Annotated in this window: 48 protein-coding genes (2 of these 48 running past the window's edge); 21 read left to right on the top strand and 27 right to left on the bottom strand. The window is 61.5% G+C overall.

The window, feature by feature from the left end; translation table 11 throughout:
* Positions 1–2,812, top strand: partial view of a TcdA/TcdB pore-forming domain-containing protein gene (locus LIS66_RS02985; protein ID WP_227973593.1) — the final stretch only. The gene continues 4,295 nt to the left of window position 1, outside the view; only the last 2,812 of its 7,107 coding nucleotides appear in the window; its start codon lies off the left edge, out of view; its stop codon occupies positions 2,810–2,812.
* 78 nt (positions 2,813–2,890) lie between these two features.
* Here the strand turns inward: LIS66_RS02985 and LIS66_RS02990 are convergent, their stop codons facing one another.
* A complete protein-coding gene (locus tag LIS66_RS02990) occupies positions 2,891–3,487 on the bottom strand; it encodes a MarC family protein (protein ID WP_016771870.1) in 597 nt (198 codons plus the stop codon).
* Positions 3,488–3,732: 245 nt separating this feature from the next.
* On the opposite strand from LIS66_RS02990, the gene LIS66_RS02995 reads away from it, so the two are divergent.
* Genes LIS66_RS02995 through LIS66_RS03005 form a run of 3 tightly spaced genes read left to right on the top strand, consistent with a single transcriptional unit; the run spans position 3,733 to position 5,893 of the window.
* Positions 3,733–4,521: a hypothetical protein gene (locus LIS66_RS02995; RefSeq protein WP_116657916.1), complete on the top strand. Its 789-nt coding sequence runs from the start codon at positions 3,733–3,735 to the stop codon at positions 4,519–4,521.
* Between the two features lie 59 nt (positions 4,522–4,580).
* Positions 4,581–5,255 (top strand): hypothetical protein, encoded by a 675-nt coding sequence (locus tag LIS66_RS03000; protein WP_227973594.1) that lies wholly within the window; start codon positions 4,581–4,583, stop codon positions 5,253–5,255.
* A complete protein-coding gene (locus LIS66_RS03005) occupies positions 5,252–5,893 on the top strand; it encodes a hypothetical protein (RefSeq protein WP_227973595.1) in 642 nt (213 codons plus the stop codon). Before LIS66_RS03000 ends, LIS66_RS03005 begins: the two co-directional genes overlap by 4 nt.
* A 4-nt stretch (positions 5,894–5,897) precedes the next feature.
* Here LIS66_RS03005 and LIS66_RS03010 read toward each other — a convergent pair whose 3' ends face one another.
* The 7 genes from LIS66_RS03010 to prmA all read right to left on the bottom strand — a co-directional run bounded on the left by LIS66_RS03010 (position 5,898) and on the right by prmA (position 15,595).
* Complete coding sequence (locus tag LIS66_RS03010; RefSeq protein WP_064362991.1) at positions 5,898–8,672, bottom strand: hybrid sensor histidine kinase/response regulator; 2,775 nt, start codon at positions 8,670–8,672, stop codon at positions 5,898–5,900.
* A gap of 99 nt (positions 8,673–8,771) precedes the next feature.
* Entirely contained in the window at positions 8,772–10,067 is a 1,296-nt protein-coding gene (gene purD, locus LIS66_RS03015; protein WP_042608909.1) for a phosphoribosylamine--glycine ligase, read from the bottom strand.
* A gap of 155 nt (positions 10,068–10,222) precedes the next feature.
* On the bottom strand, positions 10,223–11,830 hold the full coding sequence (gene purH, locus LIS66_RS03020; RefSeq protein ID WP_064362987.1) for a bifunctional phosphoribosylaminoimidazolecarboxamide formyltransferase/IMP cyclohydrolase: 1,608 nt from the start codon (positions 11,828–11,830) through the stop codon (positions 10,223–10,225).
* An 83-nt stretch (positions 11,831–11,913) separates the two neighbouring features.
* On the bottom strand, positions 11,914–12,234 hold the full coding sequence (gene fis, locus LIS66_RS03025) for a DNA-binding transcriptional regulator Fis (RefSeq protein ID WP_002555375.1): 321 nt from the start codon (positions 12,232–12,234) through the stop codon (positions 11,914–11,916).
* Positions 12,231–13,241 carry a tRNA dihydrouridine synthase DusB gene (dusB, locus tag LIS66_RS03030; protein ID WP_042608907.1) on the bottom strand — a complete coding sequence of 337 codons (1,011 nt, stop codon included), beginning with the start codon at positions 13,239–13,241 and terminating at the stop codon, positions 12,231–12,233. Before dusB ends, fis begins: the two co-directional genes overlap by 4 nt.
* Before the next feature lie 185 nt (positions 13,242–13,426).
* Complete coding sequence (locus LIS66_RS03035) at positions 13,427–14,686, bottom strand: DUF3426 domain-containing protein (protein WP_227973596.1); 1,260 nt, start codon at positions 14,684–14,686, stop codon at positions 13,427–13,429.
* Between the two features lie 30 nt (positions 14,687–14,716).
* Complete coding sequence (prmA, locus tag LIS66_RS03040) at positions 14,717–15,595, bottom strand: 50S ribosomal protein L11 methyltransferase (protein ID WP_042608905.1); 879 nt, start codon at positions 15,593–15,595, stop codon at positions 14,717–14,719.
* A 194-nt stretch (positions 15,596–15,789) separates the two neighbouring features.
* Here prmA and LIS66_RS03045 point away from each other — a divergent pair, with 194 nt between their 5' ends.
* Positions 15,790–19,749, top strand: coding sequence for a type III effector 1 (locus LIS66_RS03045; protein WP_227973597.1), 3,960 nt, complete (start codon positions 15,790–15,792; stop codon positions 19,747–19,749).
* 66 nt (positions 19,750–19,815) lie between these two features.
* On the opposite strand, the gene accC is transcribed toward LIS66_RS03045, so the two are convergent.
* From accC to gcbA, 5 genes are all read right to left on the bottom strand, one after another.
* Complete coding sequence (gene accC / locus LIS66_RS03050) at positions 19,816–21,171, bottom strand: acetyl-CoA carboxylase biotin carboxylase subunit (RefSeq protein WP_024011424.1); 1,356 nt, start codon at positions 21,169–21,171, stop codon at positions 19,816–19,818.
* Positions 21,172–21,188: 17 nt separating this feature from the next.
* Complete coding sequence (gene accB, locus LIS66_RS03055) at positions 21,189–21,647, bottom strand: acetyl-CoA carboxylase biotin carboxyl carrier protein (protein WP_016771862.1); 459 nt, start codon at positions 21,645–21,647, stop codon at positions 21,189–21,191.
* A gap of 24 nt (positions 21,648–21,671) precedes the next feature.
* The gene (gene aroQ, locus LIS66_RS03060) at positions 21,672–22,127 is read right to left on the bottom strand and encodes a type II 3-dehydroquinate dehydratase (protein WP_042608903.1); all 456 of its coding nucleotides are present in this window, start codon (positions 22,125–22,127) and stop codon (positions 21,672–21,674) included.
* A gap of 253 nt (positions 22,128–22,380) precedes the next feature.
* On the bottom strand, positions 22,381–24,327 hold the full coding sequence (locus LIS66_RS03065; protein WP_227973598.1) for a methyl-accepting chemotaxis protein: 1,947 nt from the start codon (positions 24,325–24,327) through the stop codon (positions 22,381–22,383).
* Positions 24,328–24,378: 51 nt separating this feature from the next.
* Positions 24,379–26,049 carry a diguanylate cyclase GcbA gene (gene gcbA / locus LIS66_RS03070; protein WP_227973599.1) on the bottom strand — a complete coding sequence of 557 codons (1,671 nt, stop codon included), beginning with the start codon at positions 26,047–26,049 and terminating at the stop codon, positions 24,379–24,381.
* 415 nt (positions 26,050–26,464) lie between these two features.
* Between gcbA and LIS66_RS03075 the strand changes: the two genes are divergently transcribed.
* The 6 genes from LIS66_RS03075 (at position 26,465) to LIS66_RS03100 (ending at position 33,184) form a co-directional block, all read left to right on the top strand.
* Positions 26,465–27,532, top strand: a complete 1,068-nt coding sequence (locus LIS66_RS03075) for a DUF2333 family protein (RefSeq protein WP_064362981.1) — start codon at positions 26,465–26,467, stop codon at positions 27,530–27,532.
* Between the two features lie 3 nt (positions 27,533–27,535).
* Positions 27,536–28,093 carry an NUDIX hydrolase gene (locus LIS66_RS03080; RefSeq protein ID WP_227973600.1) on the top strand — a complete coding sequence of 186 codons (558 nt, stop codon included), beginning with the start codon at positions 27,536–27,538 and terminating at the stop codon, positions 28,091–28,093.
* A 217-nt stretch (positions 28,094–28,310) separates the two neighbouring features.
* Positions 28,311–28,682: a translation initiation factor Sui1 gene (locus LIS66_RS03085; protein ID WP_227973601.1), complete on the top strand. Its 372-nt coding sequence runs from the start codon at positions 28,311–28,313 to the stop codon at positions 28,680–28,682.
* Positions 28,683–28,902: 220 nt separating this feature from the next.
* On the top strand, positions 28,903–30,816 hold the full coding sequence (gene speA / locus LIS66_RS03090; protein WP_016771856.1) for an arginine decarboxylase: 1,914 nt from the start codon (positions 28,903–28,905) through the stop codon (positions 30,814–30,816).
* A gap of 233 nt (positions 30,817–31,049) precedes the next feature.
* Complete coding sequence (locus tag LIS66_RS03095; RefSeq protein WP_227973602.1) at positions 31,050–32,396, top strand: type VI secretion system Vgr family protein; 1,347 nt, start codon at positions 31,050–31,052, stop codon at positions 32,394–32,396.
* Positions 32,393–33,184, top strand: a complete 792-nt coding sequence (locus tag LIS66_RS03100) for a DUF4123 domain-containing protein (protein ID WP_064362978.1) — start codon at positions 32,393–32,395, stop codon at positions 33,182–33,184. Before LIS66_RS03095 ends, LIS66_RS03100 begins: the two co-directional genes overlap by 4 nt.
* A gap of 9 nt (positions 33,185–33,193) precedes the next feature.
* Here the strand turns inward: LIS66_RS03100 and LIS66_RS03105 are convergent, their stop codons facing one another.
* Together LIS66_RS03105 and LIS66_RS03110 are read right to left on the bottom strand one after the other, a co-directional pair.
* Positions 33,194–34,543, bottom strand: coding sequence for an MATE family efflux transporter (locus LIS66_RS03105; RefSeq protein WP_227973603.1), 1,350 nt, complete (start codon positions 34,541–34,543; stop codon positions 33,194–33,196).
* A 148-nt stretch (positions 34,544–34,691) separates the two neighbouring features.
* Complete coding sequence (locus tag LIS66_RS03110; protein ID WP_227973604.1) at positions 34,692–34,985, bottom strand: hypothetical protein; 294 nt, start codon at positions 34,983–34,985, stop codon at positions 34,692–34,694.
* A gap of 235 nt (positions 34,986–35,220) precedes the next feature.
* On the opposite strand from LIS66_RS03110, the gene LIS66_RS03115 reads away from it, so the two are divergent.
* From LIS66_RS03115 to LIS66_RS03135, 5 genes are all read left to right on the top strand, one after another.
* Entirely contained in the window at positions 35,221–35,523 is a 303-nt protein-coding gene (locus LIS66_RS03115; RefSeq protein WP_227973605.1) for a MazG-like family protein, read from the top strand.
* Complete coding sequence (locus LIS66_RS03120) at positions 35,523–36,272, top strand: methyltransferase (protein WP_042608894.1); 750 nt, start codon at positions 35,523–35,525, stop codon at positions 36,270–36,272. Before LIS66_RS03115 ends, LIS66_RS03120 begins: the two co-directional genes overlap by 1 nt.
* Before the next feature lie 12 nt (positions 36,273–36,284).
* Positions 36,285–36,896 (top strand): DUF4136 domain-containing protein, encoded by a 612-nt coding sequence (locus LIS66_RS03125; RefSeq protein WP_227973606.1) that lies wholly within the window; start codon positions 36,285–36,287, stop codon positions 36,894–36,896.
* Positions 36,897–36,937: 41 nt separating this feature from the next.
* The gene (locus LIS66_RS03130; RefSeq protein WP_227973607.1) at positions 36,938–37,495 is read left to right on the top strand and encodes a DUF4136 domain-containing protein; all 558 of its coding nucleotides are present in this window, start codon (positions 36,938–36,940) and stop codon (positions 37,493–37,495) included.
* A 209-nt stretch (positions 37,496–37,704) separates the two neighbouring features.
* On the top strand, positions 37,705–39,702 hold the full coding sequence (locus LIS66_RS03135) for a pilus assembly protein TadG-related protein (RefSeq protein WP_227973608.1): 1,998 nt from the start codon (positions 37,705–37,707) through the stop codon (positions 39,700–39,702).
* On the opposite strand, the gene LIS66_RS03140 is transcribed toward LIS66_RS03135, so the two are convergent.
* Together LIS66_RS03140 and LIS66_RS03145 are read right to left on the bottom strand one after the other, a co-directional pair.
* Positions 39,687–42,449: an ATP-binding protein gene (locus tag LIS66_RS03140; RefSeq protein WP_227973609.1), complete on the bottom strand. Its 2,763-nt coding sequence runs from the start codon at positions 42,447–42,449 to the stop codon at positions 39,687–39,689. The two genes, LIS66_RS03135 and LIS66_RS03140, sit on opposite strands and share 16 nt — an antisense overlap.
* Positions 42,446–42,892 carry a TadE/TadG family type IV pilus assembly protein gene (locus tag LIS66_RS03145; protein ID WP_042608889.1) on the bottom strand — a complete coding sequence of 149 codons (447 nt, stop codon included), beginning with the start codon at positions 42,890–42,892 and terminating at the stop codon, positions 42,446–42,448. Before LIS66_RS03145 ends, LIS66_RS03140 begins: the two co-directional genes overlap by 4 nt.
* 75 nt (positions 42,893–42,967) lie before the next feature.
* On the opposite strand from LIS66_RS03145, the gene LIS66_RS03150 reads away from it, so the two are divergent.
* The 3 genes from LIS66_RS03150 to LIS66_RS03160 all read left to right on the top strand — a co-directional run bounded on the left by LIS66_RS03150 (position 42,968) and on the right by LIS66_RS03160 (position 45,547).
* Positions 42,968–43,438 carry an A24 family peptidase gene (locus LIS66_RS03150; protein ID WP_227973610.1) on the top strand — a complete coding sequence of 157 codons (471 nt, stop codon included), beginning with the start codon at positions 42,968–42,970 and terminating at the stop codon, positions 43,436–43,438.
* A gap of 106 nt (positions 43,439–43,544) precedes the next feature.
* Positions 43,545–44,324: a response regulator gene (locus LIS66_RS03155; protein WP_416220755.1), complete on the top strand. Its 780-nt coding sequence runs from the start codon at positions 43,545–43,547 to the stop codon at positions 44,322–44,324.
* 860 nt (positions 44,325–45,184) lie between these two features.
* Positions 45,185–45,547, top strand: a complete 363-nt coding sequence (locus LIS66_RS03160) for a DUF6124 family protein (RefSeq protein WP_064362961.1) — start codon at positions 45,185–45,187, stop codon at positions 45,545–45,547.
* A gap of 105 nt (positions 45,548–45,652) precedes the next feature.
* On the opposite strand, the gene LIS66_RS03165 is transcribed toward LIS66_RS03160, so the two are convergent.
* From LIS66_RS03165 to cpaB, 8 genes are read right to left on the bottom strand one after another with little or no spacing between them, the layout of a single operon-like run.
* On the bottom strand, positions 45,653–45,925 hold the full coding sequence (locus LIS66_RS03165; RefSeq protein WP_227973612.1) for a DUF3613 domain-containing protein: 273 nt from the start codon (positions 45,923–45,925) through the stop codon (positions 45,653–45,655).
* A 10-nt stretch (positions 45,926–45,935) separates the two neighbouring features.
* Positions 45,936–46,658 (bottom strand): tetratricopeptide repeat protein, encoded by a 723-nt coding sequence (locus tag LIS66_RS03170; protein WP_227973613.1) that lies wholly within the window; start codon positions 46,656–46,658, stop codon positions 45,936–45,938.
* Positions 46,659–46,681: 23 nt separating this feature from the next.
* Entirely contained in the window at positions 46,682–47,566 is an 885-nt protein-coding gene (locus LIS66_RS03175) for a type II secretion system F family protein (protein ID WP_227973614.1), read from the bottom strand.
* A 1-nt stretch (position 47,567) separates the two neighbouring features.
* Complete coding sequence (locus LIS66_RS03180) at positions 47,568–48,452, bottom strand: type II secretion system F family protein (RefSeq protein ID WP_042609750.1); 885 nt, start codon at positions 48,450–48,452, stop codon at positions 47,568–47,570.
* Positions 48,453–48,469: 17 nt separating this feature from the next.
* Positions 48,470–49,738, bottom strand: coding sequence for a CpaF family protein (locus tag LIS66_RS03185; RefSeq protein ID WP_042609751.1), 1,269 nt, complete (start codon positions 49,736–49,738; stop codon positions 48,470–48,472).
* Positions 49,735–50,925: a pilus assembly protein gene (locus LIS66_RS03190; protein ID WP_042609752.1), complete on the bottom strand. Its 1,191-nt coding sequence runs from the start codon at positions 50,923–50,925 to the stop codon at positions 49,735–49,737. Before LIS66_RS03190 ends, LIS66_RS03185 begins: the two co-directional genes overlap by 4 nt.
* A complete protein-coding gene (locus LIS66_RS03195) occupies positions 50,922–52,139 on the bottom strand; it encodes a type II and III secretion system protein family protein (RefSeq protein WP_042609753.1) in 1,218 nt (405 codons plus the stop codon). The genes LIS66_RS03190 and LIS66_RS03195 overlap by 4 nt, the downstream gene beginning before the upstream one ends.
* 20 nt (positions 52,140–52,159) lie before the next feature.
* A complete protein-coding gene (gene cpaB / locus LIS66_RS03200; RefSeq protein WP_042609754.1) occupies positions 52,160–53,101 on the bottom strand; it encodes a Flp pilus assembly protein CpaB in 942 nt (313 codons plus the stop codon).
* A 338-nt stretch (positions 53,102–53,439) separates the two neighbouring features.
* Here cpaB and LIS66_RS03205 point away from each other — a divergent pair, with 338 nt between their 5' ends.
* Positions 53,440–53,646, top strand: a complete 207-nt coding sequence (locus LIS66_RS03205; RefSeq protein WP_042609780.1) for a Flp family type IVb pilin — start codon at positions 53,440–53,442, stop codon at positions 53,644–53,646.
* 71 nt (positions 53,647–53,717) lie between these two features.
* Positions 53,718–54,125 (top strand): response regulator, encoded by a 408-nt coding sequence (locus LIS66_RS03210; protein WP_042609755.1) that lies wholly within the window; start codon positions 53,718–53,720, stop codon positions 54,123–54,125.
* 613 nt (positions 54,126–54,738) lie between these two features.
* On the opposite strand, the gene LIS66_RS03215 is transcribed toward LIS66_RS03210, so the two are convergent.
* Positions 54,739–56,409, bottom strand: coding sequence for a ShlB/FhaC/HecB family hemolysin secretion/activation protein (locus tag LIS66_RS03215; RefSeq protein WP_083354132.1), 1,671 nt, complete (start codon positions 56,407–56,409; stop codon positions 54,739–54,741).
* A 134-nt stretch (positions 56,410–56,543) separates the two neighbouring features.
* Positions 56,544–57,671 carry the 3' portion of a collagen-like triple helix repeat-containing protein gene (locus LIS66_RS03220; RefSeq protein WP_227973615.1) on the bottom strand. The gene runs 465 nt beyond the window's last position, so 1,128 of the gene's 1,593 nt are visible here — the last part of the coding sequence; the start codon falls outside the window, past its right edge; the stop codon is at positions 56,544–56,546.

The raw sequence follows: 57,671 nt of genomic DNA on the forward strand, positions 1-57,671 counted from the left end.
CCTGGCGCATCAGCTGGAATATGACACGCAGGGCAATCGGCAGTTTTATCTGTTCAGTACACCGTTTGCGCCGCACATACTCTTCAAGCTGCATCCGGTATTTCTGGCCACGACGATCTCGGTGCAATTGAGCGAATCGGTGCGCCAGTTGGTGGTTGCGGATCTGCCACCAGAGTGGCGCAAGAAGATTGCGTACCGCATCACCGCACCGCAGGGGCAGTACCGGATCCGGCTGGTGCCGGGCCTGCTGGCGGTGAGCTTCGAGCAAGCGCAGGGCTGGGAACAGGTGACATGGACGGTGCAGGCGTCCTGGGCACGGCTGGCGCAGGTCAGCTTCCGCGAACAACCACGGGACAGTGCCGACAGCGCACCTGAGATGCTGGTCGATGGCCTGGTGTTGAATCGTTTCAACGGCGTCATCGAGCTGGCCGAGGGGCTGTACCGGATCGACTGGACGGGCCGCAGCCTGCATCTGATCAGCGTGATCCTCGACTACGAAAATACAGCTGCGGATCACCTGCGCAGCGCAAACCAGACAGCCAGTGGCATTCCAGCGCCGGTTCTGAGCTTTCTGCGCACTCAGGTCAAAACCGGACAACTGACAGCGGCCTGTCTGCCGTTGCGTAACTTCAGGGTGCCGTTCCACCCGCCGGGCCGGCCAGTCATCACTACTGGCCACTACGACACTGCGCGGGATCGAGTGCTGTTCGCGCGCAACCTGCCGCAAGAGGTCAGCGAGGGCGTGGTCCTGGCCGGCGTCAGCGCCCGTCATGCGTGGTTCTACCATCCCGACCATCCATTGGTCTGGCGGGTCGATGCGCTGACCGGTACTGTCCAGCATCGCTACCGGCTGAAAAAACCGCGCACAGGTTCGACCATCATCGGCTGCCACCAGCAAGCCGATGGTGCCTTGCGGATTGCGCAGAGGCTGACGGCAGAAGCGTTGCATGGCACGACCACCGTCGAGTATCGGATCAGCGCCCAACAGGTGGAGCTGACGGCTTGCAAGATTGCTTTTGCGGCGCAGGACTATCGGTTTCAGCCGCGCGAAGCACTGCGCCAGATCGATGTGCCATTCGCTGACGACACGCCAGACACGACCGCCAGCAGCAGCGATTGGTCCTATGCTCCGTTCATTGTCGTCGAAGGCTACGTCGGGTCGCAGTTGCGCGACCGCGCCTGGCTGAACAAGACGACGGGCAAGTGCATTCAGGCCGGACAAAACCTGGCATGGCCCGAGGACTTGCTGATGCTGATGCCGTCCAGTCCTGAAAACAATGCGGTGCTGTTCTACAGTCAGCAGGAGCGGACCATCAGCCGCGGCGTCGAACCGAGCGTCGGGCATTGGCAGAATGTGGTGATCGAGCACGATGTGGTCGAGATCACCCGCACGGATCAGCGCTTCATCGCCACCCGGGACGATGGTCGCCTGTTCGAGGTCGATATCGTCGATGTGCCTGCTGCGCCAGCGATTGCCGACGACGTTGCGCTCAAGTTCGGGGTACCTGCGCTCAGCCACAGAAGCGATGAGGCGTGGCGTGATCTGGCAGATAAACCCTCGATTCTCAGGTTTGCCGGCGTTGGTCAACGCTGGCTGCAACGCAACCCCGATTGGTTGAGTGCATTGCCCGCGCTGGCCAGGGCCGCGCCGTTGGTGGCTTTTCCGATCCTGGGTTTGCGCGATGTAGCGGGTCAGGCCCTGCTGGCGGCATGGTTTATCGAGGGGCAAATCGCTCTGGCCGAGATCGGTCAAGGCAGGGAATTGTCGCTGCTCGGCCCGACGCCGGACAAAACCGCGGTCTGGTTGTTCGAGGTCGCCACCGGGCGACTTTATCGCCAGCCGCTGGTGGCGATCGAAGCGCTGCGCGGAGCGTTTTCAGCCGAACATCGCCTGGTGCAGCCGCAGTTGCTGGTCAGGCCTGAAAAGGTCTGGCCATCATGGGCCTGTAGCGAGGTGCAGCGGCAGGGTGAAGGGCTGGTCGCGCAGACCTTCGACGGGGTGCATCTGCAATTGTTGGATAACCAGCCAGCGATGATCGTTGGCGTGGAAAATCGCTGGTCTTGCGTGCCGGGGCAGACCGATGAGCAGTTACGTGCACGCCTGCGAGCGTTATTGAGCGGGCATGCCCACGCGCCTGTCGTGCAAGTGGCAAGCGCGACTGGACGCTATGTGTATTACGTGCCGGAACTCGATCGGCTGTTCGATCTTCCAGGTCGCAGCGACGGATCGTGGTCGACATTTCTCGGCACGCGCGGGTCCAGGCAGCCGCTGCTGTTCGACCCGATCGCCCCATTGATTTTCAGCGCCGGCCCAAGCGACGGCGTCTGGCTACCCGCAAGTCATGCCCATCGCGACGCCGAGGTCATGACGCTCGAAGTGGCTGATGACATTACGGAGATCGCGACGTTGCTGCCCGATGGGGTCGACAAGCTGTTGCTGGTTTACGCTGCGCAGACCTCTGGTTATCGGCTGTCGCTGGAAACCTGGCAGCGCCTGGACTGCATCGTGGTCGATGGAAGACAGGCGTGGGACGCGGAAACGGCTGAGCCTTGCCTGCTGGCTCTGGACCTGGACGAGTGCGGGCATTGGTTGATGTCATCGGTCGATGGCGACGTGGTGCTGAGCGATCCGGACTCCGGGCGCAGTCTGATCGTGCGCAATTTCGACGCACAGCGACCACTGGAACTGATGCTCCCCATCGCCGGGCGGCAACATACCTTCACCCTGACTCAAGGCGTGGAAGCCTTGGCCACCGCGCGCGGTGCTGAGTCAACGGCCAGCCTGACAGCGGTGATCGCAGCCCTGCACTGAGGTCGCTCTGCACAACAGAACGCCGCGCACGGTTACCGTGCGCGGCGTTTTGTTGTGGTCGTCGTGCTGCGGCGATGCTCAAGGCACCAAATAGCCCTTCACACCGGTGAAGATGATCTGCGCCGCCAGCGCGCAGACGAACAGCCCCATCAAGCGGCTGACGATCTGCAAACCCTGATCGCCAAGAATCCGTTCGATACGATTGGACAGATACAACACCACGCCGACGGTAAAACTGGCCAGGGCGATACTCATGATCGCGGTCAGCTTGTCGTCCCAGTGCGGCTGACTGACGCCCATTACCAGCAAGGCACCGATGGTGCCGGGGCCGACGGTCAGCGGAATGGTCAGCGGTACGATGGTCACGTCCTGCTGCACGTTGTCGGCCTGCACCGCCGGTTTTCCCTGGGCCATGCCCAGTGCCGAGATGAACAGTACGCTGCCGGCGCCGATGCGGAAGGCGTCCACGGTGATGCCGAACACGTCGAAAATCACCCGCCCGAACAGATACAGCAGAACACTGGAAATCAGTGTTGCAAGAGCGACCTTCCACGCCAGACGCCGCTGCTCCTTGCGCGAATAGCCGCGGGTCAGGCTGATAAAACAGGACAACACGAAGAACGGGCTGTAGAGCACCAGCATCTTCAGGTAAACGCTGAACAACACGTGGAGCATGATTTTGGCTCGCATTCAGAGTAGATGAGTTGGAGTCTATCAGACTGATCTATTGGCTGTGGGTCTGATGTTTAATTGTTGCTTAGTTATTATTCCGGGGAGTGGGATAACTTCTTTTTGTTGGTTTGGTTTCGTGCTGGATATGCTGTTACATGTTTGGGTTTGTGGGTAATGTTTTTGCTGGTTATTGTTTGTTTGGCAAGTTCATGAGGAACTTGCATTGAATTGAATAAGGAACAGTTGTAATGAATGCTCAAGTTGTAAGTCAGCGATATATCGATGCGTGTGTCAAAAACATTGACGAATATGAACTGGATGATGCGCCCATTATCCGTTCGCGTAGTCTGATCATGCCGGGTGACGAAATTGAAGCGCCGTCCCAGGGCTCGGTTGTCGGTGAAGGGATCATTTCCTTCAGCGGCAACATCACCGGTGTTAATCGCACCGATGCGCAGAATGCTTTTCTTTATGCGTCGCTGGTTGCTAACAAGCGCTACCCCCTAGAGAGCCAGGGCAAAGAATGGTACATGCTGTTTCGCGAAGTCATGACCAATGCGGGCTGGGCGCCTATCCGCCGTTTCTACAGTGATTTGCAAGTCAGCGGAACCAGCGTGCGGATGGACAAGCTGGTGCTTGAAATCCTTGGCTCGGTAGTTGCTGGCCTGGCTGTACCTGGTCCTAGCACCGCGCTGATGTTGAAGGTAGCGGGCGATGCGATCGCTGCGCTGAAAGAGCGTCAAACGGCATTGACCCTGTATGAGCGCAACCTGCTGGAAAATGGTGTCGGTGGAGTGACCGCCGGCGCGTGCGCCGAGATCAACGGAGCGACTATTTTTGCAGTTGGTGCCGTGCGCTTTGCCCGACGCAACTCTTCGACCAAAGTAATGTTTGTCGATGTGGATGTTCGCAATGTCGGCCTTTATCGCGGTGAAACTGTCTTCGAGAAAAACGAGTTTGTTGCTGAAGCAACTCGCACAAAGATTGCCACGGCTCTGGTGAATCACCTGGCTAAAGCCATCGATTACGATATTTGATGACAACATGGAGGCGGCCGGATAACGGCCGCCTTTTTTGGTGCGGGGGATAACTTGTTATGGATACGGCCTATTCGGTAGTTGTCGTTGGCGCGGCAATTTTGCTGGTGCCTGAAACAGAAGAAATGTTGGCTTATGACAATGTCATCAACAGTGTGCTGTACGCACAATTGGTCGCCAATAAATCGGTGGAAAAACAACCCGGATCCCAATGGTATGAGTGTTATACAGAGGTCCTGGACAACTTCTGGGTGCGCCAGACGAGGGCGCGTGAGGACAGGAATGTTTTGTCTGGCAACGTGGAGTCAGTCATCGATTGGGTAGTCGATTGCATCGGTAAGGCCGATCCAGATCGAGTGCCTGCGATTGCAGCCATGCTGGATCAGTGTGCGAATCTGCCGGCGGAGCATCCGGCCATCCATCTGCTTCGTACGCATATGCAAAAGATCTCTGATGCAACGGCAATGCCTGTGCAGTTGCTGGTGATCGTGGCGCACTCCCCGACGCATCTCACCAGCGTGTACGTGACGTTGAGAACGCATCAAGCGCTTCCTGTGAATCCGTTGGCCCATGCCTATCAGGCAGAGGAGGTTCAAGGTCCTGTCACGCTGCGGTTTGCCCGATCAACGCTGTCGCAAGGTCTGTATGAGATGGTAGCCAGCGAAATAGCGCTGAAGATTCAAGATCGCATTGCGGCCAACGTGGCGGCGCTGTCCCTGGAGCATGAGCAATGACCGAGCTTTTCGCACCACCCGCTGCGGTCGTGGGCGGCAGCGTCGTGTCGTTCGCCAGCGGTCTGCCCGCATCCCACCGGGAAGACGTCTACATGAGCACGGCGTTCGCGCAAAACGCGACGCGCGCAGCATTCGAAGCAGGATTGTCCGGGGAATGGTTCGAGTACTACTGCAACCAGTTGAGATTTCTGGGATGGGACGTACCCCGTCCGCAAGCCTTCGTACCTGAGCAGGGCGGTGTGATGGCCGGGCAGGCGATCAACCGCATTTCCACGCGCCTGGGCGCCGATTTCGCCGGGCCGATGAGCCGAGCCCTCAAGCAAATGGAGAGGAATGCATCTGCGAGCGAACTGTTCGACTCAACCGTACTGCGGGCGCAGGGCAGTATTTTTCAGTTGATTCCCTGCGTCATGAATGGCCCGAACAGGGTCGATATGGGTGTCTATCATCGGCAGTTCAAGATTGAACGAAGGGCCTCCGGGTTCCTGTTTCTCGATGATCAATCACTCATCAGTAACAGCCTCGAACAGATGGCACTGATCAGCTTCAATACGCTTCACTACGGTACGTTTCGCGAGAAGGTGAAAAAGTCGGTGCTCAGCCAGTCACTGAAATATTTGAGCGAGCTTGAACTCTGATCGCTCAGTACGTGGAAGCCGTACGGTTCTGCTGATCACGCTGTGCCACCCAGTGCTCAATCAACTCGCGCAACTGCGACAGCTCGACCGGTTTGGACATGTGCCCATCCATGCCCGCCTGCCGGGCGCGTTCTTTGTGTTCGGCAAGAATGTGCGCGGTGAGGGCCACGATCGGTGTGCGGATCCGCTGATTGCTCACTTCCCAGGCGCGCAGTTGCTGAGTGGCGGAGAAACCATCGAGGATCGGCATCTCACAGTCCATCAGCACCAGGTCATAACGCTGGGCCTTCATCGCCTGCAGCGCTTCTTCGCCATTGCTCGCGGTGTCCGGCTGCAGGTTGAGCTTGCCGAGCATGCCGCGAATCACTTTGGTCGAAATGGTGTTGTCTTCGGCGACCAGGATACGGAAGTCGCTCGGCACTTTCGCAGCAGCGGCCGCCGTAACCACTTGCGGCTGGAACACCACCTGGCCCTTGTTGCGCTGATTGAGTTCGTCCGCCAACGTGGTCTTGAGCGTATAGCCGGCCACCGGCTTGGCCAGAATCCGTTTGATCCCCGAATTGCGCGCAATGATCTTGCTCGGCGCGTTGCTGATGCCGGTGAGCATGATCAGCAGAATGTCGTGGTTCAGGCTCGGGTCTTCCTTGATCTTCGCCGCCAGTTGCATCCCGGTCATGCCCGGCATGTTCTGGTCGAGCAGCACCACATCGAAGTAATCGCGCAGGTGCGCCTTGGTGCGCAGCAGCGCCAGCGCTTCCTTGCCCGAAGGCACGGCGCTGACGTTCAGGCCCCAGGCGCTGCACTGCTGCACCAGCACTTTGCGACAGGTGTCGTTGTCGTCGACCACCAGCACCCGCGCGCCTTGCAGCGGGCTGTCCAGATCGGAGGTCGGATGCTCGAGGCGATCCGGGTCCAGTGGCAGCGTCAGCCATAAGGTGCTGCCCTGGGTGGCGCCGCTCTTGATGCCGAACTCGCCGTGCATCAGACGAATCAGTTGCCGCGCAATCACCAGCCCCAGATTACCGCCGAGGCGATTGGCCGAGAGGAAGTGTTTGCTGTGCAACTCGGCGTGCAGCAGTGCATCGCGTTCTTCCGGCTCCATCGGCACGCCGCTGTCCTGCACGGCGATGCGCAGGCGCGGTTTGCTGCTGCGCTCGTCGAGGGCGACGACGATCAACACTTCGCCTTCTTCGGTTTTCTTCAGGGCGTTTTCCAGCAGGCTCAGCAAGGTCTGGCGCAGGCGTGTTGGATCGCCGCTGATCACCCGTGGCACTTGCGGCTGGATGAAGCTGATCAGTTCGACATTCTGTTGCTCGGCCTTGGCCCGGTAGATGCTCAGGCAATCGTCGATCAGCGCGTTGAGGTCGAACTGCACGTCGTCGAGTTCGATCTGCCCGGATTCGAGCTTGGAGATGTCGAGGATCTCGTTGATCAGCGTCAGCAGTTCGTTGCCGGCGCTGTGGATGGTTTGCACGTAATCACGCTGCTTGACCGACAGCGGCGTGCCCAGCAGCAACTCGGTCATGCCCAGTACGCCGTTCATGGGGGTGCGGATTTCGTGGCTGATCTTGGCGAGGAATTCGGCTTTGGCATTGATCTCGGCATTGCTCGCCGCCAGGTCGCGGCTGATGCTGAAGCGGCTTTCGGTGATGCTGCGCTGTCGCTCGCCCAGGGCGATGCTCATCAGCAGGCCGCTGATGCAAATGAACACCATCAGCGTCATGATCAGGCCTTGCGGCGTGACCAGGGTCAGCCCCAGCAGCGCCGGCAGGATGACCAGCGTGCCGATGTTGAACACGACCATGGCGGCAACGAACAGGCGTGCCGGGCGGTAGCCCTTTTGCCAGTGATAGAAGCCCACCAGCAACATGCTCAGGCCGGCCAGCGCCACCAGCGCGTAGGTGATGATGTTCAGCGGCAAGGTGTTGACGAACAGCAGCAACAGGCTGCACGTGACGATCAACAGAATGTCGCCCCACAGCAGTTTGTTCAGCGGGTGCTGGCCCAGTGGCGCGAAGAAGCGCAGGGCATACATCAATCCGGCCGGGGCGGTCAGCAACAGGGCCAGATAAGCCCCCGGCGTCTGGATCGCATGCCAGTTCGGCAGCCAGGGCCCGGCGAGGTTGAGCAACAGGAACAGACTCAGCCCGAGCAGGCCTTCACAGATCGCCAGCCACAGACTGCTGCGCGAGCGCGAGTAGGCGTAGCGCACCAGATTGTGCAGCAGGAGCATGGCGAGGCAGCCGAACAGCAGGCCGAAAATCAGCGTCTGCTTCTGATCGGCCGCGCCTTGCACCGCCGCTTGCAGGGTGATGTGCGGGCGCAATTGATGGTCGGAGACCATGCGTACGTAGATGTCCAGCGGCTTGTCGGCCTGGGGCAGGGGCAGCATGAAATCGCTGCTCGGCAAGGGACGTTCGGCCTGTGGCCGTGCGGTGCCGGTGTTGCGTTGCTCGATCAGCCGGTCGCCGTCGAGCACGTAGAGATTGAGCTGTGACAGATCGGGGGCAAAGATGCGCAGCACCTGTTCGTGCTTGCCCGGCGCCAGTTTGAAGCGCAGCCACAGGGCGCCCTCGGGCTCGGCCGCGGTCAGGTGGTCAAGGTCGGTGGGGCTGAATTGATTGGTGTAGCGAGCGGAGCGGATGTCGCTCAGTTGCAGGATGCCCTGATCGTCAAGCAATACCGACCAGCCACTGCCTTGCGCGGCCTGGGCCGGGAGCATGCAGAGCAAGGTCATCAGCGTGACGGTGAAGCTTATGGCAATCCTGAGCCAGCGCACGGCGAAATCCCTTCGTAGGTTGATGCCAGAATATAACGATGCGCGACGACCGAACAGCCCGGCGAGAAATGGCATCCCGCGCCGGGCCTGATGGATCGCTTATTCCTGGATTTCGCCGCGTTCACGGGCAATGGCGCGGTAGCCAATGTCCTTGCGGTAGAAGCAGCCTTCCCAGTCGATGGCCGCAGCAAGCTGGTAGGCCTGCTGTTGCGCTTCACCCACGGTGGCGCCCATGGCCGTGGCGCAAAGCACGCGACCACCGGCGGTAACCACCTGACCGTCCTTCAATGCGGTGCCGGCGTGGAAGACTTTGCCTTCCAGACCTGCCGCTGCATCCAGACCCTTGATCGCTGCGCCTTTGGCGTAGTCGCCCGGATAGCCGCCAGCAGCCAGAACGATGCCGACGCTCGGACGCGGATCCCACTGCGCTTCAACCTTGTCCAGCGCTTGCGCCAGCGCGGCTTCGACCAGCAGCACCAGGCTCGATTGCAGACGCAGCATCACCGGTTGGGTTTCCGGATCGCCGAAGCGGCAGTTGAACTCGATGACCTTCGGATTACCGGCCTTGTCGATCATCAGACCGGCATAGAGGAAACCAGTGTAGACGTTGCCTTCGTCGGCCATGCCGCGCACGGTCGGCCAGATCACCTGGTCCATCACGCGCTGATGCACGTCGGCGGTGACCACCGGGGCAGGGGAGTAGGCACCCATGCCACCGGTGTTCGGGCCGCTGTCGCCGTCGCCGACACGTTTGTGGTCCTGGCTGGTGGCCATCGGCAGGACATTCTTGCCGTCGACCATGACGATGAACGAAGCTTCTTCACCGTCGAGGAATTCTTCGATCACCACGCGCGAACCAGCGTCGCCAAACGAGTTGCCGGCGAGCATGTCACGCACGGCGTCTTCGGCTTCGGCCAGGGTCATGGCAACGATCACGCCTTTGCCGGCAGCGAGGCCATCGGCCTTGATCACGATCGGCGCGCCTTTCTCACGCAGATAAGCCAGGGCCGGCTCGATCTCGGTGAAGTTCTGGTAATCGGCGGTCGGAATCTTGTGGCGGGCGAGGAAATCCTTGGTGAAGGCTTTCGAACCTTCCAGTTGCGCAGCGCCGGCGGTCGGACCAAAGCAGTCCAGGCCACGGGAGCGGAACAGATCGACCACGCCAGCCACCAGCGGCACTTCCGGGCCAACGATGGTCAACGAAACGTTCTTTTCAGCGAAATCGGCCAGTTGCTCAAGGGCCAATACGTCGATGGCGACGTTTTCGCACTTGGCTTCAATGGCGGTGCCAGCGTTGCCCGGCGCGACAAAGACTTTCTGCACGCGCGGATCCTGAGCCACTTTCCAGGCCAGGGCGTGTTCACGGCCACCGCTGCCAATGATCAAAACATTCATTTCAAAAACCTCGGATGACGCTAATTCTGTTGAGCGCCGCAGGGACGCTTTTCTGTAGGAGTGAGCCTGCTCGCGATTGCGGTGTGTCAGTCACTGCAGCTTTGACTGACCAATGGCTATCGCGAGCAGGCTCACTCCTACAGTGGATCGTGTGATTAGTGGCGGAAGTGGCGCATGCCCGTGAAGACCATTGCGATGCCGGCTTCATCAGCAGCGGCAATCACTTCAGCATCACGCATCGAGCCGCCCGGCTGGATCACCGCGGTGATACCGACCTTGGCCGCGTTGTCGAGGCCGTCGCGGAACGGGAAGAATGCGTCCGAGGCCATGACCGAACCGGCAACCTGCAAGCCAGCGTGCTCAGCCTTGATTGCGGCGATGCGTGCCGAGTTGACGCGGCTCATCTGGCCGGCGCCGACGCCGATGGTCTGACGGTTCTTGGCGTAGACGATGGCGTTGGATTTGACGTACTTGGCGACTTTCCAGGCGAAGATCAGGTCGTGGATTTCCTGTTCGGTCGGCGCGCGTTTGGTCACCACTTTCAGGTCATCGGCACTGATCATGCCGATGTCGCGGCTCTGCACCAGCAGGCCACCGTTGACGCGCTTGTAATCCCAGGCAGCGGCGCGCTCAGCCGACCACTCACCACAGGCCAGCAGGCGTACGTTGGCTTTGGCGGCGACGATGGCGCGGGCTTCTTCGCTGACGCTTGGGGCGATGATCACCTCAACGAACTGACGCTCGACGATCGCCTTGGCGGTCTCGGCATCGAGTTCACGGTTGAAGGCGATGATGCCGCCGAACGCCGACTCGGTGTCGGTGGCGTAGGCCAGTTCGTAGGCCTGACGGATGCCGCCTTCGGCGTCCGGGCTGACTGCCACGCCGCACGGGTTGGCGTGCTTGACGATCACGCAGGCTGGCTTGACGAAGCTCTTCACGCATTCCAGCGCAGCGTCGGTATCGGCAACGTTGTTGTACGACAGTTCCTTGCCTTGCAGCTGGGTGGCGGTGGCGATGCCGACTTCGGCAGGCTTGGCTTCAACGTAGAACGCCGCGCTCTGGTGCGGGTTCTCGCCGTAGCGCATTTCCTGGGCCTTGATGAACTGGCTGTTGAAGGTACGCGGGAATTCGCTGCGACCCTCAGTGCTCAGGGTTTCAGCGGCCTGGTTAACGGTGCCCATGTAGTTGGCGATCATGCCGTCGTAGGCGGCGGTGTGTTCGAAGGCCTTGAGCATCAGGTCGAAACGCTGAGCGTAGGTCAGGCCGCCAGCCTTGAGGTTTTCCAGGACGTTGGCGTAATCGCTGGCATTCACCACGATCGCAACGTCTTTATGATTTTTCGCTGCCGAACGGACCATGGTCGGCCCGCCGATGTCGATGTTCTCGATGGCGGTCGGCAGGTCGCATCCTGGCTTGTTGATGGTTGCTTCGAACGGGTACAGGTTGACCGCCACCAGATCGATCGGCTTGATGCCGTGCTCGTTCATGATTGCATCGTCAGTACCGCGACGACCGAGGATGCCGCCGTGGATTTTCGGGTGCAGGGTTTTCACCCGACCGTCCATCATCTCGGCGAAACCGGTGTAATCCGCGACTTCCACTGCGGCAACGCCGTTGTCACGCAGCAGCTTGAACGTTCCGCCGGTGGAGAGGATCTCGACGCCCAGAGCTTCGAGCTCCTTGGCGAATTCGAGGATCCCGGTCTTGTCGGAAACGCTGATCAAGGCGCGGCGGATCGGCAGGCGGGTAGTCTGGTCGGTCATCTCAATTTCCATCAAAAGCAAAGGAAGTCAGCAAAAAAGGCGACCGTTTTTTACGCGGGCGCCTTTCTGGTTTGATTGAATGCTTACAGCAGATCGTACTGCTTGAGTTTCTTGCGCAGCGTGCCGCGGTTCAGTCCCAGCAGCTCACTGGCCTTGGTCTGGTTGCCCTTGACGTAGTTCATCACGCTTTCGAGCAGGGGCGCCTCGACTTCGGACAGCACCAGGTTGTACACATCCGTGACGGACGCGCCCTCAAGGTGGGCGAAATAATTGTGCAGCGCCTTCTCGACACTCCCGCGAAGGGTCTGGCCTTCTTCGCTCGGCGTGTTGAGGTGCTGTTTCAAATTCACGTTGTCGCTCACGGGTGTTGTTCCACTCACTAAAGTCTCGGTCATCATCGTCATGCGGCCACCCCTTCTTCGTCCCCTGTCAGGCTCTTGTAACGCTCGGCGAAGAACTCCCGAACGTCGGCGCATTGTGCTTCCGTACCATCCAAACGATTGAAACGGGCGCGAAACTCCCTGGCGCCCGGCAAGGTTGCGAGATACCAGCCCACATGCTTGCGGGCAATGCGCACGCCCATCACGTCGCCATAGAAGGCGTGAAGGGCGGCCAGATGCTCCAGCAGGATGCGTTCCACTTCGCTCAGTTCCGGCGCGGGCAATTTCTCGCCGGTGCGCAGGAAGTGTTCGATCTCGCGAAAAATCCATGGCCGCCCTTGAGCGGCACGGCCTATCAGCAGGCCATCGGCACCGGTCGCGTCAAGCACGTATCGGGCCTTTTCCGGCGAATCGATATCGCCATTGGCAAACACCGGGATCGACACGGCCTGCTTGATCGCAGCAATCGTGTCGTACTCGGCTTCCCCTGTGTACAGATCGGCGCGCGTACGGCCGTGCACGGCCAGCGCAGTGATCCCGGCCTGTTCGGCGATCTTCGCCACGGTCAGGCCGTTCTTGTTCTCGCGATCCCAACCGGTGCGGATCTTCAGGGTGACCGGCACATCAACCGCGGCCACTACGGCCTGCAGGATCTCGGTCACCAGTGCTTCGTCTTTCAGCAACGCGGAGCCGGCGGCCTTGTTGCAGACCTTCTTCGCCGGACAGCCCATGTTGATGTCGATAATCTGTGCGCCCAGCTCGACGTTGGCCCGTGCCGCATCGGCCAGCATCTGCGCGTCGCCACCGGCGATCTGCACCGAGCGCGGCTCGGGATCGCCTTCGTGGATCATGCGCATGCGTGACTTGCGGGTATTCCACAGGCTCATGTCGCTGGTGACCATTTCCGAGACTACAAGCCCTGCGCCCAGACGCTTGCACAGCTGACGAAAGGGCTGGTCGGTGACGCCCGCCATCGGGGCGAGAATCAAACCGTTCTGCAATGTATATGGGCCGATGCGTACCGCCGACATAGGACTTCCCTGAAGTGGGGCCGGATCATGAGAGTTCGAAAAAGGGTGGGCATGATACCCGCTCTCGATGACTGGTTAAAGGCTGAATTGAACAAAATCTGAACAGTTATTCTGTTATCGCCAACGGTTTGGTTGGCCGCGATCCAGTCAGAAAAATGCCGTCAATCGGGAAACGCTGAAGCGGTTCATTCCGGCGAATGGAAGTTGAGGCTGTAATTCACCGCTTTCGGCCCCGGATCGAGAATATCCAGGGCGATGTGGATCGGCGTCTGCGGCGGCATTTCCGCCAGACCCTCAAGATCGCCGCTCAGGTACTCGCCGGGCTTGAAGCGACGACTGGCGATCAGGTGACCGTTGAGGTCGGCAAAACGCAACTCGAGCAACGGAAACGGCTGGGAAAACGTCGCACGGTTATAAATGATCGCATCGACCACCAGCGCTCCGCTGAATTCCGGATGGCTGCGCACCACCAGGTTGCTGCTCTTGATTTTGCCGATATCGACTTTGGAGGGCACGGTGCAGCCGATCTGCGGACAGATCTGCTGAAACCATGGGCGGTATTGATCCTGCCGCGCCAGTTCCTCGAAATGATAGGCGATGTACTGAGCGGCCAGCCCCCCGGCCGCCAACACCACCAGCACCAGCCAGAGCAGACGCCGGCCCCAGGGCGAGCGACGTTGCTGCCAGTCCAGTTGCAGCGGGTCGTCGGTCAGATCCTGCAGGACCTCGGCGCGCACGCCGGGCTCGGCCCGTTCACGTTTCTTGCGCGGCGAGGTGATCAACGGCAGATCGTCGTCCTCGTTGTCGTCGCTGGCCGACAAGCGTTCACGGCGGGCGTTGGGATTGATCGGGTCGTGCAGGCGCAGTTGCGGGATCGGCGGCTCGTCGTCCAGATCCACTGGCTCCAGTGACAACGACGGTTCGGTGCGCTCGGGTTCGAGGGTTTCAATCTCGTCGAGATCGGGTTCGATATCCGGCGCGGCGCTGCGCTCCTCGGCAGGCTCGCTGAACAGACTGTCGGGCCATGTCCCCTCGTCGGGTTCCGGGCTGTCGCGCCGCGCGCTCAAGGACTCTTCGCGGGCACGGCCGAACTCGGCGACCGGCTGGATTTCGCGCTGTTCGAGGCGGGCGAGTTCTTCGTCCAGATCGAGGCTGTCCAGATCCAGTTCGGACGCGCTCCACTGCTTTTGACTGATGGCGCGCGGCGCAGGCGTGTCATCGGTGCTCGGTGCAGCGCTGACTGATGTTGGCGCTTCAGGCAGTGGCGACGCGACCGGCGTCACCGTGTCCTTGCCGGCATGTTGCTCGAGCAGCTGCTTGGCAGCATTGAACACTTGCAGGCAGGAGCCGCAACGAACCACGCCGCGCGCCACGCTCAATTGCGCATGGTTGACGCGGAAGCTGGTCTGGCAATGCGGGCACTGGGTGACGAAACTGTCGGTCATGCGGCGATCCGGTTCAGGCAAGCGGTCATTTTAGCGCCGACGCCCGGTGATGCGCACCCAGCCATCGCGATTGGCAATCGGGTCGAGCTCAAAGTCCTGCGCATAGGCAGCGGCGACTTCTTCACCCTGTTCGGCGAGGATGCCCGACAGCGCCAGGCGCCCGCCGCTCTTGACCAGGCTGGACAGTTGCGGCGCCAGCGACACCAGCGGGCCGGCGAGAATATTGGCGACCAGCACGTCGGCCTGGACCTGCGGCAGATCTTCCGGCAGGTACAGCGGGAACAGCTCATCGGCGATGTTGTTGCGCCCGGCGTTGTCGCGCGAGGCTTCCAGCGCCTGCACGTCGATGTCGGTGCCCACGGCTTGTTTGGCGCCGAGCAGCAGAGCGGCAATCGCCAGAATCCCCGAGCCGCAGCCGAAATCGAGCACGTGGCAGTCTTTCAGATCCTGGCCATCGAGCCATTCCAGGCACAGCGCGGTGGTCGGGTGGGTGCCGGTGCCGAATGCGAGGCCCGGGTCCAGCAACAGGTTGACCGCGTCAGGCTCAGGCGCGGCGTGCCAGCTCGGCACAATCCACAGGCGCTGGCCGAAGCGCATTGGCTCGAAACCGTCCATCCAGCTGCGTTCCCAGTCCTGGTCTTCGATGACTTCGCTGTGGTGCTCGGGCAACGGGCTGCCGGTCAGCAACTCCAGGTGAGCCAGCACCGGCTCCGGTTCGGTGCCGCCTTCGAACAGCGCCAGCAAGTGGGTGTGCGACCACAGTGGCGTGGTGTTGAGCTCCGGTTCGAAGATCGGCTGGTCTTCGGCGTCCATGAAAGTCACCGACACGGCGCCGACTTCGAGGAACGCGTCCTCATAGGTTTCGGCTTGTTCCGGGGTGATGGCGAGACGGACTTGCAGCCAAGGCATGGCGGGCACCTTTGAAAATCTGTGGGGCAGCCCGAAGCTGCAAAAGCGCGCAGTTTACGCCAGGTCGCCGGCAAAGTGGACACGCCGCTTGGCTGTTACACATTCGCCAGCGCGATATACATATGTATCGCCTGAGTGCGGTTGCCGACAAATAGAGTGAAAGCTCATTTCTACGCAAGAACGGGCTGGACGATATGGCGGGTGAACAAGCGATTGTAGAAGAAAAACCACCGGAAGCCGCTGCGCCCACAGGAACGGCCCAGGAGATTCTCCTGCGGATCACGCGTTGGCAGGTGATCATCGACAAGCGCCTGAGCAGTCAGCTGACCTTGTTGGAGGCCATGGAAGATTTCGCCTTGACCGAGCTGCGCGGTCATTACCCGCACGGCAATATCGACCCGGGGTTCGTGCTGGCTGTGCTGGATGCGATCCTGCAAAAAATCATCGACGGCAAACCGCTGATGTACCTGGCGATCCGTGACGCTCCGTACCGCTGGCCGGGCGCTGCTGATCGGGGATTGCCGCCCGGCCATCGCCAAGCGGTCATCCAGACCGTGGATAGCGTTTCTGTGCATTTCCTTGAGCAATACAAAAAATACCTGCGAGCACACTGGGAAACCAAAGGCCAGGAGGCTGCGCTCGATCAGTTGGTCCTGCGCAAGTTGCGGCGTTACGTCGACGACATCGACGCGCTGTTCCACCCGGATCGTCTCGCGGAACTGACGCCGGATCGATTGCGCAGGCAGATCGAAAAGGTTCAGGAGCGAGGCGCGCGCCGCTATCGGTTGACCGCGCTGGCAACGGGCGCGGAAAAGAAGCGGCTCGAAGCGCAGTCATACGCGCAGTTGCCACATTGGTTGCGAGTGCTGAACGAACCGGAGCGTGCGAGGTTGCGCGGTTATCAAGAGCAGACGTCGCAGGCCCGGGCAGCGCTCGATGATCTGCTGGAAGGCTACGGTTCGTTGCGCGCCTATGCCCGGCAACAGGCGCTTGACTACATCAGGCTCAAACTCGACATGGAGGTGGAACCGGACCGGATCGACGTCCGCCTGAAATGGCGTTCAGCGGTCGGTGAGCCGACGCAGAACCGCAGTCTGAGCGAGTTGCTCGCGGCGGGGCCGATCGGGACTGATTTCGCTACCGTCCTGGAAGTCACCAGTGCTCCTTCGCGACGCAATCAGCCGCTGGAACCGGCATTCATCGCCGACATGCTGGCCGGCCAGGATTATCCGGTCGGCTACCTGCGCGCCCTCACCGCACAGTATGAGCGCGAGGATGTACACAAAGCCTTGATCGACTGGTTTATCACGCGACTCAGGCAAAGCGCGTTCGTTGCGCGTTGTGCGGGGCATCTGGCGGTCGACGACCATGATCGTCTCGAATCGCTGTGGGCCGGGGAGGCCATGGATGAATCCTTGCGCGTCGCCGCACTGGCGTTACCCAATGGCATGCAGTGTGCGGACTTTCTGGTGTTTTACCGAGAAAAGGCTGCACCAGCGGTAACTGATCTGCTGCTGTACGCGCCAAACAAACCAGACGGCCAGGAGTGGGTGCGCCTGCCTTCGCTGGCGGCATTGACCGGAGAGGTCTGGGGCTGGACGCAGAGCGAGTCCGGTCGCGAATACCTTTTGCAGCAGCTTTCCCCCACTGCCCATCGTCAAGCCCGTGAGTACCTGGTCGCCGTGGCTGCCGACCCTGGCCGGTGGGGGATGAGCAGTGATATCCGCCGTGCGCCCATGCTGTTTGCTGAATGCGTCGAAGCGGCGGTAAAAATGGGCCTGGCGAAAAACCTGCAGCAGGTTGAAGAGGACAACTCGCTTCGCTGGTCCTCGACGCAGGCCCCGGATGCGCGCCGACGCCTCAGCAGCCTGAATCAGGAGCTGGTTGTCCATCAGCAGGTCTTCAATGAGTGGCTGGGCGGTTTCGAAGTCTTTGTCGACTTCGCCAGGCGCACGGTTGCCGCAGAGATCGCGCCTTATATGCGCAGCAAACAGGTACTGGAACCGGTCGAACCGGCCACCGTGTTGATCGATTACAGCGCCGGCATCGTCGATCGCAGGAAGCAATCGGTAGCCAGCCTGCTCGACCTGGCGATCTACGGCTACGACGACAACGCCGGTATCGACCATCCGAAGAAAGGCGTGCGCTCCTCCGTTGGTCAGGATTTGAGTCAGGTGCGCAGCGCTGATCTGGCGCTGTATCTGCGCCGGGCGTGGCTGGGTGAAAAGTATGCCAGCGAGATCCGCAGCAGGTATCTCGACGCTCGCGATGCTGCCTATGAGCCGCGTCGCTTCGCCTACCGTAACGTGCTGCTGTCGAAAATGGACCGTGATTTGCGCGTCGCCAGAAGTCAGGCGCGGTTAAGCGACGCGGTTTATTCGGCGCTGGTCCGTCAGGTATCGCTGTTGAGTCAGCTGCCAGCGCCGGGCCAGCCTTTGCTGGGCGCGAGCATGGTCAGCAGTGACGGTGTTTTCAGATTCACCGTGCGCAGCCACGTTGTGCTTGGGGTCTACGTTTTCACCTGTTTCGATCCCGAACCGTCCTGGTGGCTGTACACGCCGGATGCTCCCGATGATCTGACGCTGCGTCCGTATCAGTCACTGCATGGCGACATCGCCGGTGCATTGCATGATTATCTGCTCGCGCGCACACCGGTTGCTGCGCGCAACACTGTTTCGCGTGCCCTGTATGCGATAGCGGCAAGAAAACAGCGCGTCGATACGCTGTACGAAGCACAGCGCGTGAGTGATGCGCGCAGCGAGTTCAACGCCTACATCGAGCGCACCGTCACGGATGTGGAGGACATCACCACCAGCCGGGCAGAAATGATCGAGAGACAGGTTGTCAAAGGCCTGATGTTCGGCGCCGCACCGTTTTGCATGGTGTTTCCACCCTTTGCCTTGCTGCTGGATGTCGTGTTCATTGCCGTCAGCGCCGGTCAGGCCGTCGCGGCGCATCTGGAAGGCGATGTCGAGGGCGCGCTCGGCCACTGGCTCGAGGCATCGTGGGGCGCCCTGTTTGCCATGGTCGGCGCCGGTGGTAAGGTCAAGCTGCTCGGGCGTTCGGTCAGCAATCTGAAGCACACGATGCGACCGGTCTCATTGCTCACCGAGCGTCTGAGCAGCGTGGCTCCTGTTCGCAAGGAAACGCTGCCGGCGGTTCGCGAGGTGCGTTTTCATGCCAGACAGGCCGTCAGCAGAAAACCGGATGATTTGCAGCAGGTCACTGAAGAAGGTGTCTTTTTTGGCACATGGCGCAGTCCGCCCATGACTCCACAGGCTCAACCGACCTATTACATCCGCAACAGGGGCAAGTATTTCCAGGTCAGGGAAAACCCGCATTTCGATGGTCTCAGCCTGGTCGATGCCCGGCGGCCCGCAGCCATTTATCAAAAACCGGTACGACTGACCGCGAGCGGCAAATGGACGCACGATCGCGTCGGGTTGCGCGGCGGCGATGATCAGGTGCGCAATCTTGGCCATGTGACCAATCTGCGCAATGCGTTTCCCGGGCGCGTCGAACCGGTGCTTAACCGTGGCGCGTTGCAGGGCGAAGCGCTGGTGGCGAAGTTTGTCGCCGGCTCGCGGGACAATTACCTGTTTTCGCTGAATGCGCAAACCTGCGTGATTGCCTCGATCTACAACCCGACGACAAAGGTCGGGGCTGTCATTCATTTCGATCACAACATTCGCACGCTGATCAAAGACACGGTCAAGGATACGATGGCGCGTCTGGGAGGCTCGAGCAAAGATGTTCGGGTCACGCTGGTCGGCGGTGACTGGCTGACCGGGACCGACATCGGTGGGACGGTCAGGACAGTATTGCGTCAAGAGGGGCTGAAGCCGACGTGGGACTACTGGTCGTATTCTTCCTGTCTGGGCAATAACTATGCAGTGTCGTTGAATCTCGATAGCGGTGTTTCGACCGTGTTCAAGACATCCGCCAGTCAGGTTGAACGCCTGTATTCGCCGGTTTTGCAGCGGGCGAGCCATGCCAGCGATCCGGTGTCCAGACGCGCACAGGTATTCATGGAGCGGTTTCGGCGAAAGCCGTTGCACGAGGATGCCTCTGGCGCCGTGGTCGACCAGAACGGGCGCCGGGCAACTCCCGAGATGATTCAGGAGCAGGCTTTTACCTTGGTATCGATGAACTGATGCGCTGGCTTAAGGCATAAAAAAACCCGATCCGCAGGGATCGGGTTTTTTCACGCCAGGTCAGTCTTACGACTGCTTGGCCAGCTTGTGCTCGAGGTAGTGAATGTTCACACCACCTTTGCAGAAGCCTTCGTCACGAACCAGATCACGGTGCAGCGGGATGTTGGTCTTGATCCCGTCGACCACGATTTCGTCCAGGGCATTGCGCATGCGTGCCATGGCTTCGTCGCGGGTTGCGCCGTAAGTGATCAGCTTGCCGATCAGCGAGTCGTAGTTCGGTGGCACGGCATAACCGCTGTACAGGTGCGAATCGACGCGGACGCCGTTGCCGCCTGGGGCGTGGAAATGCTTGACGGTGCCCGGGCTCGGCATGAAGGTCTTCGGATCTTCAGCGTTGATCCGGCACTCCAGCGAGTGACCGCGGATGACCACGTCATCCTGAGTGAACGACAGCTTGTTGCCAGCGGCGATGCTGAGCATCTCCTTGACGATGTCGATACCGGTGACCATCTCCGAAACCGGGTGCTCCACCTGAACACGGGTGTTCATTTCGATGAAGTAGAAACGACCGTTCTCGTAGAGGAACTCGAAGGTGCCGGCGCCACGGTAGCCGATGTCGATGCACGCCTTGACGCAGCGAGCCAGGACTTCCTGACGGGCCTTCTCATCGATGCCCGGTGCCGGCGCTTCTTCGAGAACCTTCTGGTGACGACGCTGCAGCGAGCAGTCGCGGTCGCCCAGATGGATGGCGTGGCCCTGGCCGTCGGACAGGACCTGCACTTCGACGTGACGTGGATTGGTGAGGAATTTTTCCAGATAGACCATCGGGTTGCCGAACGCTGCGCCTGCTTCGGAGCGGGTCAGTTTCGCCGAGGCGATCAGGTCTTCTTCCTTGTGCACCACCCGCATGCCGCGACCACCACCGCCACCGGCGGCCTTGATGATCACCGGGTAGCCGACTTCACGACCGATGCGCAGCGCCGTCTCTTCGTCTTCCGGCAGTGGGCCGTCGGAGCCTGGAACGGTGGGTACGCCTGCTTCGATCATCGCGTGCTTGGCCGATACCTTGTCGCCCATCAGGCGGATGGTGTCGGCTTTCGGGCCGATGAAGGCGAAGCCGGAGTTCTCGACCTGCTCGGCAAAATCGGCGTTTTCCGCGAGGAAACCGTAGCCTGGGTGAATGGCGGTAGCGCCGGTCACTTCAGCGGCAGCGATGATGGCCGGGATGTGCAGGTAAGACTGAGCGGCGGACGCCGGGCCGATGCAGACGGATTCGTCTGCCAGACCCAGGTGCATCAGCTCTTTGTCGGCCTTGGAGTAAACGGCGACGGTCTTGATGCCCATCTCTTTGCAGGCACGCAGAATCCGCAGGGCGATCTCACCGCGGTTAGCGATCAGAACTTTTTCCAACTTCGCAGTCATCAAAGGCTCTCCGCGGTTCAAACGATGGTGAACAGCGGTTGGTCGTACTCAACCGGCTGGCCGTCTTCGACGAGGATGGATTCGATCACACCGCTGGTTTCAGCTTCGATGTGGTTCATCATCTTCATGGCTTCGACGATGCACAGGGTGTCGCCTTTCTTCACGGTCTGGCCGACTTCAACGAAGGCTGGCGAGGTTGGCGAAGACTTACGGTAGAAGGTGCCGACCATCGGCGAACGGGCAACGGTGCCGTTCAGCGCGGGTGCAGCAGCGGCAGCCGGAGCAGCGGCGGCGACTGGCGCGGCAGCAGGGGCAGCGGCCGGAGCCTGCATCGGGGCTGGCGCGTAGTACTGCTGCGCCGGGGTCTTGCTATGGCGGCTGATGCGTACGGACTCTTCGCCTTCCTTGATCTCGAGCTCGTCGATGCCGGACTCTTCCAGCAATTCGATCAGTTTCTTAACTTTACGGATATCCATGAATCATCAACTCCCAAGGGTCGGTCAGGGGCGTATAGCTTGGTGTTCAAGCTGCTCTAGTGCGGCCTCCAGGGCCAGTCGGTAACCGCTGGCGCCAAGGCCGCAGATCACTCCTACCGCTACATCGGAGAAGTAGGAGTGATGGCGGAAAGGTTCGCGCTTGTGCACGTTGGACAAGTGCACTTCGATGAATGGGATGCTCACTCCCAGCAGCGCGTCACGTAATGCGACACTTGTGTGCGTAAAAGCCGCCGGATTGATCAGAATGAAATCCACGCCTTCATCGCGCGCAGCGTGGATGCGATCGATCAATTCGTACTCGGCGTTGCTTTGCAGATGCAGCAGATGATGGCCGGCTTCACGGGCGCGACGCTCCAGATCCTGATTGATCTGCGCCAGGGTCGTCGACCCATAGGTCCCCGGTTCCCGGGTGCCGAGCAGGTTCAGGTTGGGGCCGTGCAGCACCAGTAGCGTCGCCATCTGCGTTGTCCTTGTTATCAATGAGCAGTCGTCAGAACCCGGCGACTATGCCGCAAAGCCTTTGTGACTGTCCAGTTCCATGCAATAGCCGGCACGATGGGCGATGTTTGCGCGAAATTTGTGACCATGAGTTCACATCCGGTCATTCTGCGGGATCGGCGGTGTCTGGTTTGACGCTATCGCGAGCAGGCTCACTCCTACATTTGGAATGCGTATCCCCTGTAGGAGTGAGCCTGCTCGCGATAGCGGTTTATCAAACGCGGAAGGCTTGAACGGCCGTATGCAATCGCCCACCCAGCACCAGCAGATTCTCGCCCTGTTCGCGCCCCTGGCCGATGCGCAGCAGGTTATCCCCACCCAGTTGATGAATGCGCTCGCTGTGATCGCGGATCTCGCTCACCGCGCCGCTTTGTTGTGCGGTGACATCGGCAATGCGCACAGCCGTGTCGGCGATGGTCTGAATCGCGCCGACGATTTTATCCAGCGCACCGTCCGCCGCCTGCGCCTGACTGGCCGTGGCTTCGGCGTGCTCGACCTGGGCGCGCATACCCTCAACCGATTGTCGGGCGGCGGTCTGCAGGCCGGCGATCAGCGTCTGGATTTCCGCCGTCGCTCCGGCAGTACGCTGCGCCAGCGAGCGCACTTCTTCGGCAACCACGGCGAAACCACGGCCCATCTCGCCGGCGCGAGCGGCTTCGATCGCGGCGTTCAGGGCGAGCAGATTGGTCTGGTCAGCAATCGAGCGAATCACCGTCAGCACGCCGCCAATAGTTGCCGACTCCTCGGCGAGGTGCTCGATCATCTGCGCATTGCCCTGAACTTCACCGACCAAAGCATGCAGTCCGGTCAGGCTCTGGCCGATCACAGCCTGGCCATGCTCGACAGCCAGACCGGCATGACGGCTGGCATCGGCAGCCTGGCGGGCGTCGCCGGCCACTTGCTGAATGGTCGCCTCCAGTTCGCCCAGCGAATCGCGGATCAGCGCGGTATCACCGGCCTGATGCTCGGCGCCGCTGTGCAGGTCATTGCTCAGTTCGGCGAGGGTGCGGCTGCTGCCCGCGACTTGCTCGGCATTGCCGCGAATCGTGCCGACCAGATCCACCAGGTAGGCGCGCAAGCGATTGAGCGAGGCTCCGATGTCGTGCAGTTCGCGGTTGGTCTTGCCCAGTTGGATGTCGCGACTGAAATCGCCTTCGGCCCAGGTCGACAGCGCCGGGGCGAGGTTGGTCAGAGTGCGGGCCAGGCGCCGCTGCAAGGTGTCGATGAGCAGGGCGATCAGCAGAATCAGGCCGATCATTACGCCTTGCATCAGCCGCACTTCGCCCTGGATCTGCCCGTGTTGCGCGCGCACCACCGGTTCGAGACCGGCGATGGCATGTTGCACGCTGGCGATTTTTTCGTGGGTGGCGGCGCTGAGATCAGCGCGTTTCTGAATCTGCTCGCGAGTGCGCGCCAGTTCCGCCGGATAGCGGCCGAGCAAGCTGTTCAGTTCGCGTTTAAGGCCGACACCGGCATCCTCGGCGGTGGCTTTATCAGTGTTCTCGATGCCCATCAGCGCGGCGAAATCGTCACTGTTCGATTCAGTGCGGGTGACCACTCCGAGCAAGGGCAGGGCATCGATGGCCTGGGCCTGAGCGCGCATGTTGCTCACTTCGCGCTCGACATCGGCGGCGAGCTCACTGCGCCCGCTGCTCACCAGTTTGTCCCGCGCCAGCGACAGTTTGCCCAAGTGCTGCGACGCGGCGAGCAGTGGTGCGAGATAGGTCGCGTTGCCATTGGCGTAGGTATTGAGCTGGTCGAGGCCTGCGCTGAGTTCGCGTTCGGCCTGCAACAGCAAGGCTTGCGGATCGCCGGCCAGTTTGCCGGCGGCGAGCAGGTCGGTTTTGCTGAATTCGTCGAGGCTCGACAGACTTGGCCGCACGGCGTCGGCCAGCGCCGGGGGCAGTTCACTCAGTTGTTTCTGCACGCTGTCGATGGCCTGGGCAGCGCTGCTCAGGCGCAGCGCGTCGCCGCTGGCGAGGTAGTCCTCGACGTTGCGCGCCACTTCATTCTGAAATTGTTGCGACAACCCCAGGTAACGCTCCATCAAAAGATAGGGCCGTTCGAGAGCTTTTTGCGACCACCACAGCGTGGCGCCAAGGGCCACGCAGACGGCGATCAGCAGCAGAGTGTTGAGATTGGTGAGCAACTTCAGGCGCATGACGGCTACCAACGGCAGAAATGGTAAGCGCCTGAATTTATTGCGGTTCTATTACAGGGTTATGACCGAATCGGTGGATTCCGATGAAAAAGTGGCACTTTGCTTCGATTGCCTGGCGGTCTGCACCCGATTGCGTCCGGCACCCTTGGCGCGATACAGCGCCTCGTCGGCCTGGCTGGCCATCATCAGGCTGTCGGAGTCATCGCACATTTCCACCACGCCGGCGCTGAACGTGCACCAGAGATCCTGCGGCTGCGCCGGGTAATGAATCTCGGCAAAGCGCTGACGAATCTCGTCGAGGACTTTGTGCGCCGCGTCGATATCGGTGTCGGGCATGACGATGGCGAATTCTTCGCCACCGTAACGGCCGATGAAATCGGTCTTGCGCAAACGCTGCTTGAGGAACAACGCCAGGCTCTTGATCACACGGTCGCCCATCGGGTGGCCGTGGCTGTCGTTGACCCGTTTGAAGTGATCAATGTCGAGCATGGCGAAGCTCAGCGGCTTGTTCTCGCGGCGGGCGCGGAACGAGCAGTCTTCGAGCAACTGCAGGATGTGCGTGTGGTTGTACAGGCCGGTGAGGCTGTCGCGGACCATGCGCGCCTTTAGATTGCGCGCGCGGGCGGCGCGGTTGCGCACCGTGGTGATCAGGTGCCGTGGCTTGATCGGCTTGGTCAAAAAGTCATCGCCGCCCTCGCTCATGGCGTCGAGCTGCTTGTCCAGATCGTCCTCGGCCGACAGGTAAATGATCGGCACGCTGACGTAGCGGTCGTTGTGGCGGATCACTTTGGCCAGTTCGGTGCCGGTGCAGGCCGGCATGTACATGTCGAGAATGATCAGGTCCGGCTGGAAATCCGCCAGTTCAGCCATCGCCTGAATCGGTTCGATCAACGTGCGGGTGACAATCCCGGCGCTGTTGAGCAGGCGCTCGGTGTGCAAGGCCTGCGCGCGCGAGTCGTCGATGATCAGCACTTTATAGGGCTCGTACTGGGCGACGCAGGTCAGCACTTCGATTTTTTCCAGCAGGCTCGAGGCTTCGAGGGTGCCGGTGAGAAATTCCTGACCACCAGCGCGCACGGCGGCGAGACGGGTCGGGGTATCGGTTTCGTGCAGGCTGAAAAACAGCAACGGCAGCGGTTCTTCGAGGCCGACCTGCGCTTCGGCGGCGAGTTTCAGGCCGATGCCGGGGCCGCTGAAATCCACGTCCATGACAATCGCCGCGGGCAAGCGCTCGACCATCGAGGAGCGAAACGCCGCCACACTGTCCAGCGCCTGCGCGCTCAAACCGAAGAACTCCAGTTGCTTGGCCAGCCGTTCGGCGCGGTCGTGATCCTGCAACATCACATAGATCGGCTTGCGCAGCGGCGGCAGAAAGGTCTGGTCGAGTTGGTCGCCGTGGCGCAGGCCGGTGCGCGACAGGCGCTGCATCAAGCGATTGAGATCGGTGATCAGGCCGCTGCTGAGACGGCCACGGTTGGCGTCCACCGCCTGCAGCGACTGGCCGATGTGATGCGCCAACTGCGTGTGTTCCGGCTGTTCGAAACGCTCGGCAAAACGCAGCAGACGCAGATTCGCCTCGCTCAGTTCGGCGAGGTCGGCGGTGGACCACTCACTACGTTGCAGGCGCTGCCATATCTCAAGAATCTGACGTGCCTGATGAATTACCCGCTGGGCAAAGTGGTGCTTGAGACGCTCACGGCTGGGGTCTTCTGGCTCGGTCATATCCTGACTACTAGTTAGGGTGCATGCTGAGATCGACTGGTGGCTCTATGCTAGCACCTCTTTTCCCTTAGACGAGTGTCGTACGTCAATAATCTGCTGGACGACACGATTCAGTTTCTGACCGGGTGGTTTTCTCACGCACTTGCGGGTCAGTCCGACGCCCGGAATCCGCACGTTCGACTTGCAAGGAAGGGCAGAACAGTCGGGAATTCTCCATCGTTGCGCGGACCACGCTCAGGTCAGGGTTCGCTGCATCGCAGGCATTGCCAGTATCAGGGAATCCCCTAGCGTGTCGCGAAGCGTCATCGGCCCCTACGATTTGCGGCTTATCGTTAGCGGCAGGTGCTAGGCCAAGGCACGTTGTTGTATGGTTGTGGTCGAACCGTTGAACCCAAGTGATTGAAAGGATATCGCCATGCTGGACTGGAAAAACCGCGCGGGCAGCGCGCCTGAACGTGCCGCCGAGCCCAAGTCGGCCACCCGCAGTTATGTCGGCGGGCTATTTTTCAGCCGGGCGCTGGCCACAGTGATTGGTCTCTACTTGCTGGTGACCATCGCGCTGGGCTGGTACTGGAGCCAGGAACCGGAGCTGTTTCCAGTGGCGCAAAATGCCCAGGTCGCTGCCGAGAAAGAAGGCAAGCAAATGGTGGTCGGCTACACCACCGTCGAAACCCTGAAAACCGTTGCCGGTACCTTGCTCAACAAGCCGGGCGGTTACATTTCCAACGATCGTTTCCCGCCGGGTCTGTGGATGGACAACACGCCGAGCTGGGAATACGGCGTGCTGGTGCAGGTGCGTGACCTGACCCGTGCCCTGCGCAAAGACTTCGCCCGTTCGCAATCGCAGTCGGCCGAAGACGCCGATCTGGCCAAGGCCGAACCGCGTTTCAACTTCGACAACAAGAGCTGGGTGCTGCCGTCCAGTGAGTCGGAATATCAGGAAGGCATCAACTCCCTGAGCCGTTATCAGGCGCGCCTGTCCGATCCGAATCAGAAAAACGCGCTGTTCTATGCCCGCGCCGACAACCTCAACAACTGGCTGGGCGACGTCGGCACCCGTCTCGGTTCGCTGTCGCAACGCCTGTCGGCCAGTGTTGGCCGGGTCAAGCTCAACACTGCGCTGAAAACCGAAGTCCCGGCGGTCGGCGAAGTGCCGCAGGTTGACGAAGAAGTCGTGGAAACCCCATGGATGCAGATCGACAACGTGTTCTACGAAGCACGGGGTCAGGCCTGGGCGCTGTCGCATCTGCTGCGTGCCATCGAAGTCGACTTCGCTGATGTGCTGGCGAAGAAGAACGCCACCGTCAGCGTGCGCCAGATCATTCGGGAACTGGAGGCTTCGCAAGAGCCGGTGTGGAGCCCGATGATCCTTAACGGCAGCGGTTTCGGCGTTCTGGCCAACCACTCGCTGGTCATGGCCAACTACATTTCCCGGGCCAACGCCGCGGTGATCGATCTGCGTCAACTGCTCAATCAGGGCTGATACGTGAGCCAGACCCCCGGAGAGGCGGCCCATCGCGCTGCCTCGGATGCTGAACAGATTGCCTGGGTCGACGAGCAGGACAACCTGCTCGGCGCCCTGGTGCGTTCCGATTTGCGCGAACGCGGGCTGATCGGTCGTGGCACCTACATCATGCTGTTCAATTCCGCCGGTGAGTTGTGCGTGCACCGGCGCACATTGAGCAAGGCGATTTATCCCGGCTACTGGGATGTTGCCGCCGGCGGCATGGTCCAGGCCGATGAAAGCTACGCCGAGTCGGCGGCGCGCGAGCTGGAGGAAGAGCTGGGCGTCAGCGGCGTCGAGCTGACCGCTCACGATCACTTCTACTTCGAAGACACCGGCAACCGACTGTGGTGTTCGGCGTTTTCCGCTGTATGGGACGGGCCGCTGAAACTGCAGCCGGAGGAAGTCCTCGAAGCGCGATTCATTCCAGTCGAACAGGTCATGCGGGAAATCAGCGAAAAGCCTTATTGCCCGGACTCTCTGGCCGCATTGAAGCGCTATCTCAAGGCGCAGCAGAGCCACGTCGCAAAGAACACATGAATTGGTGCCGATTGGCACTTAGCAATCGCGATTTTTGTCGTTACACTGCGCGACCTTTTCAAGCTGCACCGGATGGCTTGAGGTTGGCCTGCAGATATTCAGCCCAGCGTTCATAGTTTTCCGATGCAGTAGCGCTGCCCCTGCCTGAGTGGGGCTTCGCGGTCGCTGACCTTGCCCAAGGTTGCGATCAGTCTTTGTCCTCACGAGAGGATTGCCGGTGGCCAAGAAAGCCGCATCCTTCGCCGCCCTGGGCGGCCTGGTATTTTCCACCGACGCAGGTCGTCATTGCCCGGAATGCAGCAAGCCGGTGGACGCCTGTATCTGCAAACAAACCGTGATCCGGGCCGGTGACGGCATTGCCCGCGTGCGTCGCGAAAGCAAAGGACGTGGCGGCAAAACGGTGACCACCATCACCGGCGTGCCCCTGGCCGAAGACGCGCTCAAGGAGCTGGCGACGACGTTGAAAAAACGTTGTGGCACCGGCGGGGCGTTGAAGGACGGCATCATCGAAATCCAGGGCGATCACGTCGAGCTACTCTTGGCAGAGCTGATCAAGCACGGTTTCAAAGCGAAGAAATCCGGCGGCTAGCAGCCTCTGTGAAACCCTCCGGCGGCTTGATCCGGCTTCGAGTGTTCTCGACTCCGGCGTCGTCGCCATGGTTTTCACAGAGCCTGTTCATGACCGGTTTCTAAACTCCACGCAGTCAGTGCGGTCTACCGCCGCACTGACGAACCGTCATTTTCATTCTTTAGACTGCGCCGGCCTGCACTTCAGGCGACGCACTCTGACTTCTTTATAGGGGACTTCGATGTCCGTACGACGCACACGTAAAGACGATGGCAGCCAATGGACAGTTGCGGACAGCCGCAGCGTTTACGGGATTCGCCATTGGGGGGCCGGGTATTTCGCGATCAATGAAGCCGGTCGCGTCGAAGTACGTCCGAACGGCCCGAGCAGCTCGCCCATCGATCTGTTCGAACAAGTCGACCAACTGCGCAAGAGCGGTTTGTCCTTGCCGTTGCTGGTACGTTTCCCCGACATCCTGCAAGACCGTGTCCGTCAATTGACCGGGGCCTTCGATTCGAACATCGAACGCCTGGAATATCAGAGCAAGTACACCGCGCTATACCCGATCAAGGTCAACCAGCAAGAAGCGGTGATCGAGAACATCATCGCCACCCAGAACGTCTCCATCGGTCTGGAAGCCGGCTCCAAGCCTGAGCTGCTGGCCGTGCTGGCGCTGGCGCCGAAGGGCGGCACGATCGTCTGCAACGGTTACAAGGACCGCGAGTTCATCCGTCTGGCGCTGATGGGCCAGAAGCTCGGCCACAACGTGTTCATCGTCATCGAAAAAGAATCCGAAGTCGGTCTGGTGATCGAAGAAGCTGCCTCGCTGAAGGTCAAGCCGCAGGTGGGTCTGCGCGTGCGCCTGTCGTCGCTGGCCTCGTCGAAATGGGCGGACACCGGTGGCGAGAAATCCAAATTCGGTCTGTCGGCGGCGCAGTTGCTGTCGGTGGTCGAGCGCTTCCGTGGCGCCGGTCTGGATCAGGGCATTCGCCTGCTGCACTTCCACATGGGCTCGCAGATCGCCAACCTCGCTGACTACCAGCACGGCTTCAAGGAAGCGATTCGTTACTACGGCGAACTGCGCAACCTCGGTCTGCCGGTCGATCACATCGACGTCGGCGGTGGCCTTGGTGTCGACTACGACGGCACCCACTCGCGCAACGCCAGTTCGATCAACTACGACATGGACGATTACGCCGGCGTCGTGGTCGGCATGCTCAAGGAATTCTGCGACGCGCAGAGCCTGCCGCATCCGCACATCTTCTCGGAAAGCGGCCGTTCGCTGACTGCACACCACGCAATGCTGGTGGTGCAGGTGACCGACGTCGAGAAACACAACGACGAAATCCCGCTGATCGAAAACAAGGAAAGCCTGCCGGAAACCGTGCAGTGGCTGGTGGACCTGCTCGGCCCGACCGACATCGAAATGGTCACCGAAACCTACTGGCGCGCTACGCACTACATGAGCGACGTGGCCGCGCAGTACGCCGATGGCAAGCTGACCCTGGCGGAAAAGGCCCTGGCGGAACAATGCTACTTCGCTGTTTGCCGGCGCCTGCACAACTCGCTGAAGGCGCGTCAGCGTTCGCACCGTCAGGTGCTCGACGAACTCAACGACAAGCTGGCCGACAAGTACATCTGCAACTTCTCGGTATTCCAGAGCCTGCCGGACACCTGGGCGATTGATCAGGTGTTGCCGATCATCCCGCTGCACCGTCTCGACGAAGAGCCGCTGCGCCGGGCGGTGCTGCAGGATCTGACCTGCGACTCCGACGGCAAGATCAACCAGTACGTCGACGAGCAGAGCATTGAAACCAGCCTGCCGGTGCATGCGCTGAATGAAGGCGAAGATTACCTGCTGGGTGTGTTCCTGGTCGGCGCCTACCAGGAAATCCTCGGCGACATGCACAATCTGTTCGGTGACACCGACTCGGTGAACATCTACCAGAACGCCGATGGCAGCGTGTATCACGCGGGCATCGAGACCCACGACACCATCGAAGACATGCTGCGTTATGTGCACTTGTCGCCGGAAGAACTGATGACTCACTACCGCGACAAGTGCGCCAGTGCCCGCATCAGCGCCAGCGAGCGCACGCAGTTCCTCGATGCTCTGCGTCTGGGCCTGACCCGCTCGTCCTATCTGTCTTCCTGAGACCCGATAGCGTTCCGGCCGGGTTGTCCGATTTTTTTCCGCAAGCTGTGGAAAATTCGGATAACCCGGTGGGACATCTCCTGATTTTTTCAGGAAAACCTGTGCTACCAAGGTCAGCAAACTCTTCTGGTCTGCTTTTCGCGTAGGTCATTTCCTAAGTTGTACTTCGCCTCTCTACTCGGCCATGCCTCTCGGCGAGAATCCCCGGCCGCCCCTCCTGTAGAGATCCGCCCATGTTCGATCCAGTCAACGAGCCGTCGTTTCGTCTCGATGTAGCGGGCCTGTCCGACCCCTTCGAAGTTCTCGCCTTTACCGGAAGGGAAGCGCTCAGCGAACCCTTCGCCTTCGAGATCGATGTGGTAATCGACGATCCGCATCTGGATCTCGCCGGCCTGCTGCACCGTTCGGCCTACCTGTGTTTCGGCCCGCCCGGCCAAGGCGTGCACGGACAGTTGCACAGCCTTGTCCAGCATGAGCACAGCCATGGTCTGCGCTTGAGCCGAGTGCGCCTGGGGCCGAGGCTCGATTGCCTCGACCTGCGCTTGAGCCAGCGCATTTTCAGCGGCCGTTCTGTGCCGCAGATCATCGAACAGGTGCTGCGCGAACATGGCATCGTCGGCCTGCAACGGCGTTTCGACCTGCACAGCGACTACCCGGCCCGCACCTTCTGCACCCAGTACCGCGAATCCGATCTGCAACTGCTCCAGCGCTTGTGCGCACAGGCCCGCATTCACTATCACTTCGAGCATCACCGCGACCGGCATTGCCTGGTGTTCGGCGACGATCCGACGCGGTTGCCGCAGGCCGATGTCGCGCACTATCAGGCTGAGTATGACCACCGGGGCGTTGCGCCAGCCGTCCGCCAATGGCAACTGCAAGACGATTCCCAGGCCAACCAGCGAGGACCCTATGCCGAAGGACACAGCGATTTGCCCGCCCTGCGCAGCGGTCAGTGGCTGCCGCTGGACGACCATCCTTTCATCGAATGCAATCGCCCCTGGTTGCTGACCCGTATCGAGCACCGCGCCGACCAGTCTCTCGAACCGGCCTACAGCAATCGCCTGTTCGCGGCCGCGCGGGTGCCAGTCTCTGCGGCCGCCGCGATGCCTCCCAAACAACGCATGCACAGCCTGCAGCGCGCCTGGGTAGTCTCGGTCGAAGAAGCGCAACCTGATCGCTCGCGGCCCGTCGCGGTGCAATTCGACTGGCTCTATCAGGGCGAGGGCGCAGCGCCGAGCCATTGCTGGCTGCCCCTCGCACCAACCCTGAGCGATTTGCCTTCGGCAGCGTTGGCCGATGGCGTGGAGGTGGTGGTGAGTTTTCTTGAAGGCGATCCCGATCAGCCGATGGTCACTGGCGTTCTTAAGCCCTTGGTGCTGCCAGAGGATGCGGTTGAGGACGATGCCCCGTCACCGCTGCCGGAACTGCTGGTCAGTGATGGATTGCAGCAATTGCTACAGTCCGGCGAACCGTTGCTGCTGCTGTGTCTGCTGCCGGGTGGGGGGAGTTTCAACCATTGCGCTGAATCCGTATGCAGTTGCCGGTTGCTCACTGCGCTCGACCAGAGCAGCGCAAGATGAGCGGCGCGGCGCTTGAGCCTGTGGCGCACTGGCTGTTGCTCGATACTCCGGACGCGTCACGTGCCCTGCGAACTTTGCGCCAGGGGTTTGCCGATGTGCAACGTCACCGATTGTTTGACGGCACTGAGTTTCAACCGGTCAGTGAGCATGGCCCGGTCCTCGTCGATTTGCGCAACAGCCCGGGATTGACGGCGTTATGTCTGCACGATCCAGACACTTGGCGCGGCCTGCTGCTGAGCTGCGAAATACCCGCGCAACAGTTGCTGAGCCATTTGCAGCGCATGCTCACGGTTTCGTTCGGTCTGAATCATCGGGCCTTGCTCAGCTATTACAACCGTCAGACCGCGAGCTATTTCTTCGACGCCTGCGACGCCGCGCAACTGAGTCGCTGGCTCGGGCCGATCCGCTACCTGCGCTGGTTTGGCGGTACGTGGGCCGACCGCGCCATCGGCAGTCAGGGCTGGCAGCAATTGCGTAATCCCGGTCTGCTCGTCGAACCGTTGGGCATCGAGGAAAGTCTGACCCGGCGCCAGCGTGAACGCCTGCAAACCTGCCTGCTGGAGCAGCATATCTGGCGCTGGTGCCAGTCCCTGAGCGCCGATTACCAGACGATCTCTGTGCATGTGCAACAAGGTCTGGCGCTGGGTTTCAGCGATCGTGCCGTGCTCGACGGCTGGCTGTGGTTGCGTCTGCTGCATCCACGCGCCGCGCTGGTTGCGCCGCCGGCGGGGCTGACGCAGCAGGAGCGGCTCGATCATCTGCGTCGTCAGTGGGGCGCGGCGGGCTGACTGTTTTCCTCAGTGAGCCTTGCCGCTGAACCAGCCATCGCTGCGTTTCAGCCACAGGGCTTGCGCGCCAAGGGTCACGCTGCGCAGGACCATGAACAGCAGGAAAGATATCCACAGGCCGTGATTGCCCAGCTCCTGCAAGAACCAGGCGAAGGGCAGCAACAGCAGCACCGTCAACAGCATGCCGTTGCGCATTTCCCGGGCGCGGGTGGCGCCGATGAACAGCCCGTCGAGCAGGTAACTCCAGACCGCTATCAACGGCAGCACGGCGAGGTAGGGCAGGTAGACGAAAGCAGTGTCGCGCACGCTCTGGATATCGGTCTGCATTTCGATGAACAGGTGTCCGGCGAGCAGAAACAGCGCGGCGAAGCCGAGGCTGGCGATCAGTGACCAGCCGCCGGCCACCACCAGCGAACGGCGCAGTGCCAGTCGATCCCGCGCGCCGATGGCATGGCCGCACAAGGCTTCGACGGCGTGGGCCAGACCGTCCAGTGCATGGGCCGTCAGCAGCAGGCCGTTGAGCAACAGCGCATTGGCGGCCACCGTTGCATCGCCGAGCCGCGCGCCTTGCACGGTGATCAGGAAAAACACCGATTGCAGGGCGAGGCTGCGGATGAAGATGTCACGGTTGACCGCCAGCAGCGGGCGCCAGCTCTGCCAGACTTTCAGCGCCGACCAGATGATCTGCCCCGGATAGGCGCGCAACGCCGTGCGCGTCAGCCACAGGCCGAGGAGGGCGCCGCTCCATTCGGCGATCACCGAAGCGCGGGCAGAGCCGACCACGCCCCAGTCCAGGCCAATCACAAACCACAGGTTGAGCACGATGTTGATCAGGTTGGTGCTCAGCAGAATCGCCAGCGGCGCCCGCGCGTTCTGCGTGCCGAGGAACCAGCCGACCAGCGCGTAGGTTGCCAGCGCTGCGGGCAGGCCGAACAGGCGCGTGTGGAAAAACTCCCGGGTCAGTAGCTCCAGTTCCGTCGATGGCTGCATGAAGTGCAGCGCAACGCCGCTGAGCGGCACACCAAGACAGCCGAGCACGATCGCCAGCCCCATCGCCAGCAACAGACCCTGCAATAGAATCTGCCGCAACGCCGCGCCATCGCTGCGCCCGGCAGCCTGTGCGGCAAAACCGGTGGTGCCCATGCGCAGAAAACCCATCGCCCAGGCCAGAAACGTGTACAGACTGGCGCCGACCGCCACCGCGCCCAACTGATGGGCATGCGGCAGATGGCCAATGACAGTGCTGTCGACCAGCGCCACCAGCGGCACGGAAATATTGGAGAGGATCATCGGCGCGGCGAGCGCCCAGACCTTGCGGTGAGTCGGGCGGTCGCGCCAGTCGGTAATCAGAGAGGACATGCAGGCTCCTTGGGGGAGCGGGGATTGTAGCGATTAACGCAATTTACTGTAGGAGTGAGCCTGCTCGCGATAGCGCCCGTTCAGTCACACAAGCTTCGAATGACATACCGCGATCGCGAGCAGGCTCACTCCTACAGGGGGCGGTGGGTTAATGGATGATCCAGCTCAACAACCACAACCCGAGCAGCAACCAGATGATCCCGGCAATGATCGACGCGTTCATGAACGCCCGAATCGCCGACCACAACAGCATCAGGCCAACGATCAGCGCGATGATGCTGATGATCGAGGTGTCCATCCCCAGCGTCTGCGCCAGGCCATCGACAAAATTGCCGCCAGCGTTGCTGAGCATGTTGAACAGACCGCTGAGGCCATCGACGATGAAGCGGATGACCGAACCGACTGCCTGGCCGAGCCATTCGAAAAAGCTTTCTACACGCATGTCTGCATCCCTGATGAAAGAGCTGAGCCTTGGGCCACGCCGAGGGCGGCCGAGTTCCCTGCAACTATAGAGCGTTTGCACGTCCTGTAGGAGTGAGCCTGCTCGCGATGACGCCGTCACATTCGACATCATCGTCGACTGACATCCCCCTATCGCGAGCAGGCTCACTCCTACAGGTTTTGCGCTTGCCTTAAGCACCTATCCCCCCGAAGCTATGCGTCTTCAGGAGAGCCCGATGAACCTTGTTGAACTGACCGAACGCCTGCACGCCATTCGCGACCGCAATGACTGGCGGCAATTTCACAGCCCGAAAAACCTCGCCATGGCCGCCAGCGTGGAAATGGCCGAGCTGGTGGAAATCTTCCAGTGGCTGACAGAAGACCAGTCGCGCCAGTTGCCGGCGGACACACTCGCCCATGCCGGGCAGGAAGTCGGCGATATCGTCCTGTATCTGTTGCTGCTGTGCAGCGAGCTGGGCCTGGACATGAATGAAGTGGTGCGCGCCAAGCTCGCCGACAGCGAACGGCGGTTCAACTGATGAGCGACCGTCATTTCGATCAGTTGGCCACGCGCTTCGCCGAAAAAATCTACGGCGGCGCCAAAGGCGCGATTCGCCTCGCCGTGTTGCAGGCCGACCTGAGCGAGGCTTTGCCGGATCGTCCGCTGCGGGTGCTCGATATCGGCGGGGGCTTGGGGCACATGTCGCTGTGGCTGGCCGAGCGCGGCCATGACGTCACCTTCACCGAGCCGGCCGAACCGATGCTCGAAGGTGCGCGCCAGCGGTTTGCCGAAGCCGGACAAAGCGCGACGTTCATTCAGGCGCCGTGGCAGGCACTCCCCGGTCAGCTCACCGAACCCTATGATCTGGTGATCTGCCACGCCGTGCTGGAATGGCTCGCCGAACCCCATGCGATCCTGCCGGTGCTGCACCAGTTGACCAAGCCCGGCGGCTGGCTGTCGCTGGCGTTCTACAACCGTGATGCGCTGATTTATCGCAATCTGCTCAAGGGCCATTTCAAGAAAATGCGCAAAAACGTCATGGCCGGCGAAAAGCAGAGCCTGACCCCGCAACAGCCTCTCGACCCACGGGAATTGGCGACGCAACTCGCCGGAATGTGGCAGGTCGAAAGTCAGAGCGGCGTACGGGTATTTCACGATTACATGCCGGTGGAATTCCAGGCCCGCGCCGAACTGGCGGATTTGCTGGAAATGGAACTCGCGCACCGTCGTCACCCAGGCTTCGCCGGGCTTGGGCGTTACTTGCACTGGATCTGCCGGCCGATCTGATCGGAGCGCGACATGAAAGCTCAATGCGGGTTATTGCTGATGTGTCTGGGGTTGACCGCCTGTCAGGGCAGCAACCCCTACGTGGCGCAGTCGCGGCCATTGCCGCCAGCGCCGCCGCAAGCCGCCACTACTTTCGACCGTAGCGCCTACCCGGCGCCGCCGCGTGATTACGGGCGCTACCGCAACTGGGCCTGGCTCAACGGCCAGTTGCCACGGGGCACGGCGTGGGCCGACTCGGCGCAGGTGGCCGAGGCGGTCAGCAACGCCCTCGACCAGCGCGGCTTGCGCCCGATGCGCGACAACCGCCCGGCCGACCTGCTGGTCAGCGCCGATCTGCATCTGGAAACCCGATTGCGACAGGTCCGCGACGATTACGGCTACTACGGCGGTTACGGCGGCTATGATCGGTATGGTCGCGGTTACGGCATGTACAACTCCGTTCCGATCGTGCGCACTTATCAGGAGCAGGTCGTGGTGGTGCGGGTCGATCTGTTCGATGCCGGCAATGGTCAACCGGTGTGGAGCGCCAGCGCCGAAACCGGCACCCAGGGCAATCAGATCGAACGCGCCGATGCGATTCGCGAGGCTGTGGAAAAAGCCATGGCTGCGTATCCTCCCAGCTGACTTCGTGTCAGCAGGTTCATGTCTTCACCCGGAGAAACATCATGTTCCGCCGTCTCGCTCTACTCGCTTTTGCCGCGCTGCTCAGCGCCTGCGCTGCCAACCAGGTCAATCACGACTTCGATGCCAGCCGCGACTTCGCCGCGTATCGCAGCTGGAGCTGGAAAGATCCGGCCCTGCAATATCGTCCCGATGACCCGCGCATCAAGAGTGACCTGACCGAACAGCGCATCCGCCAGGCGGTATCCGATCAACTCGATCAGCGCGGTTTGCGCCCAGCCGCTGGCGGCGGCAAGGGTGATCTGAATGTGCAGACCTACCTGATCGTCGAGGATCGGCAGCAACAGGTGACGACCAATTACGGCGGCGGTTGGGGCGGTCCGTGGAACGGCTACTGGGGCGCGCCGATGTACAACGAAACGCGCAACATCACCTACAAGGTCGCGACCATTCAGATCGACCTGCTCGACGGCAAGGACGGCAAACTGGTGTGGCGCGGCAGCGATGAACAAATGCTCAGCAGCCGCCCGAATCCGGCCGATCGCAGCAGTGCCATTCGCGAGACCGTCGCAAGGATTCTGGCCAACTATCCACCGCGTTGATTATTTCCTGAAACCGGCACAGCCCTGTAGGAGTGAGCCTGCTCGCGATAACGGTATGTCTGGTTCCTGGCCGGTGACTGACACACCGCTATCGCGAGCAGGCTCACTCCTACAGGGGGCGTGACGCCAGCACTCTCGACCGACCGCGTCTACACTCTTTTTCATTAACGGAGGTAGCGCTCGGCACTGCGCCGGCACAGGAGTGCGCCATGTCGCGAGGATCGCAATGCAACGGCCCGGCCCGGCAACGCGGGGCGATCGGTTTGATGGCGGCCGCCACCCTGAGTCTGGCGCTGGTGATGATGTTGCTGGTGGTCGACAGCGGTCGCCTGTACATGGAACAGCGCAAACTGCAGCGGGTGGTGGATACCGCCGCCCTCGAAGCGGTGAGTCGCAACGGTGATTGCCTGCCCGGGCTGACGGCCGCCAGTTACGCCGGGCAAAGTGCGCTGCGCAATGGCTACCTCGTCGATGCCAACAACACCCTCGCCACCACCTGCGGCACCCTGGCCACCGCTGCCAGCGGTGTGCGCAATTTCACAGTGGATGCTACGCAATCCACCGCAGTCAAAGTCGTCGCCAGCCGCACGGTCACCAGCAGTTTTGCCGGCGGTGTGCAGGCGCTGTTCAGCGCCACGCCGGTCAGCCTCAACACCACGCTCAATGCTTCAGCCGTTGCCGCCAAACCACAACCGACCATCGCTCAACTGAATATTCGCAGCACCCTCGCCAGCATCGACACGGCGCAGTCGAACATTCTCAATCCGCTGTTTTCCGGGCTGCTCGGCGGCAACGTCAACCTGACGGCAGTGGGCTGGGACGGTTTGCTGCACACCGACATCAACCTGCTCAAATACCTCGATCAACTGGCGATCAACCTCAACGTCGGTGCCGGCAATTACACCCAGTTGCTCAACACCCAAGCGACCGTGACACAGTTGATTCAGGCAGCGGCGACGGTGGTACAACTCAACGGCGCGACCGCGCAAGTGGTCACCGCGCTGGGTCAGTTGCAGGTCGCCGCGATCAACGCGGCGCCGGTCAGACTCGGCGAGATCCTGCAACTGCAAACCGGCACCACGGCGGCGGGACTGGATGCCAATCTGCAGTTACTGCAACTGGTGCAGGGCGTGGTGCAACTGGCCAACAGCAAGAGCGCGGTGGCGGCGACCTTGCCGGTCAATGTGCTGGGGCTGGCCGGTGTCACGGTGCGGGTGAAGGTAATCGAGCCGCCGCAGTTCTCGGCGATTGGCGACCCGGCGCGGGCCAAGGCCGACCCGCTGGGACCGGAGCGGATTTATGTGCGCACTGCGCAGGTTCGCACGCTGTTGTCGGTGAATTTGCCGGTGCTGAACGGCGTGACCGGGTTGACCAATGCAGTCCTCGGCCTGGTCGGTACGTTGACGCCGACACTCAATGCCTTGCTGAGCCTGAACCTGGTGGACACGCTCAACTCAGTGCTCTGCCTGTTGGGCGCCGGTTGCCAACAGCTCGATCCGAAACTGCTGCCCTCGCCGCAAATCGATATCGCCCTGGATGCCGGCGGTGCGAAAAGCTATGTCAGCGATTACCGTTGCCCGACCGGCGACACCGGCAGCAAAAGCCTGACCGCCACCACCACGACCTCTCTGGCCGATCTCAAGCTCGGCAAGATCGATCCCGTCGCAGCGTTCTCTTCAGTCGCCGAACCAACGGTGGCGCCGTTGCCACTGGTCGATCTCGGCATCATCACCTGCCACAGGATTCTCGGCATCGGCAGTTGCGATGCCGCCTCCCACGTCCAGTACGGCGCTGGCGGCATCGCCCTCAAACTCGACGCCAGCGTCGCGCAAACCACGCAGAACCTGCTGTTCTCCAGTACCACGCCCTTCGCCACCCCGGCCAATCTCAAACTGCCGCCGAGTCTGCTGCCCGCCGCGCCGACCAGCAACATCGTCGGCAGCCTGGCGAACACCCTGTCCGGGATCAACCTGATCGTCTACAAACCCGTCGGCAGCAATCCGCTGGGCGCCATTGTCACGGGCGTCGCCTCGTTGATCAGCGATGTCACCAACCGCTTGTTGCCGGTGGTCACCGGGTTGATCAGCCCCTTGCTCGACCCGTTGCTGAACAATCTGCTCAAAGGCCTGGGGATCAACCTGATGAACACCGAGGTAGGCGCCAACATGACCTGCGGGCAGACCGGCAAAGCCTATCTGGTGATCTGATCGTCCGTGGCAATCGGCAGTTCGATGCAGAACCGCGCGCCTTCTGCCGAGTTGCGCACGCTCAATTGGCCGCCCATGTTGGCGATGATGCCGTAGCTCACCGACAAGCCCAGGCCTGTGCCGACGCCGATCGGTTTGGTGGTGAAAAACGGCTCGAAGATCCGCTCCAGCAAACGCGGATCGATGCCGCCGCCGTTGTCCTCGACCCACAAGCGCACGCTTTCTTCGTCACGCTCGGCGTAGATCGAAATCCATGGCTTGAACGCTGAGTCGCTGTCGCGTTTGCCGAGCAGCGCGTCGCGGGCGTTGACCATCAGGTTGATCAGCACCTGTTCCAGCTGATCGACGTAGCCGCGCACCTGCGCCTCGAAACCGGTCTCGCTGATGCGCAGGTCGACACCTTTACCGCGCATGCCCTCGGCCAGCAGTGACAGCGTGCCCTCGATCGCTTGCGCCGGATTAAACAATTGCTGCTCGATTTCCGAGCGCCGACCGAAGACGCGCATGTGGTCGACCACTTTCGCCGCGCGTTGCACCTGGGCGTCAATGCGGTTGAGTTTGTCGGTCAGGTAATCGACCTGAACATCACCGTTGCCGAGGCGCTTGAGCACGTTGACGATGGCCATGCGCATCACGTTCAGCGGCTGATTGATCTCGTGGGCGAGGCCGGTGGCCATTTCGCCGAGGGTGGCCATTTTCGCGCTTTGCGTAAGTTGCTGTTGCGAGCGGCGCACCTCGGTGTTGTCGCGGCCCACGGCTTGCACTTCAATCAACTGGCCGTGCTCGTCGAACACGCCACGATCCGACCAGACCCACCAGGCGTGTTCGCGTCCGGGCAATTGCAGGCTGATTTCGGCGGTGCTCACCGGTTGTTCCGGGGTCAGTTGGCTCAGGCGCTGCACAAAAGCGCCGCGCTGTTCCTCGGACATCCAGCCGCCGAGATCAACCCCGGGCAGTTGCTCCGGGGTGCATTCCAGATAAGTAGCCAACGGTCGGTTGCCAAAAGTCAGCGTCAGGTCAGGCCGATAACGGCAGATCATCGCAGGCGAGTCCTCGACCAGAATCCGGTAACGCTCTTCGCTCTGGCGGACCTGCTCGGCGGCAAGCGTCGCGTCGGTGACATCCAGCCACAGGCCCACTGCCTCGACCGGCAGACCGAGATCGTTGCGCAGCAATTTTGCTTCATCGAGCAGCCAGTGATAGTCGCCACGGCTGTCACGCAGGCGATAACGCGCACGCACCGAGCCTTCGCGCAGCAACTGGCGGTTGCGCTGGAAATACAGTTCGCGGTCATCGGGATGCACGCGCTCGACCAGCGCTGCCGCGTCGCAGTCTTCCAGTGTGCAGCCGAGCAAGGGTTGCAGGCTGGCGCTGAAAAACGCCGGGATCAGCGCGCCTTCTTCATAACGCTGCACATAGATCACCGCTGGCGAGCTGGCGATCAGATTGTCCAGCCGCGCATGGGCGGCAGCGGCGCGCTGTTGTTGATTCTGGATATCGCTGATATCGAGCATGAACCCGACCAGACGCCGATGCTCACCCGTGCCGCTGACCTGACCCTGAATCCGGTACCACGTCGCGGTTGCGCCGACATCCGCACGGTGCAGGCGTACGCTCAGGGGCAGCGCTTCTCCTTGCAGTTGCAGGGCGTGCAAACGGCTGCGCAACTCGTCGCGGTCGGCGGGATGGAACAGTCGCAGCCAGTCTTCCACCGCCAGCGTGCGGTCGCTGAGGCCCAGTGCCGAGGCCAGTGACGGCGCCAGTGCAATCTGCCCGTCGGCACTGATTTCCCACCAGCCGGTACCGAGCAGGTGTTGCAGGGAATCGAGACGCTCCATCGATTGCACATGGCGCTGCTCGCGCAAGCGGCTGAGCAACGGCCCGGCCAGTGCGCCGGCCAGGGTCAGCCAGTCGCGATCGGTCAGCCATGGTGCCACGTTGTCGACCGTGTAAAACCCGCAAAGCAGCCACGCGACCACGCCTTGATCATTGCTGTAGGGCACGGCGAAACCGTTGGCGTTGCCGAAGGTGGCCTGCAATCGCGAGTGCTCATAACGGCCCTGCTGGCCCGCGAGGCGTTGCGGCGCGCTGCCGTTGAGGCTGTCCAGCGGCGTGCCCAATGACTGGCCGTCCTCCCACAATTGTGGAGCGTCGTGGCCACGAAACTGTTGATGAACCTGCCAGCCCTGAGCTTGCTCGTCGAGCAGCGCCACGGCCAGGCAGGGGATATGCCAGCGCTGGGCGATGGCCTGCAATTGTTCGCCGAGCACCGTCGGCAAACGCGTCAGGCTGCAGGTGCGCAGATGATCGCTGACCTGCGCGGCGAGGGTCTGGCAGGCGTCGCGATCACGCGATTGCTGGCGTTCAAGCAGCAGGTCGGCGATGTCGAGCAGTTGCAGCAGCCAGCCGTCACCCAATGGTTGCACCCACCCGCGCAAGTGCAGCGGCTGATCATTCAGGCCGGGAAAGTCGAGATCGAGCAATTGCCCGTGCCAGTCCCGCGGCTGACCTTCGATGGTCAGCAGGCTATGCGGCAGCAGATAGGCGCTGAGCGGCAACGGTTGGTCGTTGAGTTTGTGCTGGGCGAGCAAATGCCGCAGCGGGCCGGCGATCTGCAACACCTCGCCGTCGCCATTCAAATACAGATGCAGCCCGGTGGGCGGTGCGCCGAGGCGGTCCGGCAGCTCAAGGACAGCGCTGGGCGCACGCTTGAGCAAACGCCCGAAGAGTTTATCGCCGGCGGTCAAAATTGCAGGCTCGAGCGGGCGGTCAGGTGCGTGGGCAGATTGGGCACCGTGCCAATGCCCGGCAGTACCAGAAACGGCATGATCTGATTGAGCTTGCTCACCGGGTAATTGACGCTGACGGTCAGGGTCCCGGTACCCGTGTCGTACGCTGAGCTGGTGTCGACCCCGACCACCAGATTCAGGGCCGAGGGCAGCCACTGCAGTTGTTGGGTCAGCGCGGCATTGGCGGTGTTGACCACCACCGTCGAATAGTTCGGCGTGGTCGGGTCCACCGCGACACTGCGGCGTACGGCTTCGGCGGTGGCCTGGTTGAACGATTGCATCATCACGAAGGGCAAGCCGTAGCTGACCAACCCATAAAACACCGCAAAAAAGATGATGAACACCAAGGCGAATTCGATCGCCACCGCACCTTTTTGCGACCTGCGAAAGCCGTTTTTCATGCGTGCGTCTACCCTGACAGTCACTGCGTAGTATCAGCATAGAATCATTCAGCCAAAACGGACGGCTTTTAGCGGATGCAGATTTCTCTGGTTCTGATCTGGCTGGCGATCTGCGCTGCGCAGGATGTCCGGCAACGGCGAATTTCCAACGTACTGACGTTGGGCGTGGGCGCGCTGGCGCTGGTCTGGTTGCTGGCGACCGGCAGCACCTGGCTGGGCGCTGACGCGGGGCAGGGCGGCTGGGCGTGTCTGATCGCTTTGCTGCTGACATTGCCCGGTTATTTCCTGGGCCGCATGGGCGCCGGCGATGTGAAATTAATGACAGCCCTGGGTCTTGCGACGAACGGCATCTTTGTTCTCGGCGCGTTTATTGGCGCGGGCGTGGCCAGCGTCTTGTGGCTGCTGCTCGCGCCAAAAGTCTGGCCTCTTATGGGTCAAGGGCTTACGGAGCTTTTGCGCCATCTGGCCCCTGACAAGTCAAAAAAGCTGCCATTTGCGCCGTTCGTGTGGGTAGGCGCAGTGCTTTCGTGGTACTGGATCACCTGATTGCGGGGTGCCACTAGTCCTATGTACATAGTCGGAAAGTGGGTCTACTTTCAATTCAGGCGAATACGCCACCAAAGTGCAGGAATCGTCAGCGTTGGCCCGAGCAATGGAGTGGTTCGTGAACAAGCCTAATGCGGTAAAAATCCTCGTGGTCGATGATCAGCCGCTGATCGTCGAAGAACTGTGTGAGTTTCTTGAGAGCAGTGGCTACCGTTGCGTGCCGTGCGATTCGAGTCTTGAAGCCATCGAGCTGTTCAGGGCGGACCCGGACATCGGTCTGGTGCTGAGCGATTTGCACATGCCGGACATGGATGGCATCGAGTTGATCCAGGCGTTGCAGCGCCTGGCCGGCAAGCAGCGGGTGTTCGAGGCGATCATGCTCACTGGGCGCGCCGACAAGCAGGATGTGATCAAGGCGCTGCGCGCGGGGATTGCCGATTACTATCAGAAGCCGATTGAACTGGCTGAGTTGCTCGAAGGCGTACAGCGTCAGGAGCTGGCTTTGCAGGAGCGGCAGAAGAATCTGCATCTGGGGCATCTGAATCAGAAGTTGCAGTTTTTGTCCGAGTCGATTGATGACCTTTATCAGGATCTGGACAAGGTGCGGCGCTCGCCTGCGCCGGTGGTGAGTGAGGGTGAGCCTGAGTCTGCCGAGATGCCGGCGGTGTTCAGTCAGTTGTCGCCGCGGCAGTTGGATGTGGCGCGGTTGGTGGGCAAGGGGCAGACCAATTATCAGATTGCCTGTGAGTTGGGGATTACCGAGAACACGGTGAAGCTGTATGTGTCGCAGGTGTTGCGTTTGACGCATATGCATAATCGGACGCAGTTGGCCTTGGCTTTGTCGCCCAGCGGTTCTGTTGGGCGGCAGCGGGTTACGGCTCATTAATCGGTGAATATCCGTTGCTGCGGTAACGGCTTCTTAGGGTTTCGCCCTTACGGCGAGTCCCTTTTGGCAAACGCCCCAAAAGGAACCAAAAGGTCTTCGCCCTGACGTTCGGCCCGCTCGCTGGGGCTCGGGGTTCCTTCGCTCCGGGACTGATCCGGGCGCAGCGGCTCCGGTTTGCTTCGCTGCACCTACACTCGCTGTGTACGACTGCGTCGTACGGTCGCTGCGCTCCCACGCCCGGATCAATCCCTCCACTCAGCCTGCCGACGGGCTCCAAGATCAAAATCTACTCGAGCTTGCGCTCATTGTTGAGTGGTGCGGCTTCGCCGCGGGCAGCTGCGCTGCTTTTGCTTTCTGTGGAAGCGAGCCTGCTCGCGAAGGCGGCCTGACAGCCGACCTGTTCTTAATTGGTACGTGATCCAACTGTAGGAGCTGCCGAAGGCTGCGATCTTTTGCTTTTGATTTTGCTTTTGCTGTTCTGTGGGAGCGAGCCTGCTCGCAATGAGGCCAGTGGGTCCGCCGATAACTTGAAGTCGTTTAAATCTGACGCGAGATAACCAGAACCTTCCCACAAGGTTTTCAGGTTGTCCGTCGGACGTCAGGCCACTAGTCTCTGGCTGTCGTCGAACCTTCGGCGATCGGGTGTGAGAACCCTGCTACTTATGGTCATCCAGTATCTGTGCACGCATAATCGCCGCCAGCTTGTCCGCTGTCTGCAATGCGTCATGGCGGCTGTGTGCGGGCAGACTTCGGTCTGGCCGGGTGTCCATAACCGGTATTCTCACCCCGCATACAGTTGCCACCTTTTGCCCCGTGAGAATGGCATTGGGTCGCACCGCAGATTTTGGAGAGCCGTTTCAATGGACAAACTGATCCCCGACCCACCCCCATCCCCCACCACGCCACTCGAAGACGCCCTGCGCGCCGACGATCTTGTGAAAAACCGCGAAGCGATAAAACGCGCGCTCGATTTCTACCTCTGTCCCGAACCCGCAAAACCACACCCGCCCAGCACGCTGTTCATGGTGGTGCCCAATGTCGATACCGAAAGCCTGTTGGCGCATGCCTGTGAGTCGCTGGCGTCGGCGAGTGCGATGGCGAGCAATTTCGCTGGTGAGTTGAGTGGTTTTCAGCGCTCCACGGCGTTGGCGATTCAGCAGATTGTCATGCTGGCCGAGCTGGCGGTGAATCGAGCGCTGGATCGGGTTGATCCGCAGACCTGAAACCGCGTTATCGTTCTTCGCGAGCCGGCTCGCTCCCACAGAAAGCACACGGTCGACTGTGGGAGCGAGCCTGCTCGCGAAGGGGCCCTCAAGGTCACCACCAAACTAATTCTTGCTCTCGATCTTCCCGCCCGCATCCGGATCGTAAAAGTCCGGAATCTCGTACTGGTATTTCTTCAGCCAGCGCTGCATCGCCAGTTCGCGTTCGGTGGCGGTGGCGCTTTGGGGTTTGGGTGAGGCAGCTTTGTTGCGGCTTTGCAGGACCAGCCAGCCTTCGGTTTCCTGCTGCTGCGCTGAAGCGGGGCCTGCGTCGATGGCGTGCGCGCTGAGGGGCAGGGTGAGCAGGGCCAGGTAGCACAGGCCTTTGCGGATGTTCATGGCTGTCTCCTTAATTGAGCGTCGGCGGTAGCGGGTCGATGAAGGCGGCGACGCGGTCGCCGGGTGTGGCTTTGGCGTGGGTTGGCGCTTTGAGTTTTTCCGCGCGTTGCTGCGCTTCGGAAAATTGCTCCGGGGTCAGTTTCGAGCGGCTGACGATTTCGGCGGCTTGTGGCCAGTCGTTCTGGAAGAGCAGCAGGGTGACCATGTTCAGCGTCGCCAGTTGATTGTTCTGGCTCAGTTCGATGGCGGTGAGGAATTCGAATTTCGCTTCGTTGAGGCGCAGTTGGTTGAGGTAGACCACGCCGAGGTCGTTGCGGATTTTCTCGTCGGTGGGTGCCAGGCGTGCGGCGCGTTGCAGGTGGGCCTGGGCCTGGCCATTGTCGCCACGGGCGGCGTAGACCTGGCCGAGGCCGTGTTCGGCCTGGGCGGTGAGGCAGCCGCCAAGCAGGCTGCGGTAGAGCGGCTCGGCTTCGCTGCGGCCGAGCAGGCGATAGACTTTGGCTTTGCGCAGGCGCACTTCGCTGAGGTTGTCCGGCAGGCTTTGCAGGTTGGCCAGGCTGGCGTGGAGCTTGCCGTCGCTGGCCAGGTCATCGGCGAGGTTCAGCGACAGTTCCTGCTCCGACGTGAGTTTGCTACAGCTGGACGGCGACAGCAGCGCGGTCCACGGCGCCTGGCCGTCCGTGGCGCAGCCGCTGAGCAGCAACAGGCTTGCCATGACTATCAGTACTTTCATCAAACGCTCTCCATGAGCCAAGGTCAGTTTGCGAAGGCGCGGGCAATGGCGGTGAAGCCCGGGCCGGCCAGTACGATCAGCAGGGCCGGAAAGAGAAACAGCATCATCACCACCGACATCTTCGCCGACATTTTCGAGATGTATTCCTGCAGCCGGGTCAGGCGTCGGTCATCCAGCAATTGCTTGAGCGCCAGCAGTGATTTCATCGCGCCGCCGCCCTGGTGGATCAGTTGCTGGAGGATCACGCAGGTGTCGGTGAATTCGTCCACCGCGAGCATCACCGCGGTCTTGTTCAGCTCCTGACCCAGCTCCAGACCGGAGTCGACGCGGTTGAGGATCAGGCGCAGTTCGCTGGTCAGCTCCGGCAGCAGTTTTTGCGCTTCGATGCTGAGCACGCGCAGGGCTTGTTCCACCGCCATGCCGGATTCGAAGAGGATGCGCAGCAGTGGAATGAACGTGGAGACTTCCACGGCGATGGTCTTCTGCCGGCGGGCGGCGGCGTAGGCGAGCAGGCGTTTGGGCAAGAGATAGCCGCCGCCAGCGGCGAACATCGGCGCCATCCAGCGGTGGCTGGTCTGCGGGAAGAACACTTCCTGCAGAAAGATCGCCAGCCCCAGGGCGAGCAGGGGTGTGCCGATCTGGCAAGCCGCGAAGAGGGCGCGTTCATTGGCACGACGCCAGCCGAGGCGGCCGAGCAGGGTCTGGGTTTCGCTGTCGATGCTCACCGAGCGCCGACCGAAGCGGCTGTTGCCCAGCGCACGCAGCCAGTGGCCGAAGCGGTTCTCCCGCACCAACTGCCCCTGCAAGCGCTGATGCACCTGACGCACGCGGCGGCGCTCGGTGAGCAGGTGATTGCCCACCAATAACAGCGAACCGAGCAGCAACAACAACGCCGCGAGCCAGACCATCTCAAACGCTCCGCAACATGCGCCACAGCGCCAGACTGCCCAGCACCTGCAACGCGGCGGCAGTGAGCAACATGGTCTGGCCGCTCTCGTCGTGCCACATGCCAAGCATGTAGCCGGGGTTGGTCAGCATGAAATAGCTCACCAGAATCAGCGGCAGCAAACCCAGCACCCAAGCGGTCATGCGCGTTTCCCCGGTCAGCGCGCGCAACTGCCGAGCGCCCTGGTCGCGCTCGCGGATCAGTTTGATCAGGTTCTCCAGCAGCTCACTGGCATTGCCGCCGTAGCGGTGATTGACCTTCAGGCCGAGGGCGAACATGCGCAGTTCGTCCTGCTCGTAGAGTTCGGCAAAATCGCTGACTGCATCAGGCAGATTCACCCCCAGTTGCACGTTACGCTGCACTCGGCCCATGGCGGTTTTCAGCGGATCCTCGCTGGCTTCGATACCGCCCAGCACTGCATCGCTGAGGGTGCGCCCTGACTTCAGGCTGCGCACCGTATGGTCGAGCAATTGCGGCAGTTGTTCGATCATCCGGCGGATTCGGCGTCGGTAGCGAATGGCGATGTATAGCCGCAACGCCACGGGCGGCGCGATCAGCATCAGCACCAGTCCGACCCAGCTGGCGAGCAGAAATCCCAAACCCACGGCCGCCGCCCACAGGCTCAGCCACAGGCCGAAACGCTCGCTCGGCTGACCCAGTCCGGCACGCAGAAACATGCGTTCCAATCCCACCCATTTCGTCTGTTCCACGGCCTTTTGCGGTTGCCCGGCGGCGAGCCGGTTGAGGACTTTTTCTGTCGCGGTTTTGCGCAGGCCTTGGAGGAACAGATAGATCGACAGCCCGAGCAGCATCAGGCAAATGACGATAAGAATGATCGGTGCCAGCATCTGCGTGCTCCTCGCCGTCAGCCCGGGTGAGCGTCGTGGCGCAGCTTGTCGCCGGCCGGGTTGACCGCTTCGCGCACAAAGCCGAAACCGGTGCGGCGGTCGAGGCGGAACAGGGTGTTGGTGACGTAGACGTCCTCGCGAATGCCGACCACTTCCACCACTTCGCTGACGCAGCGTCGACCATCGGGCATGCGTGTCAGCTGAATGATCACGTCGAGGGCGGCGCAGATCATTTGACGCAGGGTGCGTTCGGCAATCGAGCGCCCGGTTAGCCCGACCAGGGTTTCCAGTCGCAGCAGCGCGTCCTGGGCATTGTTGGCGTGCACGGTGCTCATCGAGCCGTCGTGGCCGGTGTTCATGGCGGTGAGCACGTCGACCACTTCGACGCCCCGGATCTCGCCGAGAATAATCCGGTCGGGGCGCATGCGCAGGGCGTTGCGAATCAGGTCGCTGGCCTTGACCTCGCCGTGGCCCTCGGCATTGGGCGGGCGGGTTTCCAGGCGCACCACGTGCGGGTGGCCGAGTTGCAGCTCGGCGACGTCTTCGATGGTCACCAGCCGTTCGTGGGGATTGATCAGTTGGCTGAGGATGTTCAGCAGCGTGGTCTTGCCGGTCCCGGTGCCGCCGCTGATGAGGATGTTGCAGCGCTTGCCCACGGCGTTCTGCAGAAATTCGAAGATCGCCAGATCGATGGTCTGCATCGCCATCAGATCGGTGCTCTTGAGCATGTCCTTGCGAAATTTGCGGATCGACAGGCACGGGCCGTCGAGGGCGATCGGCGGGATGATGGCGTTGACCCGGCTGCCATCGGGCAGGCGCGCATCGACCATCGGCGAGGACTCGTCGAGGCGTCGGCCGAGTGGCGCAAGGATGCGCTGCATGACCCGCTCGACGTGATGCGCATCGATAAAACGCAGATCGCTCTGATGCAGGACGCCGTCGCGCTCGATGAACACCCGGTGCGGGCCGTTGACCAGGATTTCCGTCACCGACGGGTCGCGCAGCAGGACTTCCAGCGGGCCGAAACCGGTGAGCTCGTCGACGATTTCTTCGCCGAGACGCTCCATCTCGTAGCGCGAGATTGCCAGATGCAAACGGGCGATGTATTCGGCGACCTTGTCGGTGACGAACTGCGCCAGTTGCTGGCGCGAACCTTCCAGCAGGTTTTGCCCCGACTCCTCGATGGCATCGATGATGTAGCGGTGCAGGACCAGTTTCAGGCCTTCGTGATCGCTGTTGCCGATCGCTCCGCGCGGCGTCGCGCCAAAGAGTTTTTCTGCGCTCATGAGCTGCCTCGCAGACGGTCGAACCAAGTGACTTTCGGCTTGTTCAGGCCCTCGGAACGCTTGGCCAGACGTTCGCCGAGGGCGCGCAGGCTCTGGGTGAGTTTCTCCCGTGGCGCCAGTTCGAACAGACTCACGCCCTGGTTTTTCGCGTTCAGACGCACATCGGGACTGAAGGCCAGCACGGCGATGACTTGCAGATTGAAGGTCTTGCCCAGGGTCTCGGCATCCGGCGCGACGTTGTTCAGGTAGCGATCGATCAGCAAGCGCCCGTGCTCGAGCTTCATGCCTTTCTCGCGCCACTGGTTGAGCACGGCGAGGTTGCGTCGGCAGTTGAGGACGTTCTGGTCGGTGTACCAGAGCAGTTTGTCGCAATGGCTGACGAAGGTACGCAACGCTTCACTGTCGGCCTGCCCGGTGAGGTTGACGACGATGTGCTGGAAGTGCTGACGCAGGGCGCTGAGCAGCATGTACAGCTCGGCGGCACTGGTGGTTTCCAGCGGCTCGTCGGTGTTGGCGTAGGCAAGAATGCGCAGGCCGTGGTCGGCGCTGGTGAAGGCACTGTCGATCAGCGTGGCGTCGAGACGGCGCAGGTGGCGCAGGGCATCGCCGAAGTGAAACGAGCTCTCCAGGCCCAACAACGCGAGGCTGTCGCCACGGGGCAGGCCGAGGTCGAGCAACAGGGTTTGCTGGCCGCTCTTCTGCACCACCATTGCCATGTGGTTGGCGAGCAAGGCACCGTCGGAACTGCCCTGCACTCCGTACATCACCGTTAGCCCGCCGAGCTGGGTGTTGGGCGCGACGGCCGGCAGGCGTTTGCTCAGGCGCCGTACCAGTCCGGCGACTTCGCTGGAGCGTGAGCCATAGGCGACAAAATCCCGCGCGCCGGCGCGCATCGCATTGAGTACGAGCTGATTGTCCATGCCGTCGCCGAGGGCAACGATCGCCAGCATCGGCTTGGCCTCGAGCGCACCTTCGATCAGCGCACTCTGCGCCACGACATGCTCGCGATCGAGGCCGACGAACACCAGATTGGCGAACGTTACATCGACCAGCGCGAGCAGTTCATCGAGGCTGCCGGCGCCGGCGCTGACCACTTGGCCAAGGGGGGCGAGGGCGCTTTGCAGCCATTCCAGATCGGTGCTGTTGCGGGTGATGGCGAGGAAGGTCTGACTAAGATTCTGGTTCATTGCGACAACCCGCTGCGCTTGTCGAAGTTACCGTTCTCAAGGAAAAACATGCGGTAGAAATTCGGGTCGTAGTTGCGCAGTTTCTCCCCCGGCAACGACGGCAGTCGCGCGTCCGCCGCCAATGGCTGGACCAGATGCGGGGTGACGATCATCAGCAATTCGCGCTCTTCGCGTTTGATCTGCGAACCCTTGAAAAATGCGCCCAATATGGGGATGTCGCCAAGGCCCGGAAACTTGTTCACCTGTGAACTGTTGGTGGTGCTGATCAAACCGCTGATGACAAAACTTTCGCCATCGCCCAGCGACACGCTGGTGTCAGTACGGCGGATGGTCAGCGCCGGAACGGTGGTGCCGGCGATGTTCACCGCGTTGGCAAAATCCAGTTCGCTGACTTCCGGTGCGACCTTCAAGGCGATGCGGTCGCGGCCGATGATGGTCGGTGTCAGGGTCAGGCGGATGCCGAATTCCTTGTACTCGATCGACACGCTGTCACTGCCGGAACTGGGCACCGGGATCGGAATTTCGCCACCGGCCAGGAAACTCGCGCTCTGCCCGTTCAGCGCCACCAGGCTTGGCCGTGCCAAGGTGTAGGCGAAGCCGCTGGTTTCCAGGGCGTTGATGATCGCCATGGTCTTGCCGCCGACCCAGGAAAAATTGAACAGCGAGTTATCCACCGGCAGGCGCGGCTGCGGCACGCCGTCAATCGGCGGCAGTGTGCCGGGCGAGCCGAACAGGAAATTGCCGCGGGTGCCGATCAGCGAGGCGGTGGCTTCCTTGAGTTTGGTGCGGCTGACTTCGACGAAACGAATGTCGGTCTGCACCTGCGACGGCAGGGTCGGATCGTCGGACGGCACGCTGCTGGTCAGCGCCGTGGTCGCCGCGCCCTGGACGAAAACCATGGCTTGTTGCGGCTGCGCGGAACACGCCGTCCAGACCATCAGGCTGGTCGCGCCGGGACCGACGCCAGTGAGCAAAAAGGACGAACCGCCGTTGGCATGCACGTCGGCAATTTTCGGGTCGCCGACCGCCAGGCGGGTGATCGCCACCGGAGACTGCATGTCCTGCTGGAAGCCTTCACCGATCTCGATCACCGAAGGCAGACGCGGCAGTGCCGAACAATTGCCGACCGCCGCGAGGGCGGAGTCCATCGACAATCCCAACAACAGCAAGGCCCGGAGCGCCGGTTTCAATGTCGGTCTGAGTCGACTCTGCATGCACGTGAATCCTTGCGCAGTCATGGGGTTTGTTGGCTGATCTGGTTGCCGCGAATGATCTCCACCGCGGGCCTGGGGGCCGCGCCGACACTGGCGGTTGAAGGTGCTCGTTGAGCGCTGCCCAAAGCGAGTTGAGTGAACTGGAAAAGCTGGCTGTTGGCGCGATCCAGGTGCGCGGGCGATTGCGTTTCGCCGGCCCAATATCTGGCCAACCGTTGTTCTTCGCTGCTGCGCACCGCGAGACGCAACGTGCCGACCTGGGTCGCGAGCATCAGACGGCTGAGCAATTGTTCCGGCACCGCCAGCACCACGGTGCGCGCGGCGATGCGGCGTTGATCCTGTTTGATTTTTTCTTCGGCGCTGAGGCCGGGCGATGCCGGTTGGCCGTCGTTGGTCAGGCCGTACTGTTCGCCGATCCCGAGCACGCGCAAGGCCGGAACGGCGATCTGCGCCGACTGCTGCAGATTGCTCGCGTCTTCGCGCAAGTACAGCAGCACATCGACATAATCCCCCGGCAGCAATTGCCCGGCGCCACCGATCACTTCGTCGACGGCCACGGTCAGCGCGCGCTCGTCGCGGCGAATCATCCGCGCCAGCGCGCCACCGGCCTGAAAGCTTTCGTCGCTGAGCCAGGTGCCGGCGCTGAGGTGCCGCCAAGGTGTGCGGCCCACGGCTTGTTCAATGCTGGTCAGGCTGCCGGCCGGTGCACTGCGCAGTTTTTCCACGGCCACATCGGCGGCGGTCAACGGTGTGAACGGCGGTACATCGTGGACCAGCACCACCACCGGTTGGCGGGTCTGGTCTTCGGCAATCGCGACAGTCTGTTCAACGCTGAGCGCGGGTACGACGGGTGCCTCCGCGACCGGGGCCGGCTGACGACTGAGCACCAGCCCCCAGTAACCGACAACAACCGCACCTAGCAACAACAACGCGGCAAGGCCCATGGTGACGCGACTGTTCATGACGGCTCTCCTTTTCCTGCTGCACAAGCCAACTGCAATTGCTCTTGAGAGGCGTACTGATCTGGCAGCTATGAACATGCAACTATTTCGCTATTTCCAAGCTAGCTGATCCAAGCAAAAGCGCCATTAATGACAGGCAAATAACCCACCAAAGTATGAGTTTCGGCCAATTGTCAGTGGGAAACGGCGGCGACACGTTGGGATTAATGCTTTGTGATTAATGCGTTCTTACAGTTGTTGGGCGGGGGTTTGTTGACAATGCTCAAGTGGCACGGTGGAACCATGCCGCGGTCGTGATGTGGGCGCCAGGGGCGCGAAGGAGTAGAGCTATGTTTCGTATGACTTTCGATTATCTGATGGCCAAGGCTCGGGCGTTTGCCAGCAGCGAAGAGGGTGCTTCGGCGATTGAGTATGCAATCGTGGTGGCGATGGTGGCGGTGGTGGTGGTTGCATTCGTTAGCCCGCTTGGAGACAGGGTGCTGGCGATTTTCAACAATGTTCTGACGTCGCTCGATGGTACGGCTGTTACTCGGCCAACACCTTGAGGCTTTTGAACACTGCACCTGGCTGATATCGCACTACACTGGATTTACCTTTCAGCATTCAGGTATTGCCTATGAACGCGCCTTCGCCGTCCCGCCAACAGTTGCTTCTGGTCGATGATGAAGAAGACGCGTTGCTGGAGTTGGCGGAGTTGCTGGAGGGGGAGGGCTTTACCTGTCATACCGCGACGTCGGTGAAGTTGGCGTTGCATCTGTTGACCCGGCATCCGGATATTGCCTTGGTGATTACTGATCTGCGCATGCCGGAGGAGTCGGGCATGTCGTTGATCAGGCGGCTGCGTGAGCATACGTCGCGTGAGCATTTGCCGGTGATTGTGATGTCGGGGCATGCGGACATGGAGGATGTCAGCGATATGTTGCGGTTGCAGGTGCTGGATCTGTTTCGCAAGCCGATTTATCACGTTCGGTTGTTGGAGACTCTCGATAATCTGTTTCCCAAGCCTCGGGTTGAGGCTGGGTGAACTCGGCGGCCTTTGGGCCGACCGTGTTGGTGGGGGTTTGGGTGAATATCCGTTGCTGCGGGTGTTGCTGATTACGGTTCCGCCCTTACGGCGGGTCACCTTTTTCAAACGCCAAAAAGGTAACCCAAAAGGCTTGCTCCTACGTTCGGCCCTCGCAGGCTCGGGTTCCTTCGCTCCGGGACTGATCCGGGCGCAGCGGCTCCGGTTTGCTTCGCTGCACCTCCTTCCGCTGTGTCTGGCTGCGCCAGACGGTCGCTGCGCTCCCACGCCCGGATCAATCCCTCCACTCAGCCTTCCGACGTCGCCGGTGGATCAAGATCAAAAGCACTCGAGCTTGCGCTCATTGTTGAGTGGTGCGGCTTCGCCGCGGGCAGCTGCGCTGCTTTGTTTTGGCTTTTGTAGGAGTGAGCCTGCTCGCGAAGGCGGCCTGCCAGCCGACCTGTTTATCACTGAATACCCACGATCAAACTGTGGGAGCTGGCTTGCTCGCGAAGGCGGCCTGCCAGCCGACCTGTTTCTCACTGAATACCAACGATCGAAACTGTAGGAGCGAGCCTGCTCGCGAAAGCGGTGTGTCAGCTGAAAAAATCCTGACTGACACACCGCTCGCCCCTCACAACTGATAACTGAAACTGATGCTGTACCGCGGCTTGCGATTGAACGTGTCCAGCGCTTCATCGGACATGGCCTTCGCCACTTCCAGGGCGATGTTGTAGTACCTGGCATCGCCAAATCTCAGCCCGACGGCGGTGGATGACAGGTTGTTGGCCTGCACCGGCAGTTGGTTGAACCAGCTGCGCGAGCGGTCGAGGACCACGTAGGGTTGCAGGATGCGCACCCAGTTGCCGTCGCGGTTGAAGCTGTAGTTGACCTCGTAGGCCACGCCCCAGCCCTTGTCGCCCGAGGCCTGGTCGTCGGGGTAGCCACGGCCGAAATTCTGTCCGCCGAACACCGCGCGCTCGCTGTCGGGCAGGGTGTCGTCGCTCCAGTACAGCGCTGCCGAGAGCACGCCTTGCCAGTTGTCGAGAAACTTGTCGCTCTGCACGCCGGACAGTCTCACGCGGAAGAAATCCAGATCGATGTCGTCGTAGTTGGTGTTTGCACCGAGGCTGTCGAAACCCTGGTAGACGCCGGCGCTGAGGATGCGCAGTTGGCGGGCGTCGGCCTTGCGCCAGTCACCTTCGAAGGCGAGGGCGCGGACGTCGGTGCGCAGCTCGGTGCTGAAGGGGAAGTTGACGCCGTCGTAGCGCGTCTTGTCGTCGACTGCGTAGAGGCGTGAGCCGGCGGTCAGCAGTTCGTTGGCGGAGGCGATCAGGGGCATGCTGAAGCCGATCGAGTAGCGATCATTCTCGCGGTGGGTACTCAGGCGCCCACCGCCGCCGACCAGCACTTCGGTGTCCGGGTCGGCGCGGTAGCGCGAAGCCGAGAGGTTGAGTTGCGTGCCTTCGGCGTCGAGGAATTGGCTGTAGTCGAGACGGTAGTAATGCTCTTTGTCGTCGCCCGGTGGGAACAGGCCGCTGAGGCTCAACTGTTCGCCCATCGACGTCTGCGAGTTGCTGCTGACGCCGAGCAACGCCTGCGGGCCGTTGCGGTTGTCTTCGGTGGTGCTCAGGGTGCTGGTGAACGGTTTGCGGCTGGCCTGGGCGACCAGGGTGGTGGCGCCATCGGTGGTGCCCGGTGGCGGCACTTGCGCTTGAATCGTTACGCCGGGAATGCGGCTCATCAGCGTGGTGTAGCGCTCGAAGGTCTTGCGCGTCAGCGGGCGTTCAGCCTGGATTTTCGCGGCGAGTCTGTCGAGCAGGCCTTTGACCCGGCCGATGTCGCCCTGCATCTGGATATCGCGCACGTAGCCTTCAACCAGCACCACCCGCGCCACGCCCTCATCGAAGTCCTGTTGCGGCAGAAACGCGTAGGACAACAGGTAGCCGTCGTGCTGGTAGCGACGGGTGATGTTGCGCGTCGCTTCAATCAGTTCGGCAAGGCTGGCCTCACGGCCGATCAATGGTTTGTAGACTTCGGCCAGTTCGTTGAGTGGATAAATCGTGCCGCCTTCGATCTGCACGGTCTTCAGGTTGATCCTGGTTTCCATCAGCAGTGGTTGTGCGGCGGTCGCGCCGGGATCCGGCACTTGCAGCGGCGCCGCGCTCGGGCGATAGGCGTCGGCAGGAAGGTTGGGGACGGGCAGGTTGCGGGTGGTTTCGTTGCTGTTGAGAAAACTGGGCAAGGTGTCGGCGAGGGCAGCGGAACTGAGGCTCAGGCACAGCAGGGATGCCAGTACGCGCATAGGACACTCCATGGTCAGAACACAGCACAGGGCAGGTTTTTCCTTAGAAAAAAGGCGGAAGACTCGTGGGAATCTTCCGCCCTCAACCAAGCGTAGGCGCTGTAGGTAAGGCCGTCGAATCGGCCAGGTGCAATTTAGCGTTTGTTGCCCCCAAGCGCGCCGGTCAGCCCGCCGAGCACCCCGCCCAGACCGCCAGTTGTACCGCCAGTGGCAGTGCCGTTGTTGACCAGCCCACCGACGGCCGCCACGGTGCCGCCGACATTGGTTACCAGCCCACCGACTGCCGTGGTCACCGGGGTGTTGGTCGCGGCGATCGCACCGCCGACGCTGCCCACCGCAGCGCCCACCTGGCCGGTGATACCGGCAACCGGAGTGCCGAGACCGGTGGCTGCGCCGACCTGTTGAGTGACAGTGGTGACCGCGCTGGTCACAGGGTTGAGACCTGCTCCCACTGCGGCGCCAACGCTTGCCAGCGGCGAAGTGGGAGCGGTGATCGGTGTGCCCGAGCCACCGAGTACGGTGTTGAGCGAAGCAACTGCGTTGCCCAGGCCACCCGCGGTAACGCCACCGGCACTGACCACGCCGCTGGTGCTGCCGGCATTCAGACCGGTGCCAACATTGACCACTGCGCCACCGACGGTTTGCAGCAGGCCGGTGCCGCCCAGACCACCACCGACGCCACCGGTACCTGAACCCGTGCCATTGGACACCAGACCGCCCGCTTTGCCGACCGCCGTGCCGGCGTTGCTCAAGGCGCCGCCGAGGGTGTTGGTCAGGGCACTGCCGTTGCCGGCGTCGGTGACTTTGCCGCCAAGGCTGTTCACCGTGCCGCCCACCTTCGAGATCACACCTTTGAGCGGATCACCCAGGGCGGTGGCATCGCCAAGTTTATCGGTGGTGCTTTCGACCATGGCGATCACCGGCACCAGGCCGCTGCCGACCTTGTTGGTCAACTGGCTGGTCGGGCCGTTGCTGAGGGTGGTGTTGAGGGTGTCGCCGAGCATGGTGACTTTTTCACCTATGCCATCGACCAGCGGCACTACTTTGGTCACGACGCCACCGACCACGGGAACGCGGCTGGTCGCTGTGTTCAGTTTGGCGCTGAGATCAGATACGCCATCACCGACATCCGAGACCACACCGCCAACCGAGGCCACGGTGGTGGTCAAGCCCTTCGGATCGGTGGCCAGTTTGCCGATGCCATTGCTCACGCCATCGCCCAAGGTGCTGACCACATTGCCAGCGGTATTGGCGACGCTCTG

It is taken from the genome of Pseudomonas sp. HN2, from assembly GCF_020736465.1.
GTDB lineage: Bacteria > Pseudomonadota > Gammaproteobacteria > Pseudomonadales > Pseudomonadaceae > Aquipseudomonas > Aquipseudomonas moraviensis_A.

Coding starts and splice junctions, on each gene's coding strand:
- LIS66_RS03110 (WP_227973604.1), bottom strand. CDS start 34,985: ATGCGTGTAGAAAGCTTTTTCGAATGGCTCGGCCAGGCAGTCGGTTCG.
- LIS66_RS03165 (WP_227973612.1), bottom strand. CDS start 45,925: ATGAACATCCGCAAAGGCCTGTGCTACCTGGCCCTGCTCACCCTGCCC.
- LIS66_RS03100 (WP_064362978.1), top strand. CDS start 32,393: ATGAGCGGCGCGGCGCTTGAGCCTGTGGCGCACTGGCTGTTGCTCGAT.
- LIS66_RS03105 (WP_227973603.1), bottom strand. CDS start 34,543: ATGTCCTCTCTGATTACCGACTGGCGCGACCGCCCGACTCACCGCAAG.
- prmA (WP_042608905.1), bottom strand. CDS start 15,595: ATGCCTTGGCTGCAAGTCCGTCTCGCCATCACCCCGGAACAAGCCGAA.
- LIS66_RS03135 (WP_227973608.1), top strand. CDS start 37,705: ATGTCGCGAGGATCGCAATGCAACGGCCCGGCCCGGCAACGCGGGGCG.
- LIS66_RS03005 (WP_227973595.1), top strand. CDS start 5,252: ATGACCGAGCTTTTCGCACCACCCGCTGCGGTCGTGGGCGGCAGCGTC.
- LIS66_RS03215 (WP_083354132.1), bottom strand. CDS start 56,409: ATGCGCGTACTGGCATCCCTGCTGTGCCTGAGCCTCAGTTCCGCTGCC.
- LIS66_RS03210 (WP_042609755.1), top strand. CDS start 53,718: ATGAACGCGCCTTCGCCGTCCCGCCAACAGTTGCTTCTGGTCGATGAT.
- LIS66_RS03000 (WP_227973594.1), top strand. CDS start 4,581: ATGGATACGGCCTATTCGGTAGTTGTCGTTGGCGCGGCAATTTTGCTG.
- LIS66_RS03180 (WP_042609750.1), bottom strand. CDS start 48,452: ATGCTGGCACCGATCATTCTTATCGTCATTTGCCTGATGCTGCTCGGG.
- LIS66_RS03095 (WP_227973602.1), top strand. CDS start 31,050: ATGTTCGATCCAGTCAACGAGCCGTCGTTTCGTCTCGATGTAGCGGGC.
- accC (WP_024011424.1), bottom strand. CDS start 21,171: ATGACTGCGAAGTTGGAAAAAGTTCTGATCGCTAACCGCGGTGAGATC.
- LIS66_RS03185 (WP_042609751.1), bottom strand. CDS start 49,738: ATGAGCGCAGAAAAACTCTTTGGCGCGACGCCGCGCGGAGCGATCGGC.
- LIS66_RS03195 (WP_042609753.1), bottom strand. CDS start 52,139: ATGCAGAGTCGACTCAGACCGACATTGAAACCGGCGCTCCGGGCCTTG.
- LIS66_RS03205 (WP_042609780.1), top strand. CDS start 53,440: ATGACTTTCGATTATCTGATGGCCAAGGCTCGGGCGTTTGCCAGCAGC.
- speA (WP_016771856.1), top strand. CDS start 28,903: ATGTCCGTACGACGCACACGTAAAGACGATGGCAGCCAATGGACAGTT.
- LIS66_RS03190 (WP_042609752.1), bottom strand. CDS start 50,925: ATGAACCAGAATCTTAGTCAGACCTTCCTCGCCATCACCCGCAACAGC.
- LIS66_RS03150 (WP_227973610.1), top strand. CDS start 42,968: ATGCAGATTTCTCTGGTTCTGATCTGGCTGGCGATCTGCGCTGCGCAG.
- LIS66_RS03045 (WP_227973597.1), top strand. CDS start 15,790: ATGGCGGGTGAACAAGCGATTGTAGAAGAAAAACCACCGGAAGCCGCT.
- gcbA (WP_227973599.1), bottom strand. CDS start 26,049: ATGACCGAGCCAGAAGACCCCAGCCGTGAGCGTCTCAAGCACCACTTT.
- LIS66_RS03160 (WP_064362961.1), top strand. CDS start 45,185: ATGGACAAACTGATCCCCGACCCACCCCCATCCCCCACCACGCCACTC.
- purH (WP_064362987.1), bottom strand. CDS start 11,830: ATGACCGACCAGACTACCCGCCTGCCGATCCGCCGCGCCTTGATCAGC.
- LIS66_RS02990 (WP_016771870.1), bottom strand. CDS start 3,487: ATGCTCCACGTGTTGTTCAGCGTTTACCTGAAGATGCTGGTGCTCTAC.
- LIS66_RS03170 (WP_227973613.1), bottom strand. CDS start 46,658: ATGAAAGTACTGATAGTCATGGCAAGCCTGTTGCTGCTCAGCGGCTGC.
- LIS66_RS03120 (WP_042608894.1), top strand. CDS start 35,523: ATGAGCGACCGTCATTTCGATCAGTTGGCCACGCGCTTCGCCGAAAAA.
- LIS66_RS02995 (WP_116657916.1), top strand. CDS start 3,733: ATGAATGCTCAAGTTGTAAGTCAGCGATATATCGATGCGTGTGTCAAA.
- purD (WP_042608909.1), bottom strand. CDS start 10,067: ATGAATGTTTTGATCATTGGCAGCGGTGGCCGTGAACACGCCCTGGCC.
- LIS66_RS03130 (WP_227973607.1), top strand. CDS start 36,938: ATGTTCCGCCGTCTCGCTCTACTCGCTTTTGCCGCGCTGCTCAGCGCC.
- LIS66_RS03155 (WP_416220755.1), top strand. CDS start 43,545: ATGGAGTGGTTCGTGAACAAGCCTAATGCGGTAAAAATCCTCGTGGTC.
- LIS66_RS03125 (WP_227973606.1), top strand. CDS start 36,285: ATGAAAGCTCAATGCGGGTTATTGCTGATGTGTCTGGGGTTGACCGCC.
- aroQ (WP_042608903.1), bottom strand. CDS start 22,127: ATGGCGACGCTACTGGTGCTGCACGGCCCCAACCTGAACCTGCTCGGC.
- LIS66_RS03115 (WP_227973605.1), top strand. CDS start 35,221: ATGAACCTTGTTGAACTGACCGAACGCCTGCACGCCATTCGCGACCGC.
- fis (WP_002555375.1), bottom strand. CDS start 12,234: ATGACGATGATGACCGAGACTTTAGTGAGTGGAACAACACCCGTGAGC.
- accB (WP_016771862.1), bottom strand. CDS start 21,647: ATGGATATCCGTAAAGTTAAGAAACTGATCGAATTGCTGGAAGAGTCC.
- LIS66_RS03065 (WP_227973598.1), bottom strand. CDS start 24,327: ATGCGCCTGAAGTTGCTCACCAATCTCAACACTCTGCTGCTGATCGCC.
- LIS66_RS03035 (WP_227973596.1), bottom strand. CDS start 14,686: ATGACCGACAGTTTCGTCACCCAGTGCCCGCATTGCCAGACCAGCTTC.
- LIS66_RS03075 (WP_064362981.1), top strand. CDS start 26,465: ATGCTGGACTGGAAAAACCGCGCGGGCAGCGCGCCTGAACGTGCCGCC.
- cpaB (WP_042609754.1), bottom strand. CDS start 53,101: ATGAACAGTCGCGTCACCATGGGCCTTGCCGCGTTGTTGTTGCTAGGT.
- LIS66_RS03175 (WP_227973614.1), bottom strand. CDS start 47,566: ATGGTCTGGCTCGCGGCGTTGTTGTTGCTGCTCGGTTCGCTGTTATTG.
- dusB (WP_042608907.1), bottom strand. CDS start 13,241: ATGTCGGCGGTACGCATCGGCCCATATACATTGCAGAACGGTTTGATT.
- LIS66_RS03145 (WP_042608889.1), bottom strand. CDS start 42,892: ATGAAAAACGGCTTTCGCAGGTCGCAAAAAGGTGCGGTGGCGATCGAA.